General features: G+C 52.3%; 45 protein-coding genes and 2 pseudogenes (1 of these 47 only partly in view). 32 read left to right on the forward strand and 15 right to left on the reverse strand.

The features are described 5' to 3' along the window. The 4 genes from RJP21_RS14340 to murI form a co-directional block, all read left to right on the forward strand. Positions 1-5,594: the 3' portion of an S-layer homology domain-containing protein gene (locus tag RJP21_RS14340; protein ID WP_310859844.1), read on the forward strand. It extends 505 nt beyond the left edge of the window; 5,594 of the gene's 6,099 nt are visible here — the last part of the coding sequence; its start codon lies beyond the left edge, outside the window; it ends in the stop codon at positions 5,592-5,594. 333 nt (positions 5,595-5,927) lie between these two features. Next, positions 5,928-6,428 (forward strand): DinB family protein, encoded by a 501-nt coding sequence (locus RJP21_RS14345; protein WP_310859845.1) that lies wholly within the window; start codon positions 5,928-5,930, stop codon positions 6,426-6,428. Positions 6,429-6,452: 24 nt separating this feature from the next. Next, complete coding sequence (locus tag RJP21_RS14350; RefSeq protein WP_310859846.1) at positions 6,453-6,941, forward strand: GNAT family N-acetyltransferase; 489 nt, start codon at positions 6,453-6,455, stop codon at positions 6,939-6,941. A 166-nt stretch (positions 6,942-7,107) separates the two neighbouring features. Continuing rightward, positions 7,108-7,911 carry a glutamate racemase gene (murI, locus tag RJP21_RS14355; protein ID WP_310859847.1) on the forward strand — a complete coding sequence of 268 codons (804 nt, stop codon included), beginning with the start codon at positions 7,108-7,110 and terminating at the stop codon, positions 7,909-7,911. Between the two features lie 22 nt (positions 7,912-7,933). On the opposite strand, the gene RJP21_RS14360 is transcribed toward murI, so the two are convergent. Both RJP21_RS14360 and RJP21_RS14365 read right to left on the reverse strand, forming a co-directional pair. After that, on the reverse strand, positions 7,934-8,701 hold the full coding sequence (locus tag RJP21_RS14360; protein WP_310859848.1) for an MBL fold metallo-hydrolase: 768 nt from the start codon (positions 8,699-8,701) through the stop codon (positions 7,934-7,936). Between the two features lie 254 nt (positions 8,702-8,955). Further along, on the reverse strand, positions 8,956-10,005 hold the full coding sequence (locus RJP21_RS14365) for a 2,3-butanediol dehydrogenase (RefSeq protein ID WP_310859849.1): 1,050 nt from the start codon (positions 10,003-10,005) through the stop codon (positions 8,956-8,958). 295 nt (positions 10,006-10,300) lie between these two features. Here RJP21_RS14365 and RJP21_RS14370 point away from each other — a divergent pair, with 295 nt between their 5' ends. The 9 genes from RJP21_RS14370 (at position 10,301) to RJP21_RS14410 (ending at position 18,090) form a co-directional block, all read left to right on the forward strand. After that, a complete protein-coding gene (locus RJP21_RS14370; protein ID WP_160037602.1) occupies positions 10,301-11,332 on the forward strand; it encodes a LacI family DNA-binding transcriptional regulator in 1,032 nt (343 codons plus the stop codon). A gap of 29 nt (positions 11,333-11,361) precedes the next feature. Then, complete coding sequence (locus RJP21_RS14375; protein ID WP_310859850.1) at positions 11,362-11,853, forward strand: tetratricopeptide repeat protein; 492 nt, start codon at positions 11,362-11,364, stop codon at positions 11,851-11,853. A gap of 39 nt (positions 11,854-11,892) precedes the next feature. Beyond that, positions 11,893-12,333, forward strand: a complete 441-nt coding sequence (gene fosB / locus RJP21_RS14380; protein ID WP_310859851.1) for a metallothiol transferase FosB — start codon at positions 11,893-11,895, stop codon at positions 12,331-12,333. Beyond that, positions 12,330-12,914 (forward strand): histidine phosphatase family protein, encoded by a 585-nt coding sequence (locus RJP21_RS14385; RefSeq protein WP_160037605.1) that lies wholly within the window; start codon positions 12,330-12,332, stop codon positions 12,912-12,914. Before fosB ends, RJP21_RS14385 begins: the two co-directional genes overlap by 4 nt. A 269-nt stretch (positions 12,915-13,183) precedes the next feature. After that, the gene (pfkB, locus tag RJP21_RS14390; RefSeq protein ID WP_310859852.1) at positions 13,184-14,116 is read left to right on the forward strand and encodes a 1-phosphofructokinase; all 933 of its coding nucleotides are present in this window, start codon (positions 13,184-13,186) and stop codon (positions 14,114-14,116) included. A gap of 201 nt (positions 14,117-14,317) precedes the next feature. After that, positions 14,318-15,001 carry an HAD family hydrolase gene (locus RJP21_RS14395; RefSeq protein ID WP_310859853.1) on the forward strand — a complete coding sequence of 228 codons (684 nt, stop codon included), beginning with the start codon at positions 14,318-14,320 and terminating at the stop codon, positions 14,999-15,001. A gap of 205 nt (positions 15,002-15,206) precedes the next feature. Further along, complete coding sequence (locus RJP21_RS14400; protein ID WP_310859854.1) at positions 15,207-16,250, forward strand: ABC transporter substrate-binding protein; 1,044 nt, start codon at positions 15,207-15,209, stop codon at positions 16,248-16,250. Between the two features lie 132 nt (positions 16,251-16,382). Further along, positions 16,383-17,303: an ABC transporter permease gene (locus RJP21_RS14405; RefSeq protein ID WP_310859855.1), complete on the forward strand. Its 921-nt coding sequence runs from the start codon at positions 16,383-16,385 to the stop codon at positions 17,301-17,303. Then, positions 17,296-18,090 (forward strand): ABC transporter ATP-binding protein, encoded by a 795-nt coding sequence (locus RJP21_RS14410; RefSeq protein WP_310859856.1) that lies wholly within the window; start codon positions 17,296-17,298, stop codon positions 18,088-18,090. The genes RJP21_RS14405 and RJP21_RS14410 overlap by 8 nt, the downstream gene beginning before the upstream one ends. A 190-nt stretch (positions 18,091-18,280) precedes the next feature. On the opposite strand, the gene RJP21_RS14415 is transcribed toward RJP21_RS14410, so the two are convergent. Further along, positions 18,281-18,736: an AraC family transcriptional regulator gene (locus tag RJP21_RS14415; protein WP_310859857.1), complete on the reverse strand. Its 456-nt coding sequence runs from the start codon at positions 18,734-18,736 to the stop codon at positions 18,281-18,283. 502 nt (positions 18,737-19,238) lie between these two features. Between RJP21_RS14415 and RJP21_RS14420 the strand changes: the two are divergent. Further along, positions 19,239-19,355 (forward strand): annotated as a pseudogene (locus RJP21_RS14420) (LLM class flavin-dependent oxidoreductase); the annotation flags it as partial. 341 nt (positions 19,356-19,696) lie between these two features. Here the strand turns inward: RJP21_RS14420 and RJP21_RS14425 are convergent. Then, on the reverse strand, positions 19,697-20,557 hold the full coding sequence (locus RJP21_RS14425) for an SDR family oxidoreductase (RefSeq protein WP_310859858.1): 861 nt from the start codon (positions 20,555-20,557) through the stop codon (positions 19,697-19,699). Positions 20,558-20,645: 88 nt separating this feature from the next. Here RJP21_RS14425 and RJP21_RS14430 point away from each other — a divergent pair, with 88 nt between their 5' ends. Both RJP21_RS14430 and RJP21_RS31455 read left to right on the forward strand, forming a co-directional pair. Then, complete coding sequence (locus RJP21_RS14430) at positions 20,646-21,065, forward strand: MerR family transcriptional regulator (protein WP_310859859.1); 420 nt, start codon at positions 20,646-20,648, stop codon at positions 21,063-21,065. An 85-nt stretch (positions 21,066-21,150) separates the two neighbouring features. After that, positions 21,151-21,273 (forward strand): annotated as a pseudogene (locus tag RJP21_RS31455) (transposase); the annotation flags it as partial. A 148-nt stretch (positions 21,274-21,421) separates the two neighbouring features. On the opposite strand, the gene RJP21_RS14440 reads toward RJP21_RS31455, so the two are convergent. Both RJP21_RS14440 and RJP21_RS14445 read right to left on the reverse strand, forming a co-directional pair. Further along, positions 21,422-22,837: a DHA2 family efflux MFS transporter permease subunit gene (locus RJP21_RS14440; protein WP_310859861.1), complete on the reverse strand. Its 1,416-nt coding sequence runs from the start codon at positions 22,835-22,837 to the stop codon at positions 21,422-21,424. Further along, complete coding sequence (locus tag RJP21_RS14445) at positions 22,837-24,579, reverse strand: CocE/NonD family hydrolase (RefSeq protein WP_310859862.1); 1,743 nt, start codon at positions 24,577-24,579, stop codon at positions 22,837-22,839. Before RJP21_RS14445 ends, RJP21_RS14440 begins: the two co-directional genes overlap by 1 nt. 154 nt (positions 24,580-24,733) lie before the next feature. Between RJP21_RS14445 and RJP21_RS14450 the strand changes: the two genes are divergently transcribed. The 3 genes from RJP21_RS14450 (at position 24,734) to RJP21_RS14460 (ending at position 26,121) form a co-directional block, all read left to right on the forward strand. Further along, on the forward strand, positions 24,734-25,354 hold the full coding sequence (locus RJP21_RS14450) for a TetR/AcrR family transcriptional regulator C-terminal domain-containing protein (RefSeq protein ID WP_310859863.1): 621 nt from the start codon (positions 24,734-24,736) through the stop codon (positions 25,352-25,354). A gap of 181 nt (positions 25,355-25,535) precedes the next feature. Next, positions 25,536-25,808: a type II toxin-antitoxin system Phd/YefM family antitoxin gene (locus RJP21_RS14455; protein ID WP_036713353.1), complete on the forward strand. Its 273-nt coding sequence runs from the start codon at positions 25,536-25,538 to the stop codon at positions 25,806-25,808. Then, the gene (locus RJP21_RS14460) at positions 25,792-26,121 is read left to right on the forward strand and encodes a type II toxin-antitoxin system RelE/ParE family toxin (protein WP_310859864.1); all 330 of its coding nucleotides are present in this window, start codon (positions 25,792-25,794) and stop codon (positions 26,119-26,121) included. The genes RJP21_RS14455 and RJP21_RS14460 overlap by 17 nt, the downstream gene beginning before the upstream one ends. Before the next feature lie 257 nt (positions 26,122-26,378). Here RJP21_RS14460 and RJP21_RS14465 read toward each other — a convergent pair whose 3' ends face one another. From RJP21_RS14465 to RJP21_RS14475, 3 genes are all read right to left on the reverse strand, one after another. Then, positions 26,379-27,548, reverse strand: a complete 1,170-nt coding sequence (locus RJP21_RS14465) for an MFS transporter (protein ID WP_310859865.1) — start codon at positions 27,546-27,548, stop codon at positions 26,379-26,381. Between the two features lie 68 nt (positions 27,549-27,616). Beyond that, the gene (locus RJP21_RS14470; protein WP_160037620.1) at positions 27,617-27,895 is read right to left on the reverse strand and encodes an ArsR/SmtB family transcription factor; all 279 of its coding nucleotides are present in this window, start codon (positions 27,893-27,895) and stop codon (positions 27,617-27,619) included. Between the two features lie 145 nt (positions 27,896-28,040). Further along, a complete protein-coding gene (locus RJP21_RS14475; RefSeq protein WP_310859866.1) occupies positions 28,041-28,709 on the reverse strand; it encodes a DJ-1/PfpI family protein in 669 nt (222 codons plus the stop codon). 146 nt (positions 28,710-28,855) lie between these two features. On the opposite strand from RJP21_RS14475, the gene RJP21_RS14480 reads away from it, so the two are divergent. From RJP21_RS14480 to RJP21_RS14490, 3 genes are all read left to right on the forward strand, one after another. Beyond that, positions 28,856-29,761 (forward strand): LysR family transcriptional regulator, encoded by a 906-nt coding sequence (locus RJP21_RS14480; protein WP_310859867.1) that lies wholly within the window; start codon positions 28,856-28,858, stop codon positions 29,759-29,761. Between the two features lie 98 nt (positions 29,762-29,859). Then, on the forward strand, positions 29,860-30,615 hold the full coding sequence (locus RJP21_RS14485; protein WP_310859904.1) for a class I SAM-dependent methyltransferase: 756 nt from the start codon (positions 29,860-29,862) through the stop codon (positions 30,613-30,615). Positions 30,616-30,760: 145 nt separating this feature from the next. Further along, positions 30,761-31,282, forward strand: coding sequence for a PadR family transcriptional regulator (locus tag RJP21_RS14490; RefSeq protein WP_310859868.1), 522 nt, complete (start codon positions 30,761-30,763; stop codon positions 31,280-31,282). 166 nt (positions 31,283-31,448) lie between these two features. Here the strand turns inward: RJP21_RS14490 and RJP21_RS14495 are convergent, their stop codons facing one another. Next, positions 31,449-33,593, reverse strand: coding sequence for a YhgE/Pip domain-containing protein (locus RJP21_RS14495; protein WP_310859869.1), 2,145 nt, complete (start codon positions 33,591-33,593; stop codon positions 31,449-31,451). Positions 33,594-33,681: 88 nt separating this feature from the next. Continuing rightward, the gene (locus tag RJP21_RS14500; RefSeq protein WP_310859870.1) at positions 33,682-34,209 is read right to left on the reverse strand and encodes a YfiT family bacillithiol transferase; all 528 of its coding nucleotides are present in this window, start codon (positions 34,207-34,209) and stop codon (positions 33,682-33,684) included. A gap of 206 nt (positions 34,210-34,415) precedes the next feature. Between RJP21_RS14500 and RJP21_RS14505 the strand changes: the two genes are divergently transcribed. Together RJP21_RS14505 and RJP21_RS14510 are read left to right on the forward strand one after the other, a co-directional pair. Further along, positions 34,416-34,952, forward strand: a complete 537-nt coding sequence (locus tag RJP21_RS14505) for an RNA polymerase sigma factor (RefSeq protein WP_310859871.1) — start codon at positions 34,416-34,418, stop codon at positions 34,950-34,952. Continuing rightward, on the forward strand, positions 34,949-36,331 hold the full coding sequence (locus tag RJP21_RS14510; protein WP_310859872.1) for a DUF4179 domain-containing protein: 1,383 nt from the start codon (positions 34,949-34,951) through the stop codon (positions 36,329-36,331). Before RJP21_RS14505 ends, RJP21_RS14510 begins: the two co-directional genes overlap by 4 nt. 106 nt (positions 36,332-36,437) lie before the next feature. Here RJP21_RS14510 and RJP21_RS14515 read toward each other — a convergent pair whose 3' ends face one another. After that, entirely contained in the window at positions 36,438-37,181 is a 744-nt protein-coding gene (locus RJP21_RS14515; RefSeq protein WP_310859873.1) for a polysaccharide deacetylase family protein, read from the reverse strand. A 160-nt stretch (positions 37,182-37,341) separates the two neighbouring features. Here RJP21_RS14515 and RJP21_RS14520 point away from each other — a divergent pair, with 160 nt between their 5' ends. Then, positions 37,342-38,178, forward strand: a complete 837-nt coding sequence (locus RJP21_RS14520; protein WP_310859874.1) for a sensor histidine kinase — start codon at positions 37,342-37,344, stop codon at positions 38,176-38,178. After that, on the forward strand, positions 38,175-38,852 hold the full coding sequence (locus RJP21_RS14525) for a response regulator (RefSeq protein ID WP_160037630.1): 678 nt from the start codon (positions 38,175-38,177) through the stop codon (positions 38,850-38,852). The genes RJP21_RS14520 and RJP21_RS14525 overlap by 4 nt, the downstream gene beginning before the upstream one ends. A gap of 161 nt (positions 38,853-39,013) precedes the next feature. Here the strand turns inward: RJP21_RS14525 and RJP21_RS14530 are convergent, their stop codons facing one another. After that, positions 39,014-40,327: a TrkH family potassium uptake protein gene (locus RJP21_RS14530; protein WP_310859875.1), complete on the reverse strand. Its 1,314-nt coding sequence runs from the start codon at positions 40,325-40,327 to the stop codon at positions 39,014-39,016. Between the two features lie 103 nt (positions 40,328-40,430). Next, on the reverse strand, positions 40,431-41,441 hold the full coding sequence (locus RJP21_RS14535) for a LacI family DNA-binding transcriptional regulator (RefSeq protein ID WP_310859876.1): 1,011 nt from the start codon (positions 41,439-41,441) through the stop codon (positions 40,431-40,433). Positions 41,442-41,743: 302 nt separating this feature from the next. Between RJP21_RS14535 and RJP21_RS14540 the strand changes: the two genes are divergently transcribed. The 5 genes from RJP21_RS14540 to RJP21_RS14560 all read left to right on the forward strand — a co-directional run bounded on the left by RJP21_RS14540 (position 41,744) and on the right by RJP21_RS14560 (position 48,563). After that, positions 41,744-43,531, forward strand: coding sequence for an L-fucose isomerase (locus RJP21_RS14540; RefSeq protein WP_310859877.1), 1,788 nt, complete (start codon positions 41,744-41,746; stop codon positions 43,529-43,531). 90 nt (positions 43,532-43,621) lie between these two features. Beyond that, the gene (locus tag RJP21_RS14545) at positions 43,622-45,121 is read left to right on the forward strand and encodes a rhamnulokinase (protein WP_310859878.1); all 1,500 of its coding nucleotides are present in this window, start codon (positions 43,622-43,624) and stop codon (positions 45,119-45,121) included. A 62-nt stretch (positions 45,122-45,183) separates the two neighbouring features. Beyond that, positions 45,184-45,852: a class II aldolase/adducin family protein gene (locus tag RJP21_RS14550; protein WP_310859879.1), complete on the forward strand. Its 669-nt coding sequence runs from the start codon at positions 45,184-45,186 to the stop codon at positions 45,850-45,852. 383 nt (positions 45,853-46,235) lie between these two features. After that, the gene (locus tag RJP21_RS14555) at positions 46,236-47,978 is read left to right on the forward strand and encodes a proline--tRNA ligase (RefSeq protein WP_310859880.1); all 1,743 of its coding nucleotides are present in this window, start codon (positions 46,236-46,238) and stop codon (positions 47,976-47,978) included. 24 nt (positions 47,979-48,002) lie between these two features. Beyond that, the gene (locus tag RJP21_RS14560) at positions 48,003-48,563 is read left to right on the forward strand and encodes a GNAT family N-acetyltransferase (RefSeq protein WP_310859881.1); all 561 of its coding nucleotides are present in this window, start codon (positions 48,003-48,005) and stop codon (positions 48,561-48,563) included. A gap of 36 nt (positions 48,564-48,599) precedes the next feature. On the opposite strand, the gene RJP21_RS14565 is transcribed toward RJP21_RS14560, so the two are convergent. Beyond that, on the reverse strand, positions 48,600-49,166 hold the full coding sequence (locus tag RJP21_RS14565) for a GNAT family N-acetyltransferase (RefSeq protein ID WP_310859882.1): 567 nt from the start codon (positions 49,164-49,166) through the stop codon (positions 48,600-48,602). Positions 49,167-49,498: 332 nt separating this feature from the next. On the opposite strand from RJP21_RS14565, the gene RJP21_RS14570 reads away from it, so the two are divergent. After that, complete coding sequence (locus tag RJP21_RS14570; protein WP_310859883.1) at positions 49,499-51,103, forward strand: S-layer homology domain-containing protein; 1,605 nt, start codon at positions 49,499-49,501, stop codon at positions 51,101-51,103. Positions 51,104-52,375: the final 1,272 nt, after the last annotated feature.

The raw sequence follows: 52,375 nt of genomic DNA on the forward strand, positions 1-52,375 counted from the left end.
CGGAAATGGTGCCGGATACGGCCGATTTGCCGGGATCGAACACGGACGCCTACGAATTCGTGGAGGTTTACAACAACACGGATCAGGATGTGAACTTTAAGGACTACTCTTTCTTTTACAATAATAGCAATCCGTGGACACCCGATCCGGGAACCGATATCATCATTCCGGCCCGCCAGCCGGTCGTGTTTTGGATCATGAACGGAAAAAACGACCCGTTAACGGCGGATCAGTTCAACGCCAATTTCGGCACGAATCTGGTTGAAGGCGTCAATCTGTTCCGGATATCCGGAGGCGGCGGGATGGCGAACGGCAGCGCCAGAACGCTTGCGATCAAAGGCAAAGGCGGAGAAACGATCGTGTCGGCCGCTTATGAGCCGCAACATGTCAAACCCAATATGGGGATCTTTTTCAAGCATCCGGTGGCGGGAAGCACGCTCATGACCGTCATGTCGGAATCCGGGAAAGCGGCGGCCACGCCGGGGAAAATCGATCCTTCGCAAGCCGTTCCTCCGGTCATCGAAGAAGGAAAGCAAACCGAAATCACCCATACGCCGGCCGATGTCGTCAAAGCCAATGATTATGAAATCAAAGCCCATGTGAATAACCCGGGCACAAACGCGGACGGCTCCAAAGCCCCTGTCAAGCTGCTTTACAAAACGCCGTCCCAAGCCAGGTACACCGTAACGACGATGACGGATTCGGGCAACACGGGGGATTATACGGCGACGATTCCTGCAGCCGCGCTTGCGGAGCCTACGCTGCAGTACCGCATTCTGGCGGGTCAACTCGATAAGCCTTATACTACCCGGGTCAACATGGATCCGTTCGATCCGTCCAAGGCGCCGGTGCTGCTCGTGACGGAGCTTGTGCCCAACACGGCCAACGTGCCGGGCACGTCGACGGATGCGTACGAATATATCGAGGTGTACAACAATTCCGACCAGCCGGTCAATTTCAAAAACTACAAAATCTATTACCGCTATCCGGATAAGGGCCCGGCAGCCGACGTAGAGTGGCCGTCCGTGAACCCTGACTTTGTCATTGCGCCGAAACAATCCGTCGTGTTCTGGATTAAAAACAGCGCCAACACAACCTACACGGAAAACGACTTCAACCAATTTTACAAAACGAACCTGATTCCGGGGCAAACGCTGCAGTCGATTCAAAGCGACGGCATGGCCAATTCCGGCAGACGGGCGGTCGTCATCAAAACGAATACCGGCAGGGAAATTTCTTCCGCGTATTACGACGCCGATCTGATGTATGAGGGCGGAACGAAAGGCGATGAAACGAAAGAGGACAAGGCGATCGTTTTCGGCTACCCGATGAACGGCGGCACGGTCATGATCAAAGCCGGATCGGGTACGGACGCGCCGACGCCGGGATCCGTCACGCCTTCGCAGGTTCCCGCAGAACCGGTCCATGTCGTAGCGGACACCGTTTCGCCGACGGTGCAGGACGCAACGGGAGTCAAGGAGGCGGACCAGTCCAAAGGGCTGGAGCTGAAGGCCGATGCCAAGGACGATCGCGAGGTGACTTCGGTCGAAGTATTCGTCCGTTCGGACAAGCAGGCCGCATTTACCGGGCACCGCCTGACGGAAGATTATAACGATATGCTGTATCACTACAAGCTAAGCTCGGCCGATTTGATCGGACGCAAGTTCATCGAATATTATTTCGTCGTATCCGACGGGGTGAATGAAACGAAATCCGACTTGGTCAGAGTGGCTATCACCGGAGGGGTGAGCGATGCGCCGCTTCGCCTGAACGTTAAGGATCAGGAGATCGTGAAGGGGATCCATACGGTCAAAGGGACTTCGGAAGCGGCCGGAACCGCAGGCGTAACTTTAAGCATCGACGGGAAAAAGCTGCCGGACCCAAGCACGTATGCCGGACTTGAACATGACGCTTATTTTGTGTTCGACGCCGTCAACGTCGATTATTACTTTAAAAACGCGGTGACGATGGGACCTCCGGAACTGGAGGACAAAACGATCCTGTACACCTTTATGGATCCGATCACCACATATACGACGTTGTCCTTCCCGATCGGCGCAGAGCGCTTAAAGGCGGGAGACAATGTCATCTATATCCGGGCGGGCTCCAAAAGTTCTCCTTTCGATAAACGTCCGGAAGAGAACAAAGACGATTTCGAAGTGAAAAACGTCCGATTGCTGCTGGCCGACGGCACCGAAATTTGGGATCCTGCCTACGCCGAAAAAGAAAAGCAGATCAAGATGGGCGATTCGGCAGGCAAAAGCGAGTCGATCGGATTTCATTTTGATCTGAAGCCGGAACACCTGAAAGCGAAAGCGTACGACTGGGATACGACTGCCGTGCCGGACGGCGCCCATCAAGTGGCCGTTTCCGACGGCACGGAGCAAATGACCGCGAACGTGATCGTGGACAATACCGCCCCGACCATCAAGCCGACGGTGGAAGAAGGCAAGGAATACCGCGGGGAATTCGTCATCGATGCCGAGATCGAGGACGCCCTGGCAGGCGTGGACAAGGTGACGGTAAAACTGGACGACAAGCCGGTCGAGCTTCCGTTCAAAACCTCTTCCGGGGAAATGAAAGGCGGAACCCATAAGCTGTATATTCAGGCGGCCGATAGGGTTGGAAACATTTCCGAAACGACCGTGAACTTCAAAGTTCCGGACGAGAATCCGCTGCCCCCGGAGCTGGTCAGCCCTAAGCAGGGCCAGACTAATGTCGGGACCGATGCGAATCTGACCGTCAAAGTCCAGGACCCGAACCAGGATCCGTTAAACGTGACGTTTTACAAGGGCTACAAATATGACGGCAGCCGCGCGGAAGGATTTTCGGGCTACATGAATACGTCCGTAACCGAACCGCCGAAAGAGATGGCTCCAGCGGGAGAACAGGCCATGGGCGCGGCGGATTACGAAAAAATCAGCGCGGTGGACGGGAAATACCTCGTCAACGATTCCGTGGAACAATTCCCTTACCAGCGCTTTGAAGTGAAGCTTGATCCTTCGGTAAAAAGCACCGACCGGGTGGACATCGAATGGAAGGGGAAATCGCTGGAAGGACGGAAAGTAAGCTTGTATGCCTGGAGCCCGTCGCAAGGAAAATGGGTGCAGCTCGATCAAGTCATCGCCGGCGCGGATGATTTCGGCTTGAATGCGGTGGTCAAAGCAGGAGATTATGCGAGCGGCCAAGTCATCGAGGTCATGGTGCAGGACGAAATTGCGGTCCAAGCGGCCAACAGCGGCAGCAAGCCGACGCCGGAATCGCAGGACCCTTACGATTTTTCGTTCGTCTGGATGTCCGACACCCAATATTACTCCCAAAGCTATCCGCAGATTTATCAAAAAATCGTGAACTGGGTCGTCGAGCAAAAAGATAAAATGAACATCAAATACGTGATCCATACCGGCGACGTCGTCGATAAATCCTATCAGGAATACCAATGGATCGAAGCCGACAAGGACATGAAGGTGCTGGAAGACGCCAACATTCCGTACGGCGTGCTGGCAGGCAACCATGACGTCGATCACCAGAACAACGATTATACGAAGTTCAAGGAATATTTCGGCGAAAACCGCTTCAAAAACAACCAGGTGTTCGGCGGGTCGTACGACAATAACCGCGGCCATTACGACTTGGTATCGTCGAACGGGAACGACTTCATCATCGTGTACATGGGATGGGGACTCGGCGACAAGGAAATCGAATGGATGAACGAGGTCGTTTCCAAATACCCGGAACGCAAGGCGATTTTGTGCCTGCATGAATATTTGCTCGTATCCAACAATCGGGCGCCGATTGCCGATCAAATTTTCGAAAAGGTCGTGAAGCCCAACAAAAACGTCATCGCGGCGTTGTCCGGGCATTATCACGACGCGGAGCTGAAAGTGGATCAATTGGACGATAACGGGGACGGCATCCCCGACCGCAGCGTGTATCAAATGCTGGCCGATTATCAGGGTGCGCCCGAAGGTGGACTGGGTTACATCCGACTCATGCAATTCGACATGAAAAACAACAAGCTCCACATCAAGACGTATTCGCCGTATTTGGACGATTACAATTACTATGATCCGGAGACGGAAAAAGGCAAGGACGAATTCAGCCTCGATTTGGGCCTTGAACCGGCAACCAAACGGGTGGCCACCGATTATATCGGCGTAAAGGTTTATACCGATCAGCAAATCGGCGCCAAATCGGACGTTCCAAGCGGTACGGAAACCTCCGTGGCGTGGAAAGGCCTCCCGGCCAACAGCTATGAGCAATGGTATGTGAAAGCGGAAGATGAGCACAGCGGCAGCGCGCTGTCGGATATTTGGGGCTTTTATACCGGGGTCAAATCCGGCGAAGTGCAGCCTCCCGGAGGCGGAGGAAGCGGCGGTGGCGGCAGCCAGGGAACGAATCCCGGCGTACCAAACGTGCCGAAACCGCCGGTGACGGAAGCAGGCAATGGGCAGATCACGATAATGCCGTCCTCCGACGGGGCATACCATGCGGATGCGCAGGCGTTGGAACAAGCCGTTACGACCGCGGGCGGCGGCAAAGTCGTCGTCGAACTGGCAGGCGACGGCAAGCAGGACGGCGAATCGGCCGTGTACCTTCCTGCGGGAGCGTTAAAAAAGGCGAAAGACAGCGGACTTTCGGTCATCATTTCCGCGCCGGGTCTCACGGTTACGCTGCCTGCGGCTTCGATGCCGGATCAGCTCGAGGCGATCGATCAGCTGCTGCTTCGCATCGACACGTCCATGACAAGCGTCATGAAGCAAAAATTGAGCGACAATTTAAACGCCGCAAAGGACTATTCGTATGCGGGTCTCGTTTATTCGCTGCGGATGATCAAGTTGAAAGGGCAAACCGAAACGGAGGTTACCGCTTTCGGCAGTCCGGTCACGATCGAAAGAAGTTTGTCGGCCGAGCAGCAAAAACAGCTTCAAAGCGATTATGCAGGCGTATATCTTCTTGACCGGAAACCGGTGTACAAGGGCGGCAGCTTCCGGGGAGGCGCCGTGACGTTTGCGGCCGGGGAGCCGGGCTCGTACGCGGTCCTCGAATACCGCAAGCAGTTCGTTGACGTGAAGGGTTCGTGGGCCGAGGAATATATTTCGAAACTGACGGCCAAACATCTGATTCAAGGCGTGGATGAGGAACATTACAGCCCAAGCCGGCAGGTTACCCGGGCCGATTTCATTACCCTCGTTATGCGGGGGGCAGGGGTAGACCTGTCCGAACCCGCCAATACGTTTACGGATGTGCCTGCCGATGCTTATTATGCGGCAGCGGTCGCGCAAGCGTCGAAGCTTGGCATCGTTCAAGGCAGCGGCGGCAAGTTCCGGCCGCAAGATCCGGTCAGCCGCGAGGAAGCCGCCGTCATATTGATGAAAGCAAGCGATGCGCGGTACGGAACCAAACCGTCCGGTTCAGCCAATGCCGGGTTTACGGACATGAACCGGGTCTCCTCCTGGGCGAAGGAAGCCGTCGAACGCGTCAACGGGCTTGGTCTGATGACGGGCAAAGGCAATCTCCGCTTTGATCCGAAAGGGAACGTCACCCGGGCGGAAATGGCTAAGATGGTGTATATGCTGATGAACAAAGAGTAAATCTATATTGAGTGTACAAAGAAACCGTTCCTTTCGTAGATGGTGGGTGGTACATCCATTCTAACTAAAGGGCGGTTTCTTTTTTGTTCTGTTTTTTTGGGGCCGCCCTCAAGATCCAAGATCTTTTGGGACGGCCTCGTTTTGAACGATGATCGATCGGTCCCGTGCGGAGTCTTTTGCCGCGGCTGTCACGCATCCATGGTATACTGTATATGAAACTTTGGAAATGGTTCCCGAAGCCATATAAAAAATAGAATCATCGCGGAGGGAATTCATCGGCTTTGCAGCATAGGATAAACCGTATATGGCCAGGAGACAGAAAGGAGCGGCGATTTGAAAACTTGGTTTGCCTATAACTGGCAGGTTCGCGACGAGTGGTTTGAGGCGTTTTCCGTGCTGCCTGCGGACGAACTTGCAAAGGAACGGACGGGGGGCGTCGGTTCGATTCTGAAGACGCTGTTCCATATCGTCGACGTGGAGCTCAGCTGGATCCGGGCTATCGAAGGCATGGAGGATTGGGAGCCCCGCTTTGAGGAATACGAATCGCTGGAGAGAATCAAGGAATTGTCCGATGCGTGCCGCAAACAAATCCGGGATATGTTATCGACAGCGGATGCCGAAAAGGAGCAAACGGTCGTCCAAGTCCCGTGGCACAAAGGACCGCTTTTGTACGGGGAGGTGCTGCGGCACGTCATTGCCCATGAAATCCATCACGTCGGCCAGCTTTCGGTTTGGGCCAAGGAGCTTGGCATCCGGCGGGTATCGGCGAATGTGATCGACCGTGGGCTTGGCGAAGTCCTGCTTCAGGAAAAATCGATCCGGACCCTATTCTAAGACCAGGAAAAGGTGTGTTTTTGTATGATTTCGGTAAGCAGCATGAACGAGGAGGATGCGGCGACAATTGCCGCATGGCGGTACCCTCATCCTTATGAACTTTACAGCATGGACGGAAGCGAAGAGGACGCGGCCGAATTGTTGAACGGGGATTATGTATCCGTGAAGGACGCGGAAGGACGCGTCATCGGATTTTTTTGCACGGGAATTTCCGCCCGCGTCCCCGGCGGTTACGCAGCGGGAATTTATGAGGACGAAACGCTGGTCGATTTGGGGCTCGGGATGAAGCCCGAACTGACCGGGCAGGGCCAAGGAAGCCGCTTTGTCGGCGCCGGAGTCGGTTACGTCAGACGGACATTTCCGGGAAAAGGAGTCCGGCTGGTTGTCGCCTCGTTTAACGAGCGGGCCATCCGGGCTTACGAAAAGGCGGGGTTCGAACGAACCTGCGTTTTCGATTCGCCGGTGCACGGCGAAAAAACCAGGTTTGTTTGCATGGTCAGAAGGGATGGATGACATGGCCGCAGCCGGTCCGGAACCGTACGAAAAACCGCGATTTCAGCGGCGATGTATTATTTTTCCACGGCGGTTCTCCTTGACTTTTGGCAATAATTTGGTTTTATCATATAGGGAACAAAAAGAGTCATTGTGAATCGAATCTATGAAAAATCAGGTGAACAACATGCGAATTGCGCTTTTTGATTCAGGGTTAGGCGGTTTGACCGTACTTTCTGAAGCCGTGAAGCAGCTGCCCGAAGAGGATTTTTTATTTTTTGCCGATACCCTTCATGTACCCTATGGCACGAAAACCAAGGAGCAGGTGCAGGACTTTGTGCGTGAATCGCTGAATCAAATTTTGCAGGAAGACATCAAGGCGCTGGTGATCGCCTGCAATACGGCTACCGGCGCGGCGGCTGCGGAGCTGCGGCGGGAGTACAACTTTCCGATCATCGGGATGGAGCCTGCGGTAAAACCGGCCGTCGAAATGAACCGCGATACCGGAAAAAGAGTCCTGGTCGCAGCTACGCCGCTGACACTTCATCAATCCAAATATACCCAGCTTGTCTCCCGCGTTGACGACCACAGCATCGTCGACTCGCTTCCGCTGCCCGAACTGGTTGCGTATTGCGAGGCGATGCAGTTCGATCCGGACGTGATCGAAGCTTATTTTCGCGAAAAGTTCGCCCCGTACGATTTGAACGATTACGGAACGTTGGTATTGGGATGCACTCATTTTCCTTTTTACAAACCGCTTTTGCGCCGGATTCTGCCTGCGCATATGGACATCATCGACGGCAGCCGCGGCACGGTCCGCAGGCTCCGCCAGGTTTTGGCGGAACGGAAGCTCTTAGGCTCCAAAGGCAACGGAGACATCCGTTTCGCGTGCTCCAGCCGGGAACCGGAATATTTGCGCAAAATGCAGCAAGCTTTCGAGTTGTACCGCAGCCGCGAAACCGTAAACGAAGGAGAAAAGGTGACGGGCTGAAGCGGTGTGTTTCCTTAAGTCTTCAGCCGGCCGCCAGTTTCCGCAGCGTTTGCGAAATGTTGCCGTCTTGATACAGGCCGCCATGATAGCAGATGACGGTTTCGATGTCGTAGTCCGCAAGCTTTTTGACCGAGGCCTTCGCCCGCTCCATATCAAGCGTCTGGTCCGGATCCGGACCGCATAAACGCCCGTCCGCGACGCGGAGCGCGTCGGCGGCGATCAGCGTTTTGCTTGGAATATGGTACAGGCTGATATGTCCGGGCGTGTGCCCGGAGGTGGCAATCACTTCGATGCCGCCGCATAACGGCAAAATTTGTCCGTCATGGATCACCCGGTGTACGGGGGATTTGGGCGGATTTTTTAACATGGAGAGAAAAGCCTGCTTCCACGCGTCGGACACGCCGGGAGGAATCATCGCTTCTGCTGCGGCAAGCGCTTCGGGCGTGATTTTCAAAATCATCTTCGCCCCTTCGATATAAGGCTTTTCTTCGGCGCTTGCCAACACTTCGATGCCGCGCTTGGATTGTTCGAGCATTGCGGGAAGGTTTCCGATATGGTCGAGATCCTGATGCGTTATTATGACCTGGGTCACGTCCTGAAGGCCAAGCCCGTACGGGCTTAAAGCCTCGGCAAATTTCGCGATTTGGCCGGGATATCCGGCATCGACCAAAACGGCGCGCTCACGGTCATGGATCAAGACGGGATGAATTACTTCGGTTTTTCCCATTACGAACGAGGCGATCTCCAGCATATGAATCCGGCTTTCATGATTTGACGGGTTTATGTTCATAACGCACCTCCAAGGATTGAATAACGTTCCATTGCAGGTACTATCATAGCGCTCTGGAAATCATAAGTCAAAGCTAAATATTTTATCATAACATAAAATATTTTATTTGTCAAGATATAAAATATAGATATTCTGCGCTGCCGAACCTTAAAAAAAGAGCCGGATTTCTCCTTGCGAGAATCCGGCTTTTAAAGTATTGGGTGGAAAGTTGGATAGATAAAAACGAAAAATGAAAAAAACGTTCCAGGGACAAATTATTCCGGTTTAACGAGAATTTTAACCTGGTTTTTTTCCTTGAGCAGCGTTTCGAAGCCTTCGGAAAGGACGTCATGGAGCGAAATGCGTTTGGTTACGAGCTTCTCGGCAGGGAAATATCCTTGCTCCATCAGGCTGATGACCGCCGGAAACACGTCGCGGTAGCCGATGATGCCTTTGATGGTGCGCTCCATCATCACGACGTTATTCGGATGGATCGGCGCTTCTTTTTCGAAAATGCTGACGATCATCAGCTCGCCGCCCATTTTGGTGGACGCCAGCGCCTGCGTCAGAACGGGAGGAACGCCGGTGACTTCGTAAGCGACGTCGACGCCGCCGTGCGTGCGTTCATGGATTTCCTTCACGGCGTCGAATTCCTTCGGATCGATGACGATCGCACCAAGCTCCGCCGCTTTTTGCTTCCGTTCCGGCGACAGCTCGACCGCATAAATTTCGGACGCGCCGGAAGCTTTTAATGCCTCGATCACCAGCAGTCCGATCGGTCCGGTGCCGAATACGGCCGCTTTATCGCCGACTTTCAGCTTGCTGGAACGGACCGCGTGAAGGGCGACGGCCGACGGTTCGACAAGCGCGCCTTGTTCGTAGGACACGGAGTCCGGAATTTTATGCACCATGCGTTCGTCCGCGGCCACGTAACCGGAAAATCCGCCGCCTCCGCCGGCAAGGCCGAGAAAGCCCATTTTGGAGCACAGATTGTATTTGCCCTGCTTGCATGCTTCGCATTCGCCGCAGGCATAAATCGGTTCGACGACGACGCGGTCGCCTACGCCGAATTTCGTGACGCCTTCGCCGATTTCGACGATTTGCCCGGAAAATTCATGTCCCATCACGATCGGCGCTTTTTCGCCGGTCAGCGGATGAGGGGCGGTATTCGGAATGAAAATCGGTCCCGCCGTGTATTCGTGCAAGTCGCTGCCGCAGATGCCGCACCACTCCACTCTGATTTTCACTTTGCCTTTTCCTGCGGCAGGTTCTTCGATGTTGTCGAGACGCAGGTCTCTTTGGCCATGCCATCTTAATGCTTTCATGCTTGACATCTCCATTCGGTAATAAGGTCTGAATATGATCAGATGAGCATCGTTTGCTCATAATACGGAAACGTTTCCGGAAACTAATATGTCACAACTTGTCGGGATTGTCAAATGCGTTTTGGAAGGGAACAGGCGGATAGGATGCTGAATCCAAAAGCTTTTTTTGCATCATATCACGGAAATCGTCCGGCATGATTTATCTGGATAAACCATTGATGGTATAATAGAAATAAGGGTTGAAAATGTGTAAACGGATAGGAAACGATTCCGAACTAAGGAGGGCCAAATCGGTTTGTCGAAAAATTCAAAGGTAACCATCGAAGACGTGGCCCAAAAAGCCGGTGTAGGAATTGCGACGGTATCCAGGGCCATCAACAATTCGGGGGGCATCAGCGAAAAAACGAAAGCGAAAGTGCTGGAGGCGATCGAGGAGCTTGGATTCATTCCGAGCATTGCGGCGCAAAGCCTTAAGGTGCGGAACACGTACCAGATCGCGCTGGCTGTGCCAGATATACGCAACGCGTTTATGCCGGAAATCGCCTGGTCTGTGGAGCAGGCCGCCAAACACCACGGCTATCGGGTGGTCAACATCAACACGTCCGGCATCGGGCAGGTCGAGCTGGAAACGATCCGGGACGTCAAAAAACTGCATGTGGACGGCCTGATCATTTTGCCGCTGGCTTATCCGAAAAACTTCGTGGAGCTCGTGAACAAAACGCCGCTGCCAATATCGATCATCAATTACGGCAAAAAGCTCGATCCCGACATTAAAGCGGACGTCGTCTGCATGTCGCAGCAGGAAGGGCGGCTTGCGATGGAGCATCTGATCGGCATCGGCCGCACGCGGATCGGGTACGCCGGGGCGCCGAGGGATATCATCGAAGAGCGTTACAATGCGTACGTCAATTCGTTGACTCATGTGGATTTGTCGCTTGTTTATTTCGGCGAGGACTTTTCGCTTAGCACGGGGGCGAAGGCGGCCGATTACTTCAAAAGTTTGAAAAACATGCCGGACGCGGTTTACGCCGGAAACGACATGGTGGCGATCGGACTGATCAACCGCTTCAAGGAGCTTGGGGTCAGGGTGCCGGAGGATGTGGCGGTGGTAGGCATCGACAACAACATATGGACGACGCTCACATCGCCGCAAATCAGCTCGGTATCCATCATGGGAGCGGAAGTGTCCCGTTTGGCGACGGAGCTGCTGCTGAAACGAATCCGCGATCAATCCAAAGGCGTATACGAAAGGGTGCAGTTCGAGCCGAGGCTGATCGTGCGCGAGTCTAGCGTGAAAATGAAGCGAAGCACGGTTTACTTGGAGTAATCGGACTCGGAAGGGAATAAGGTGGAAAGATGAATATTGAACAAAAGATTCGTCGGGCCATATCGCTGCGGGCATCGGGCGACGCGGAACAAGCCAGGGATTGTTGGCTGTCGCTGTTGGAAGAGGAGCCGGGCAATGCGGAAATTTGGTACCAAACGGCATGGACCCATGATGCTCTCGGGCTCGAAAGGGAGGCGGTGCCGTATTATGAGGAGGCCATCCGGTTAGGGCTTGGCGAAGAATCGCTGGCCGGCGCGCTGCTTGGTCTCGGAAGCACGTTCAGAACGCTCGGGGAATACGGCCGGGCATCGGAGGTGCTTGAACAGGGGCTAAGAACGTTTCCGGAGAGAAGAGAATTCCGCGTCTTTTATGCGATGGTGTTGTATAATCTAGGCAGACACGCGCAGGCGATGGAGCTGCTGCTTGCCGAAATCGCCGATACGTCAGGGGATGACGGGATTCGCGGCTACGCCAAGGCGATCCGCTTTTATGCGGATAAGCTGGATGAAGTATGGGAGTGAGCGTAACGCTCAGAGTGTTTCAAGGAGAGGGGCGGTCGGATGAAGTTGCAAGGCATCAACCATCTATGCTTTTCGGTTTCGAACCTTGACGCTTCGGTTTCTTTTTATGAACATGTGCTTGGCGCCATACGGCTTGTCCAAGGGAAAAAGCTTGCCTATTTCGACCTGGACGGGCTGTGGATTGCGCTGAACGAAGAAGACGTCGAGCGGGAAACGATGCCCCGGACGTATACTCATATCGCCTTTTCGGTGAAGGAAGAGGAGTTTGAACTTTGGCTCCGCCGTTTAAGCGAGCTTCATGTGCGGGTGCTTCCCGGAAGGGAGCGCGACGAAAGGGACAAACGATCGGTGTACTTCCTGGACCCGGACGGTCACCGCTTCGAGCTGCATACGGGGACGCTTCGTGACCGGCTTGATTATTACCGGGAAGAAAAAGGACACATGACATTTTACGACGAATGGCAGGGGGAACGATCATGACAACGATAGGTTGGGTCAGACATGGCATCACGGATTGGAACGTGGAGAAAAAAGCGCAGGGCCAAACGGATATTCCTTTAAACGACACGGGGCGGGCTCAAGCCCGGGCGCTGGCGGAACGTTTCCGGCACGAAACATGGGACGCGGTGTATACCAGCGATCTGTCGCGGGCCAGGGAGACGGCCGAGACGATCGCAAAAGCGCTGGGCATTCCGCTATATGTGGATGAGCGATTGCGAGAGAAGGGCTGCGGCAAAATCGAAGGCACGACGGAGGACGACAGAATCCGGATGTGGGGCGAGGATTGGAGAGAAATGGAGCTGGGCATCGAGACCGAGGAATCGATGATTTCCCGCGGAACCGAACTCGTGCGGCAAGTTTGCGAACGGCATCCGGGGCAGCGCGTGCTCCTCGTGAGCCACGGAGCCCTGATTTCAACGATGCTTCCGGCTCTCGTTGCGAACATGGAAACGCGCGAGCATCTTCACAATACTTCGGTCACGCTCATCCGCAAGCTTGATGAACTGTGGGTGTGCGATTTGTACAATTGCCGCCGCCATTTGGACGCGGTGAATCTGTAACCGAACCGGACCGCGGGGGAAGTATAATTTGGATCGCCTGCGGAATGAAGCATTGTGCAATGGTGGGCGTACAGGTATACTTTGGATATTGCCGATGTGTCCGCCGGTATCCGGCGCGGGTTGCCGAAGACCGGGAGAAGCGGGCGACAGGGGGCATCGAGACGATAGCAGACGGTGAGCAGGCGGCGGCAGCGGCGGCCTTCCCCGGGCCGGGTACATACGGAAAGGGACGCTCACGTTCACGGCTAGGATGGGATGACAGGATATCTATGATTACGACCGTAACATTGAATGCAGCCATCGATAAGACGTATTATCTTCCGTCGTTTCCGCTGGGCAAGGTTTCACGGGTGCAGCGGTTTCGGGCCGCGCCGGGCGGCAAAGGAATCAACGTGGCAAAAGTCGTGGCCCAGCTTGGCGTGCCGGTGACCGCAACCGGTTTCGTAGGGGGATTTAACGGCGAAATGATCAAGCAGCTTCTGGACCGGATGGGGATCAAACATGATTTTGTATCCGTCGAAGGGGAATCGCGGGTTTGCCTGAACATTTTGGATGAGGAAAACGGCGTGTCCACCGAGCTGTTGGAGCCGGGACCAATCGTGGGCCCGGAAGCATTGGCGCAGATGGAGGATAAAATCCGCGAGCATGCGGCCAAATCCCGTATCGTTTGCTTCAGCGGAAGTCTGCCTGCCGGCGTTCCGAAGGATTTTTACGTGAAGCTGGTGGGCATCGCCAAGGAAGCCGGGGCTTACGTGATTTTGGATGCGAGCGGGGACGCGCTGAGGCTGGGCCTGGAGGCAGGGCCGGATATGATCAAACCGAACGAGGAGGAAGTCGAAGGGCTTCTCGGGATCGAGGTCAAGGATGAGGCGGCGCTGCAAAAAGCGGTGGAAACGCTGCTGCAAACCTACGGCATGGAACGGATCAGCGTGTCGCTCGGCGGCGCGGGCTCCATGGTCGCATCATCGGACGGCTGTTTCCGGGTCGAGACGCCAAAAGTCGATGTCGTGAACACGGTCGGCTGCGGGGATTCCTACGTCGCCGGGATGGCGGTTTCACTGGCCAAAGGGTTGTCCTTTGAGGAAGGACTGGCTCTGGCTTCGGCAGCGGGCACCTCGAACGCCATGACGGACGAAGCGGGTCTCATCGAGCCGGAAACGGTGGAGCGGCTGCGCCAGCAGGTGCAGATTGCCAAAGTTTAGGATCCTGGCCGAGAGTTCATTTCGGATATGAGCCTGGCGCTTGAAGCGTCGGGCTTTTTGCCGTTTCCGCCTTCTTTTTGCGAGCGGACGTGATGCTCCGCATGACCCGTTCCTGAAAACCCTTTATATTTCCGAAAAAGAAGGAATCGGCGGCGCAGGGGAAGAATGTTACCATCAAACGAGGATTAAAAGGAGAACTGCATGATTAAAGCGCTTATTTTTGATTTCGACGGACTGATCGTGGATACGGAATCGCCGGCCTACCAGGCCTTTTGCAAAATATACGGGGAATACGGCAGAGAGCTGCCGCTCGAGCTGTACGCCCGATGCGTCGGCACTTCCTTCGATGCTTTTAACCCGTATACCCATCTCGCCGGATTGTTGGGGCAAGAAGGGGATCCCGAGCGGATCCGCCAGCAGGTCGACGTATGCTACCGCGATCTGCTGAAGGACGTGCAGCCAAGGCCCGGCGTCATATCGTACTTGCAGGAAGCAAGGAAGCTGGGGCTTCGGGTTTGCATCGCTTCGAGTTCTTACTACAACTGGATTGAGCCGTATTTGGACCGATTTAACCTCCACGGATATTTCGACTTTATCAACACGGCGGATTTGGTCAAAAAGGTAAAACCGGACCCTGAGCTCTATCTGCTGTCCCTGCAAAAGCTGGAGGTGCGACCGGAGGAAGCCGTTTCCTTCGAGGATTCCTTGAACGGTTTTAACGCAGCGAAGTCGGCCGGAGTGCGCACGGTGATCGTGCCGAACGAAATGACGGCGACCTTTAAGTTCGAAGGATACGACCTGATCATTCCCGACATGGAAGCGATGCCGTTAAACGAGCTGATCCGGCGGCTTGAGCGACAAAAACGGGTTGAGGAATCGGAATAATCATCCTTTGACATTCGATAAAAAAATTCATTTTTTTACATGTTTCCGATTGACGGATGACGGAGTGCCCCTTTATGATTATGAATAATCAATGGATTGTATGGAATGGAAAATTTTATACGATCGGCACTTCTTTTTTTTACCTAATTGCTTTAATGCTTTCGAACGCGAAAGCGATGTAGAGGAAAATGTTGGAGGGGTCTTTATGTTGAAGAGAAAATGGCTGCCTATCGCCATGTCGGTGATTTTAGGGGCGGCGCTTGCGGGCTGCGGCAGCAGCACGGACGGCAAAAAAACGGAAGCGGGCGGGTCCGAAACCCAAACGGATAAGAAAACGTATAAAATCGCCATTTCCCAAATCGTCGAGCACCCGTCGCTGGATGCGACACGGGAAGGATTCCTCGCTGCGCTTAAGGATGCGGGGTTGTCCGAAGGCGACAATCTAAAGGTTGATTACAAAAATGCGCAAGGGGACCAGGCGACGAATCTATCGATCGCCCAAACCATTGCTTCGAACAAGGAGGATCTCGTATTCACGATCGCTACAGGTTCGACTCAAGCTGTGGTAAAGCAAGTAAAAGACAAGCCTATTGTGTTCGCTTCCGTTACGGATCCGGTTGATGCAAAAATCGTATCGAACCTTGAGAAACCGGGGGGCAACGTAACAGGCGTATCGGATACGAACCCGGCTGCGGTTCAGCGGCTGACGGATTTTATCGCAAAATACTTCCCGAACGTCAAAACGGTGGGGCTTGTCATCAACGAAGGGGAACCAAACGCGGAAGTTATGGCCAAAAACGCGGAGGAATTGTTCGGCAAGCATAACATCAAGCTGGTGAGAGCGGCCGTGACGAATACGTCCGAAGTGAAGCAGGCAGCGCAGTCTTTGGTCGGCCGTTCCGACGCGTTTTTCACGACGCTGGATAATACCGTGGTCAGCGGCGTCGATTCGATCATTCAGGTAGCGAACCAAAATCATATCCCGTTTTTCTCCAGCGACTATGACACCGTGGAAAAAGGCGCGTTTGCGACGGTCGGATTCAAATATTTCGATCATGGCTATGAGGCCGGCAAAATCGCCGTGGATATTTTGAAAAACGGCAAAAACCCCGCAGACATCCCGATCAAGATGCAGGAAAAGCTTGACGTCGTACTGAACCTGAAGGCTGCCGAAGCGCAGGGCGTTACGGTGACGGACGAAATGAAAAACGAAGTTCAGGACAAGGATAACTATATCCTCAACAAGTAAAGGCATGGATTGGTGAAAGGGAGTGGCGATATCCTTCGTCCACTCCCTTCAATGCATAAGGGAAGATGTCACGCTTTTAGAAAAAGGCGACGAAGACGAATGCTGAAATCGTACTGAAGGAGGAAAGTCATCATGGTAGGTTCTTTATTGGGTGCAATCGAGCTTGGTCTTCTATACTCCCTGATGGCGCTTGGAGTCTATATAACGTTCCGGATTCTCGATTTTCCGGATTTGACCGTTGACGGCAGCTTTACGACGGGCGGCGGCATCGCGGCCGTCATGATCTCCCATGGTTATAATGCCTGGCTGACCTGCGTCGTGGCCTTTATGGGTGGCCTTGTTGCAGGAGCAATCACGGGGCTTTTGCATACGAAAGGAAAAATCAATGGTCTTTTGTCAGGGATATTGATGATGATTGCTCTTTATTCCATAAATATGCGGATCATGGGCAAGCCGAATATCGCGATTATCGATGCAGGAACGGTGCTCACGACAGCCAATCCGTGGATACTGCTTCCGGTGATCGTCATTATCGTTTTGCTGCTGATGAACTGGTTTCTGCATACGGATCTTGGTCTTGCGTTACGTGCGACAGGAGACAACGACCGGATGATCCGCAGCTTTGGCGCAAACACGGACACGACCAAAATTATCGGGGTAAGCCTTTCCAACGGTTTGGTTGCTTTGTCCGGCGCCTTGATCGCACAACAATCCGGTTTTGCGGACATTTCAATGGGGATCGGAATGATCGTCATCGGGTTAGCTTCGGTCATTATCGGTGAAGCCATATTCGGGGCAAGAAACGTCATCCATGCAACGATCGCCGTCGTTCTTGGCGCAATCGTTTACCGGATCGTGGTAGCGATCGCGCTGCGGGTGGAATGGCTGGACACGTCGGATATAAAATTGATCACTGCGGTGATCGTTATCATAGCGCTCGTCTTCCCGACGGCAAGCCGGGCGATCAAACAGAAAAAGCTGGCGAAGAGACGTACGCTGGAGCTGACGGGCTCCGCACGGCAAGGTGCTTCGGGAGGTGATCTCCATGCTTGAAATCGCGCAAGTATCAAAGCTCTTTAATCCGGGGACGCCGGACGAAAAAATCGCATTGCAACACATCAATTTAAAACTCAATCCCGGCGATTTTGTCACGATCATCGGGAGCAACGGGGCAGGAAAATCGACCTTGATGAACATTATATCCGGCGTCATGAAACCGGATGCAGGGAACGTCATCGTTGAAGGCCAGGCGATTGGCTCTCTTCCCGAATACCGGCGCAGCAAATGGATCGGCCGCGTATTCCAGGATCCGATGGCGGGGACGGCCCCGCATATGACCATCGAGGAAAACTTGATCATGGCTTATCGCAGAGGGGCGCGCCGCGGGCTTTCGATCAGCATTAACGCCAGCCGCCGCAGCATGTTCCGCGAGTCGCTCGAGCGGCTCGGCATCGGTCTCGAAAACCGCCTTCGCGCCAAAGTCGGATTGTTGTCCGGGGGCGAACGCCAGGCGCTTAGTCTCCTGATGGCCACGTTCACGAAACCGCAAATCCTGCTTCTTGACGAGCATACCGCCGCGCTTGACCCGGCCCGGGCGGAGCTTATTACGAAGCTGACGGAGAACATCGTCCGGGAAATGCAGCTGACGACGCTGATGGTAACCCACAACATGGAGCAGGCGATCCGGCTTGGGAACCGGCTCATCATGATGGATAAAGGGCGGATCATACTCGATATCGACGAACAGCGGAAAAAACGCCTGACCGTTGAGGAGCTGCTGGGCGAATTTGAGCGAATCAGCGGCCACAAGCTTTCCGATGACCGGGTTGTGTTAGGCTGATACCGGACGGATCAGTAAAACCGATGACTGAAATAGGTCAGTGAAAGCATCCATAAAGAGACTTTGATATCCGTGAAAGAAGGACAAGAGCTGTCGCAGGCGACAGCCGCTTGTTCTTCTTTTTGCATCATCCATCTTTCATGACGGCCGAAAAGCCTTAAGCAAGCCAAAATGAACGAATCAAGGCTAGTTAATTTTTAATGACCGGAATGCAGAGTTCGCAAAAACCTTCGGCAACCATTTTTCCGGTGTATCTTTCCACAACCGGCTTGTGATCCATCCGATATCCGCTTTGCTGCAATGCGGGAAAAACGTCCGCCCATGCTTTTTGCACGTCTTCCGGGGTATGTTTGACCGTACAAACCGCGTATTCTCCGCCGGAAAATTCGCCCTCGTCAATGGAATCATCCGTCAGTTCGTCCGTCGAAATAACGATGCATGCATCATATCTGCAGTTTTCGGGAAGCGTCGTATCGGGGTTGTCCTGAGGGATTCCGAACAGGATGGCCGATTCGGTCAGCAGATGTTTTTCCGCGGCCCATTTTTTCAGCTTTTCCATCGTTTTCGCGTTGGCGGGACCGTATGGACCCATCTGCCTTACATAGGCAATGCGGTAATTCGGGATGGTTTCGATGTTCATCTTCATGTTCTAATTCTCCTTTTCCAATAATTGCGAATCCACCTCGGATGCTATCATGATATAAAAATATATTCATCTCCTTTTTTTAGAAACTTAAAGAATAACCGGGAGCGATAGGATGTAGGCGTTAAGTTAACGGGCAGGTTAGATACAACGGTTATCGGGGAGAATGGGAAGTCTGGCTGACGAACCAATACATCGTGGATTTTTATCGGATCTGCAGAATAGATTCCCATTCGATGGCTACGCTTGTCGATGAAAAAATATAGAAAATGCTGCAGCAAACCATGGAGAGCATTTTTCTGAAAGGGGATACCCGCCATGTGGCCGACAGGCATCATATAGAAATCACGGCGGCCATGACATCGGCGATCTATGGCGCTGTGCATTATTGGTTAAAAGTCGAGGAGGAGGATCGAACCGATGTGCTTGTAGATAAAAATCGAGACTGGTCAGATAGGAACGATTTTTTTGCATGGTTGCCCGACACATTCATGATACCAAACGGATGGCTGAGCATCACGGTTTTCCGGGCGTCGCCAGCTCCGCTCCGGTGGTGAGCACCGGAGCGCTGGCGGCCGCTACCAGCCGCATTCGTGTCCGTTCGGGCGGGGTGATGTTGCCTATGCTATCTTTTGCATTTTCCCTATACGAGGAATACCGTGTCCCCCAACGATGATCGTAGGCGAAAGAGGGAGCTTCCGTAAATTAGAATAATAGTTCCTCATTTTTCCGGATTATATCCTAAACCGTGTAGAAGCAATATTGCCTGTTTCACCATCCGGGAAAAACATATCTCCATTAAACAGAATGCTGCTATCTACATCGTACTACTTCCAGATGCGTTTCAACTTCATTGATATTGTTGACTGATGTTACACAATATAGTCCAGCCAGACGAATTAGCTTAATTCTAAGGAAGTGTCCCAAGCAGCCATTTAAGGCTTTTGGGTACACCCTCCTTTTTTATGCAAAATAATGCCCTTCTTCGAGATCGGCGATTAGCCCGGGCTGCACCGGTTTCCAGCCCAGAAGCTCCCGTGTTGCCTGACTCGCCTGCGCAGTGTTGAACACGCCTGTGATGTCGAATGCCGCAATGGGGCCAAGAAAGCCGAAATGGGCGGCAGCTTCTTCAGGTGTAATGCTGACCGTCGGTACGTTCAATTGCTTCCCGATGACCTCGGCGATCTCGCGGAACGGAATGCCTACATCGCCGACTGCAACCATCTGTGAGCCCGCCGGGGCGAATTCCAGCGCCAGTCGGTAGAGAACCGCTGCATCCAGGCGGTGAACCGCCGGCCAGCGGTTCGTTCCATCGCCGATGTAGGCGGAGAAGCCCTTCTCCCGGGCGATGTTGATCAGCTTTGGCACGAATGCCCTATCTCCTTCGCCGTGCACGGTCGGTGCAAGCGTGACGATGGATGCCCGGATACCCCGCTCTGCCATTGCCAGCACTGCATGGTCCACGGTATGTCCATTTTCATGAGGGTGACCTGTGGTAATGAACGGCTTCTCGGAGCCTTCGAGCGCCGCTCCAATGGCTTGGACAGCCCGCAAATCCAGAGCCAGCGCTCCTTCAAAGTTGGAAAAATCGTTGGTGGGTGAACTGAACGCCAGATGAATCACGCCGTCCGCAGCCGCGGCGGCGCTGCTTAGAGTATCGAGATCGTCCAGCGTGCCGTACAGCGCTCCAGCTCCCGCCGCCTTTAATTCCGCAGCTTTTTCTTCAGAACGGCAAAGACCCGTCACGGTATGTCCTGCGCCGATCAGTTCCCGGACGACCGCAGAACCAACATACCCTGTTGCTCCTGTAACAAAAACATGCATATTGATATCCTCCTTCATGAGTTGACTGTTTGATCATGTTAAGCATAAACTATGAAGTGAACTCTAGGGCAAGGGGCCCGAAGGAGAAATGATGATGAGAATCCTGGAACTGGCGGACAAGATGGGATTAACGATCCATACGATCCGCTATTATGAAAAGGAAGGATTGCTGGATGATCGGCATGTCCGGCGAGAAAGCAACAATTACCGAAACTATTCTGAAGAGGCTGTCGAGCGGTTGAAGCTCATCAAGAATTTCCAGTCCATCGGCTGTTCGCTGGCCGAACTGAAGGAAGCTTTGCAGGAATGCGACACCAATATGAGCACCAATTTGCAGATTATAGATTGGATTCGCGGCAAGAAAAAGGAGGTCGAAAGCAAGAAGGAAGAATACGACCAAATGCTGGACACCCTTAACAAGATGCTGGAGTACAAGACTCTGCTCATGGACGATCCGCAAAAAGCTCAAGAGATGCAAAGGACTTGGTATGCCAGCTCATCCGATTGATCTGGTGAGAAATGGAGGTTTCGCCGCCATGATCTCATGTGGAGATCCATAAGCGCAACCATACGTTACCGCCTAAATTTCTTATGTGTTTGGCAAATCAAAACCAACCCGGGGTTTTCGAAGATTCCTGCTTTGCGGCTTGCAAAAAGTAAGCCTGGTAGTCGGATGGCTTTGCCTTGCCCACAATTGGCTCAAAAAGCGGGAATGATGGAAAGACGCAAAAGGGACGAAGCAGCATGAACCTCTGCTTCGTCCCTTTTGCACCTATCGGTGTTATTTTTCTTCACCAATACGCCCTGCTTGTGCTAACAAATCTATTATAGGCTGTCATTCATCCGATGAGCCGAAGCTTAGTATTAGCGTGAGTTTTTATTTTCTCTTAGCACCAAAATTAGGGATGATATCAGGAGTATGAGTATATTACCCGATAACAACCAAACGACATTTTTAAAAGCAACTAAAGTATGGACTTGGTCTAGGCCACTAGTTAAATTTTTAGTATATAGCAAGGTGATTAATGCTGTGCCTAAAGATGCTCCAATTCGTTGCAGCATGTTAAGGATAGGCGCAGAATCAGGTATTTGATCGGGAGCAACTGTGGTTAAACCGGCAGTCATAGCTGGAACAGTGGCCAGTGCTGTACCTAGTCCCCAGATGAAAAAAATGAGGCCCACCCAAGTAGTGTCTGTATTAACTCCAATAAAACTTAGCAAAAGCATGGATATCGTCATGATGATACAACCTGTAAGTATAAGTCTTCCAGCTCCATACCGGTCTGTTAATCGACCCGCAATCGGAAAACCAACTGCTGTTCCAATAACTTGGGGCAAGATTAGCAGACTTGCAGCCAGCAGGCTCAAATGGCGGACATCGGTTAAGTAATGGGGAAGAAGCAATTGTGCTCCGAAGTTTATTGCACCACCCAAGAACATAACGACAGCAGCTACTGTGAATACCCCGTTACCAAAAAGTCTTAGCTGTAGTATGGGTTTGTCAAGTCTTAATGACCTTATAACAAAGCAAATGATAAGAACGGTTCCGATAATAATAGAAGTGTTATTCGAACCTGCGTTTGCGGTGTTTCCAATGGAGGTTACACCATAAATGAGCAGGGGTACGCCGCTTAATACGAGTAAAAAACCGATCCAATCAAATTTACCAGCTTCAGTAACTTCAATTTTTGGAAGCCACTTCAAACCGGCAAAAAACGCTGCCATACTAAGAGGGATGTTAATCCAGAACAGCCAAGGCCAGCTTAAGCTGCTGAGGATAGCACTGCTTAACGTTGTGCCTAACGTTGGAGCAACCACAACGGCTATGCCAACGATGCTCATCACTCTACCAAGACGCTTCTGACCTGCTGCTATGCTTATGATGGTTTGCCCGGCAGGTACAAGCAGCCCCCCTGATAAGCCTTGCAGAACTCTACAGATGATAAGCATATAAATCCCTTTTGATTCTGCACACAATACTGAAAACCCCAGGAACAAGACCAGGCTAATTAGCCAAAGCTTAGTTGGTCCAAGTTTTCGGGATAACCAGGCACTAAGGGGAACCCCTGCAGCCAGAGATAAAAAGTATCCTGTAGATGTCCACTGCGCAATGGAGCTTGAAGTATGCAGACTGACTGCAATTGAGGGTAGAGCTGTGTTAAGCATCGTAGAAGACAACATAGATGTAAATGCACCAATAACTATAATGATAGCTTGCCCCCATAATACAAAGGGTATAGGGGCAAGTTTAGCAGCAGATCGTTTACCAGAGCTTATCATTATAAGTTTCCGCCCAAATGATCTTTATGCGTGGGAACTACTGGGATAAGAAGCTGAGATTTCATGTCTGGTGCATTGTATACAGTAACCGTGTTGTTAAAAATTTGTGCCGGACGGTCTACAGGATCATTATGCGCTGGACCATTTCCTTTGATCGTTAAGCACAGTCTATAACCAGCTGGAAGATGGAGACTTGTTGGGCGTAATTCAACATCAACCTTGTAAATTTGACCGGGTACCAGAGGCTCCGAGCTTGTGTGCGTATGATAAGGCTGCCAAGGAGTACTGCGTTCCGGATCAAGGGCACGATGTGAGGCGCGTAACCAGCCCACTGTCATGGGAGTTAGTCCTGCTCTGTGATCACGAAGTTCCACAAGTTCTCCATCAGGACCGACTGCATTTAGTACAAGGAAAAGATCTGCATCGGCTGTAGTAGAGGACATCCACAATGCAGCTGAAACAGGACCAACAATGGTCGTATCCTCTGTCATGGCTTGACTATAAACAGTAACCCCATCGCTATCCGCCTTGTAACTTACCTGAGATGCAGCTGCAGGCTCATTTATTTCAAGAGAATGGGTGCTAAAGTCAAAATAGTAAGGCCTCCACTCGGTACCGGGGATTGGCCAAGCCGAAGCTTCAACTGTAGCTGAGCTGCCATCCGCTTTTCTTAGGGCTAGTTGAACAGGCGGTTGATCATCCCAGTTATTTTGAGTTTCTTTTAAATGATAATCAAAGAAACGCCGCTGCAATTCAACTGAAGCCTCATCGTCAAATTGCCCTCCAGCATGAATTTCCAACCACTTATCTTTACTGCTAATCTTCTCAAATCCACGGATTGTACCGCGAAGATGCAGATCATGATCGGACCAGTCAGCGCTGGCCAGAACCGGAACGGTGATTTGATCCAATTGAGGGGTACGTACCTTGTAATAATGTTCATCCTCGAATGGATGAGTACGAATGTCATTTACGATATCCGCGCGATTTCTAGCTAATGTATCAGAGTCAAGTGCTGTATTTCCAGCAATAGGTCTTCTGCTGTGAGGATTAAATCCAGCTTCAGGACCTATGCCGTGTTGTACCGGAAGCGCAAGCTGAGGGTACCAAAAATTCTCCCAAAACTGATACATGATTCCCCCATGGCGAGTTGCATCCCTATACCAGTCGCTCCAGCCGTGCCATACACAAATTGCCGCCAAGTGGGAAGGCTTTTTTGCGGCTACGAGCCATTGTGACATGGCATAGTACGATTTTCCACATAAACCAACACGTCCGTTTGACCAGTTTTGAACTCCGCTCCATTCAATACATGCCGCATAATCTTCAATTTCTCTGGGGCATAATGGGTCTAATCTGCCTGGAGAGCTGCCAGAACCTCGGGAATCGACACGCACAACGACGTATCCATGTGGAACCCAATCTGTTGGATTAACAACCTCCCATACGCGATAATCGTCTTCATCAATTTCCATGCTTGTATTAGGTACAACGGCATCCGCAAGATCAGCACCAAAAACATCGCCAACCGACTTGTTAGGCGTAGTGTTTACCAGTTGAAATAGCCGGTGTCTAAACCTTTGAATGGGGAGTCCTTTACCATATACACCGTGGCTTAAAATGACAGGGTATTTGCCAGGCGTGGCCGGGCGAAATACATCGGCATATACGATTGCGCCATCGTCCATTTCTATAGGTACATCCCAATCAATTTGCATGGATTCAACAGATTCTAATTCCATTAGGTTAGCTCCTCTCGGATATAAGTTCTCCAAATAATCTATCACTGATAGATTTGGAGTGATTTGATCATAATCTATCATTGATAGATTTGTCAATATGATATAATTAAATCACTGAAAGGTTTTAATACGGGGATAAGGAGAATTTTTAAATATGGCAAAGATAAAACGTGAAGATGTTATAGAGGAGGCGCTTGCACTTCTTAAAGAGGGTGGATTAGAGGCGATTACAACTAGGCGTTTGGCACAGAGATTAGGAGTTGAATCAGCATCGCTATATTGGCATGTAAAAGATAAGGCAACGCTGCTTGGGGAGATGGCCTCGGCTATAATCGACAGATACCACACCATTGAGACGCCTCATGACACGGAGCAATGGGAGAAGTGGTTTATGGATCATGCATGTAGCCTTAGAAATGCTTTATTAGCTTATCCAGATGGAGCGATGCTTCATGCCGGCTCAATTCCCACTTATAATGAGCTTGCTAAATTAGCGCCTAAAGTTGAATATCTAGTACGAGCAGGTTTTTCGGAAAGAGAAGCTAAAATGGCCATGCTGACCATGGGCCAATTTACCTTGGGATCTGTAATGGAAGAACAAACACGGAATAAAAGGAGAATATTAACATCACCTCCTTTGGAAAAGGTTAATGAGTCTCAACGTGATGCAGATATGGATAAATTAAATTCCGATGTAATGAATACGATTGAGAACGAGGCAGAAAGTGCTTTTGAATTTGGAATACAACTTATTGTTAAGGGATTGAAAAAATAGAGCAGATGCTAGTAGGGAAGTTAGTGTTTGTGATCTTCAGCATAGTTTAAATATCATTACATGAAAATTTCGCAATAGTAATCTGACCGAACTTAGCACATGTTCCCTTAAGGTGGTTATTATGTTGATTTTAATGATATAATAATGTCAGAATAATGTCATTGAGAAAGGGAAGTGCAAAATGAACATCAAACCCTCAACCACAATCCGGCAGGATTATAATGGTTTCTCAAAATATTGTCATGAACTTGACGAGCCGGTTATTTTAACGCGAAATGGAGAAGCTGATCTTGTTGTTATGAGCCATGAGGCTTATCGCCGGATGGAAGCTCGGATTAAATTACAATCAAAGCTTTTGATTGCTGAGAAACAGGTAACAGAAGGGGAAGCATTACTCGATCACGACCAGGTTATTTCAAGAATCCGGAGGAAGATCGATGCCGCCAAGGAATAAGGTTCAATATGCTCCGGCTGCAGTTGATGATATGGATGAAATTTTTTCATTCATTTCGCAGGACAATGTTTCAGCTGCAGAAGATTTGTTACGTAAACTAGATAAACAAATTTCAAGCCTTGCGGAGTTTCCTTATATGGGATCCGTCTTGTCGGAAGATGATTTTCCCTTACTACAACGAGGTTACCGATTCATTGTGGTGCATCCTTATTTAGTGTTTTATCGCCTTGTTGAAGATGCGGTGATTATCCATCGGATTTTACATGGGCGAAGGGACTACCTTCGTGAGTTATTTGGTCCTAATTTAAAATAAGCAATCCTTGATCGGATTATATTATTTTTGAATAATCTAAAATAAGGCGCTCTACGTTTCTGTCCCTCGCCTAATCCCCCGCGCGGAACGAAAAAGCTCTGTGGGTGGGGCAAGGATGGCATGAACAAAAGGGAGCGAAGGGGTCGATCGCATCGCCGGGCCTGGATTCATTTGGAGTGTAATATTGCATGCAGACCAAAAAAACTGCACCTCCATGGCTGCGTCTAACCATTGGGAGTGCAGTTTTTTTAAGAATCTTAATCCGCTTGAACCGCCGAATGCCGTGATGCCATGCCGGACAATGCAAACGCGGCGATGATGGCGATGAGTACGCCGAGTGCCCCGAACCAGGTAATGGATGCGAGAGAAACGCGGTTAACGATCAGTCCGCCGACTGCCGCGCCGACAGCCATGGAAAGCTGCATCGTGGATTGGTTCAAGCTCAACATGACGCCCGAGGATTCGGGAACAAGCGAAACGAGGTTAAATTGCTGCGTCGGACCGGATGACCATGCGGCAAAAGACCAAAGGATCAGGATAGCGAATATCGCAATGACCGACTGTCCGGCGAAGGATAGCAAAATCAATGAAATGACGTGAAGAATCATCCCTGAAACCAGCGTGAAAATAATGCCGCGTTTATCCGCGCTGTAGCCGCCGACTTTCGAGCCAATCAAGCTGGCAATGCCGAACACGAGCAGGGCTGCGCTAATCAGTGATTCATTTAAATGCGTTACCTCCAGCAGAAAAGGGGAGATGTAGGTATAGGCGAGCGAATATCCTCCCAGCCAGAAAAACGTAATCCCCAAAGCAACCAATACCTGAGGTTTTTTTAACAAAGCCAATTGTTTGACCAAAGGGACCGGCTTGTCGCCCTGCATACGTGGAATAACCGCAGCAATGACAAGCATGGCGATGATCCCGAGAATGGCGATGGCCAGAAATACCGCCTTCCAGCCAAAAGCCGAAGCTACCATTCTGCCAAGCGGAACCCCGATAATGAGCGATGCGGTAAAGCCCATCGTAACCGTGGCGATGGAGCTGGCCTGTTTGCCTTGCGGCGCAATTTTGGCGGCGATGCTAAGCGCGGTAACGATGACCATGCCTGCACCTAATGCCATAATAATTCTCGCGGCAATAAAGAGGCCGAAACCAGGCAAAATAAACGTCAGCAGATTGGCCGCAATAAAGAGGCCCAGCGAATAAAGGAGAAGTTTCCGCCGGTCCATTTTGGCTGTCAGCGCCATTAAAATAGGGGTACCGACCGCATAGGCCAGGGAAAAGACGGTAATGAGCTGGCCTGCTGCCGCAACGCTTGTTCCCAACGTCTCTGCGATCCGGTCCAATATCCCGGAAATGATGTATTCGGATGTTCCGACCAAAAAGCTGATCAAGGCTAGAACGTATACTTTCCATGTGCTTTGCAAAAGATTCACTCTCCCGATTTGATTAATAACTATATTTTTAAAAATATCGAAATATAAATCAAAAAAAATTATTCAAGCAGGTATGGAGCGTATCTGGCAGCCACTTCCTTGTCTAAGGTGTAATAGATAAAGGTTCCCTCTTTGCGCGAGGTCAGCAATCCGGACTCCGCCATTTGCTTCAAATGATGGGACAACGTAGAGATGGCCACCGTTTGCAGTTTGTCACCCAGAACGGAACAACATTGGTCGCTTTCTTCTTTGAGAAGCAAGGCGATTTTGAGCCGGGTAGGTTCTCCGAGCGCTTTATAAATTTTAACTGCCTGCTGCTGATCTTTCGTTTCTTTCATGCCGCCCGGCCTCCTAAATTCGATTTATATTTCGATATTTGCAGAAATAATGTAACATAAAAATGTGGTGACGTAAAGCCCTCAAGTTTATTTTTGTGAAAAAATATAGAAAAGGAGCCGATCCATGCCGGATGGCTCCTTTCGTTTACATGCGCGAGGGAGTGAAATACTCGATGTCTTGTTTGTAAAGATCGTATGCTTCGGCATACTCCATTACCCTGGCTACGTCCGAGATGAAGTCCTCGCCGTATCCGGCGCGTCTTAGCAAATGAAACCCCATTTCCATCCCCGACGCGATGCCGGCTCCGGTAATGATTCTGCCCGCATCCACAATTCGAGCCCTGCTGATCATGCAGGCCGGCGCAATTTCGGCAAGACGGTCGATCGGCACTTTGCCCATTTCGGATGCCTCCAGCCGATCCGGTTCTTTCCGGCTTGTAGCAGGGAGGCCGTCCAGCAGCCCCATGTTTCCATAAATCCATGAACCCGTGCAGACGCTTGTCAGCAGCGTGGTATCGGGAAGCGAAAAGATGAATTGGTGCAGCCGTTTATTGTAAGTTTCCTGTCTTGTTCCGAAACCTCCCGGAATGAGAAAGGCATCCATATCGGGCATTTCATTGAAACTGTAATTGGGATGTACGGTTAGGCCGGCTTGCGTTTGAACGGGTCTTAAAGAATCCGCCACAAGAAAGACGTCAAGTTCCGGATCGAGCCTTCTTGCGACGGAAAATACGCCGTAAGGCGCCGCATAATCAACGACCTCAGCATCTTTGAAAACATAAACTCCGAGTCTAAAACCTTGCTTTTTACTCATCACTTACTCCTTTCGCTTTCCTATCGAATTTTCAAATCTGTTTCTTATTTACTTACGGAAATCATGATATCATGGAATCAGATATCGCAGTCATGATAGTCATCGATATAATGTATTTCGTTTTTCGATATCAGGAGGAGTTCATTGTGATAGAGTTGCTGGAAGGAAGATTTTTCAAAACCTTTATCGTCGTGGTGGAAGAACAAAGTTTTAGCCGCGCAGCGGATAAACTGGGATATGTTCAATCCACCGTGACAACGCATATTCAGCTTTTGGAGCAAGCATGCGGGCAAAAATTGTTCCATCGTTTATCTCGCGGAGTCAAACCGACGGCAGCGGGTGAGAAGCTTTTGAAATATGCTTATCAATTTATCCACTTGGGGACTTCGATCGAAGAAGCGATGAATGAGATCGAGCAAGCCCAAGGCACGGTTTATCTCCGTATGCAGGAATCCTTTTTTCTGACGCGGTTCTCTTTGTTTATGCAGCATTTCGTGAAGGAATTCCCCAAAGTGAAACTTCGGATTGAATCCGGGTTCCATCAAGATATTCTGGATCAAGTGCTGAACCATGCGATTGATTTTGGCATCGTGCCGCGCGATCCGAAGCGAAATGACATTCTGTTTTATCCTTTGGTTGAAGAAAAATTGATTTTTGTCGCATCGGCTGCTTTGGCGCGGGAGGTTGGACGCGAGGGACTAGAGCGATTAAACCAAGAAGCCATGATCAGCTTCGGGACCGATTGCTTATATCACACACAGGCCGGCATGGCGCTTCAGGATGCGGGAATCGACGTTATGGAAGCGATAGAACTCCCGAGTCTGGAGATGATCAAGCAATCCGTCCAATGTGGGATTGGGTTTGCGTTGGTTCCGGAAATTGCGGTGAAAAAAGAGCTTGAGCATGGCGATCTTAAATTGCTTCCCATCAGTTCGGCAAACTATTCCATGCACGGGTTGATCGTTCATAAAAACAGGGAATTAAGTTATCCGGCGAGATTGCTTCAAGCGAAGTTAACGGAGGGGGCGGTTATGTTCAATGATGGCCGTTAACGATGCAACGGACCTTTACTGGAAGGTTTTTAGCAATATTCATAGAAAATATAATATCTAGGTGTAAATGAGAAACGAGAGGTGTACACATGAAGCTGATGACCAATCTGTCCTATGAAGAAGCGCTGCAATCCACGGATATGACCTTTAGCGGCTGGGATTTTTCATACCTTGGGAATACGGGCAGGCTGCAGGAATTTCCGCTGCGCTGGAATTATTATCAACTGGTGGAACAAGCTCTCCGCCATTCCGGGAGCATGCTGGATATGGGGACGGGCGGAGGTGAATTTCTGTCGAGGCTGACCAAGCTTCCTGCGCATACCTGCGCCACGGAAGGATATGAGCCGAATGTGGAGGTGGCCCGGCAAAGGCTTGAACCGTTAGGGGTCCGGGTTTCGCACATTACGGAGGATGAAAAGCTTCCATACGCCGACGGCGAGTTCGACCTGGTGATTAACCGCCATGAGTCTTACAGCCCGAAGGAGGTTCATCGGATCCTGAAGCCGGGCGGCCGTTTCATTACCCAGCAGGTTGGCGGGGCTAACGACCAGGAATTCAACGAGTGGCTGGGGGCGCCAAACGACGAGTTCGCCCATTGGAATCTGGAATACGCCGTTCAGGAGCTGCAGCCCTATTTTGAAATCGAAGGACGTGACGAAGAGATAACGCGATCCCGTTTTTTCGACCTTGGCGCCATCGTTTATTATTTGAGCGTCATCCCCTGGCAAATTCCGGATTTTTCGGTAGAACGGTATGAAAAGCAGCTTCGCGTCCTCCATGGCCAATTGGAGCAGCAGGGGTATTTGGACACGAGCTGTCACCGGTTTGTTATTGCGGCCCGAAAGAAAGGGTAACGTTTTGACATGACACGAAAAGCGGGAGAGGCGCCAAAAAGGGAACGGCAGTGTACGTCTTTTCGCTGCCCGTCCCGGTTTATTTTGACCTCGTAGTCAAGGATGACTATACTAGAAGTAGCAACAGCATTGAAGGAGTCTTGACATGGATGAACGCGAACTGCTCGTTTTGGGGCTGCTGATGACTCAAAGCCAGCATGGATACCAGATTAACGATTTTATTGAGCGCAATTTAGGGCAAGTTTCCGATATGAAAAAAGCGACGGCTTATGCCATCTTAAAACGTTTGGATAAGCAGGGCTGCGTCAACGTGACGGTCGAGCAGGAAGGCAACCGGCCGCCCCGCCAAATCTACTCGATTACGGAAGAGGGAAAAAAGCTGTTTTACGAATTGCTGCGCGCTTCCCTAATCCATGCAGAAAATACGACGCCGGACGGGAACATCGGGCTGATGTTTATCGATCATCTTTCCCGGCGGGATGCGAAAGAGCTGCTCCGGATCAAGTTGGAAAAGGTGCAGGGGCTCATCGGGGCCATTTCCAAAATTCCGCCGCATGACGAAGGCATCGGCGTGAATTTGTCCTTCCGGCACCGCTTGGCGCTGCTCGAATGCAACCAAAATTTTTTGATCCAGACGCTTCAGGAACTGGAGGATGAAACGATATAAGATCCGCCGCATTGCAGAAAATATCGGATTAAACAGCTTTTATTTTTATCTCTTTCATCGTCCGCGAACCGAAGCCACAAAAACCGTTTTTGCCGTTCTAATGCCAAAGCCCTGTCCAGTAAGCGGTTATGCCGCTTCGGACAGGGCTTTTTGTAACGTCATGGCATCAATGGATCAGCTTGCTCTCTTTGGCCTTTTTGACAAGTCCGGCCGAAAGCTGGTTAATGGCGCCTTTGAGCGCCAAGCCGACCACCAGCGTGACCGCCGCGTAGATGCACATGATCAGCAGGTCGTTGCGAACGATCGGCCAGATGATGCCGCCGACGGCTTCGCGCATCATGCTGATGCCGTACGTAAACGGCAGGAACGGATGGATCGCCCGAAAAAAGGGCGGCGTCGTCTGAATCGGGAAAGTGCCGCCGGAGCCGGCCAGCTGCAGCACGAGCAGCACGATCGCCAGCGCTTTGCCGACGTTGCCGAATACCGACACCAGCGTATACACCATAAGCATGAAGACGGCGCTGTTCACCAGGCCAAACAAAATGAACCATGGCTTGTCCACCACATACGTTCCCAGGATGAACATATCGCCGGACGTAACCAGCACGGATTGCAGCAGCGCGATCGTCAGAAATGTGAAAAACCGGCCGAAATAGACCTCGTAGTTTTTGTACGGATGATCCCCGTGAACCTCCGTCGTGATCAGGGACACGAGCAGCGTCGCTCCGACCCATAACGAAAGGGTGGAAAAAAACGGCGACATCGCCGATCCGTAATTCGGAATCGGATACAGTTTGTTTTCCTTCAGGACGACCGGTTCGGCAAAAAATTGGCTTTCCAGCTGGAAATTATTTTTCAGGAGCCCGATCACCTCCTGCAGGTTGCCTTTGCTTTCGAATTCCCGCATCTTATCGGCAAGCTCGGTAATCTTTTTCTCGACGGCGGGCAATTCCTTTTTGATGACGGCCAGCCCTTGGGTTCCGACCGCCAATCCTTTGGATGCGTCGCTCAAAATTTTCTTCACGTCCGGCACGCTTTTCAGCGCGTCGTTTAGCGTATTCCGCGCCTTTTCCGCCGTTTGCCGCGCTTGGTTCAGCCCGCTGAGGATGGCCGGTTCGATTTCGCTGTCGTATCTGCCAAGGATATTGCCAAGCAGCTGCGAGGCGTCCCCGGATACTTGACTCAGCCGGTCGACCAGATCGGAAGCGGGTTTTTCGCCCTTTTTCACGGCGCTGCTGATCGTGCTGACAAGCGTCTGCTGTTCCTTCATTTTATCCTGCACCTGTCTCAGCCGCGAGCTGACGAATCCAAGTTTGTTCCCCGTCACTTTGTTCAGCTGGTCGAACCAGGCGATGAGCTGGGATTGGACCTTGAGCCCGATATCCAGCCTGGAAGCCACATGATCGAGCATGTCGGTGACGACGGCCGGGTCTACGTTCGGATCTTTCAAGGCGGAAGCAAGCTGCTGCGTCGCAATGGCGGTCTGCTGCAGGAGCAGCAGATCTTGTTTGACGTTTGGGGCGATATTTTTGGCCGCTCCCGAAGCCTGGGTCAAAAAAGTATCCAGACCGGAAGCGAAACGTTGCCCTTTTTCCGCGATGTCGACGACGACCGGGAGATTGCTTTGCGCCTTTTTGACGAGCTGGTCGGTTTTTTGAACGTCATCGGCAGCGGTGTTGACGACGCGGTTGATTTCGGGGAAATCCTTTTCCAGCTTGAAGATCAGCGTCCTTACTCTTTCAATGGTGGGCAGCTGCTCCTGCAGCTCGATGCCCAGCTCGTTGAAGATTTTGAAAATCGTGCCGTTGGCGGTCTGGACAAAGTTTTTGCTGACTTCCTGAATGATGCCGCTCGCGCCCGACGACGCGATTTTGGGGGAAACGGCGTTTATCTTTTCGTTGACGTAATATAAAATTTCGGCTTTGACCGGCTGGTTCGAGAGCACGGTGGCGATCGTCGCCGAAAAGTTGTCCGGGATGACGATGCTTGCATAATAATCCCCGTGCTTGACGCCTTTCATGGCATCCGCTTCGCTCACGAAGCGCCAGCCCAGCTTGTGATTGTCTTTCAAAGAGTTGATGATCTCGTTGCCGAGGTTGATCGGCTGGCCCCTTAGCGTCGTCCCTTTGTCGTTGTTGGCTACCGCGATCGCGATGTCGCCGGTGTTGCCGTAAGGATCCCAAGAGGCCTTGATGTTGAACCACGCATACAAAGACGGCAGCATGGCCAATCCAAGAATGATGACCAGCGCTGCCCAATTGGTGACGATATTGCGGATATCCCTGCCGTAAATAAGTCCGATGTTTTTCATGTCGCTTTTATACCTCGTCTATGAAACGGTTTTTGTTATTATTTGCTTTGTTGCGATATATTAACCGTTTATAGCCGCAATGAAAAGTTTACCAGTCCATTCTGCGGATCAGCGAGGTAATATGCGCCAGATGATGGCGTCCATGCCAAGCGTATAAGCCGAGATGACGGTCCAGCGTCGTTTTTCCATTGACCGGATGTACGAAGGACCGATGCCAATCGTCCTCTTTCATGTGCTTAAAAATAAGCGCCATGCGCGCGTGAACGCCGTCCAAAATTTTAAGCGAATGCTCCGGAGCCGGAGCGGTGGAATCCACAAGCTCGGCCCAAAGATTTTCTTCGTAGGGTTTGATCGTCGGTTCTTCTTCGGTAAGCGCGAGCTTGATGCGCAGCAGCGCGTTCATGTGGCTGTCGGCCAAATGATGCACCACCTGACGAACGCTCCACCCGCCCGGACGATAAGGCGTATCCAGCTGCTCATCCGTAAGCCCGGCCACGGCATCCCTGACCTGGCTCGGCAGCGCGCGAAGCTGATCGATCCAATAACTGCGCTCGGCAGGACTAATCACGTCGGACGGCGCAAATTCTCCGATAGGATAACGTAAATCCGAATTCATAACATGTACCTCCCCAAATGGTATGTCTGATCATTTTTCAGCCTAAAGCCCTTCTATAATTACTATATGTTGCTTTTGGCGTAAAACGATATTTTTCACAACTTTAACATAACACGGGGCCAATCCGCAGCATTTTTTTGAAAGCTTGACCGAACGGTTCGTCTTTTTAAAGCGTATAGTAAGCAACAGACAAGGGGGAAGCGATATTGGGACTCCAGAACATATCCGAAGAGCAGGCCAGGCTGATCTACAACAGCTATTCGCCTTATGTGTACGGCATCGCGTTGATGTTGACCCGGTCCGCCCCGACGGCTGACGACATCATGCAGGAGACGTTTTTGCGGGCGTTTCAGAAATACGACCAGTACGATCCATCCAGACCGTTAAAACCGTGGTTGTACCGGATTGCCGTCAACTTGGCCAAAAGCGCCATGCGCAGGCAGAAATGGCTTTTCTTTCAAGAGGACCCGCCCGACATCGGTGACGAGTTTCTGGTGGAGGAATCGTTGATGAAAAGCGAAAGCGAGCGGGAACTTTGGGAATCCGTCAACAAGCTTTCGGCCAAAAGAAAAGAAGTAATCATTTTGCATTATTATGCGGAGCTGTCGCTGCCCGAGGTGGCCGAAGCGCTCAATATTCCGGAAGGAACATGCAAGTCAAGGCTACATGAAGCGCTAAAGCAGCTGAGGCGAAGCCACGGCTCGGGTTGGCCCGAAGTCCGATGCAAGGAGGAAATGGAATGAGCCCGAATACAGGCCCGGAGGATTTTGGATGTACCGAACAAGACAAAGCTTTGCGAAAACATGCGGAGGCAATACATAACAGATGGAGGCATATGCAACCCGCCGTACCTTTTGAAGAGGTGTGGGAACGGCACGTGTCGTCCGCAGATCGTATCCGGAGGAAGGCAAAAAGCAGAAACCGGTGGAAGACGGCTGCTTCGGCCATGCTTGTGGTGATTCTGCTAGGGGGTGCTGCTTTTACCGCTTCCCCGGATGTCCGGGCGGCATTGTCCCGGTTTCCTTTTATAAAAATGCTGCTGGCAGATGGGGGGTTCGAGGAACAAGGTTTATCAAAAATCGAAAAAGAGGGCCTTGGGGTACAGGTCAATACGTCCGTGACCGACCGCGATATCCGGTTTACGATGGATGAAGTTTTTTACGACGGGGTTCAAATCGTCCTGAATTACGATGTGGAATATTTGGACGACAAGAAAAGAATCGGAGACAAAGACGTGGCGGTGTACTATAGCCTGGAATTTGCCGGAGCCGAGCCGACGATGATGAGCACCCACAAATTTACGAAGCTGAACGACCACGCATTTATCGGAAGCACGCTCATCGATGCGTATCAGTATTTGGACGGGTACAAATTGCGAATGAACATTTCCCGGATCGGCCAGGTACAGGGCGACTGGTCCGTTACCGTGCCTTTATCGGTGGCGAAAACAAGTCCCGATACCACAACCTTTTTCCCGAACAAAACCATCGAGGTTAACGGCGGGAAAAAAACGGTCGAACGCATCACGTTTACGCCGGTATCGACGCAGCTTGCCATTCGCACCAGCGAATATAAAGAAAACGACGTTTCGTACAGGTTGCGGGACGATCTTCAGACCGAATTTGCAACGGCCGGAGGCATGGGGGGAGAGTATGAAATTACCAACAATTTCGGACCGACCTCAGCCATCAATCCGCATCCAAAATACGTTGAAGTATTGATCAACGATCAACCGAGCAATCCGGAGCAGCTTGTTCAACGGGAGGAAACGGCACCTTTACACGGCTCGTTTCCGATCGTTCTGAAAGGCATGGACGGCGGAACGGTAACGATTACCCAAGTGGAAGTCGGCGACGACGAAACGGTGCTGACCTACGAAGCGAGCGACGCCGGGAATCAAAATCCTGACCTGCATCTTGTCGATTCCAAAGGAAAGGAACATGCCAGCAGCGGACGGCCGGTAAGAATATCAAAAGAGCGATTCATATTTCAAATCAAGTTCCCTAAACCGGATGGAGGTTCCTTCCAGAAAATCAAGATGATGACGTACGACAACAAGCCCGGGTATAAACCCCAACCGCCGACTGTCATTAGAGTCCCGCTGGACTGGTCCAAGCCATAAATACGTTTAATTGAAAAAAGGCATGGTAATTTTCCGCGATGCGGAAATACCATGTCCTTTTTTGAATGGCAAAGTACATATTCCGTGAGGCTGGCTGCACGTTAATTTACGGGATGTTGTACTGCGCCAGCTCGGACACGGTAACGAAACGGTAGCCTCTTTTTTTCAGCTCGGGCAAAATTTCCTTCAGCGCGTCAATCGTCTGCGATTTTCCTTCGACATGGTCATGCATAAGCACGATATCCCCGTTGCGGGCATTGCCCAACACCTTGTTCACGATTTTGCGCACGCCCGGGCGATTCCAGTCCCAAGTATCCTGATGCCAGGACCACATGACGACCAAATATCCTTCTTTTTTGCAGGTGTCGACCAAGCGCTCGCTGTAGTAGCCCCCCGGCGGGCGAAACAGATAAGACCGTTTTCCGGTTGCTTTGAAAATCGCCTCCTGGGTTCGGCGAAGCTGGCTGGCGATCGTTTCCACGGAGCTGCCGCGGTTAAAATAGGCGTGGTCGTACGTATGGTTTCCAAGCTCATGCCCTTCGGCCACCTCTCTCCGCGCCAGCTCGGGATGTTTTTCCACCTGCTTGCCGACGACGAAAAAGGTCGCTTTGGCATCGTATTGCTTGAGCAAATCCAAAATATGCGTCGTTTCCTCCGGGTCCGGGCCATCGTCGAAGGTGAGGGCGATGACCTTCTCCCTGTTCGGAATTTCCCAAATGACGTCCCCGCGCTGCTCGTAATATTCCCGCCCTTTGCTTCCGGAAGGGGCTGCGGCAGCGGGAGTCAGGATGCCCGTCGCGAACACCGCGGCGCATGCGGTCAGCAAAACCCGCCGTATGTATATTTGCATGGTTTCAACCCCTCCATTATATTGGCTTTCATGACCCGTCCGTAAAGTCCGTAGCTAGTATGCGACAGGGGATGCGTAAACATACATGGCCCATCGGGGTCAGGCATTTTTCCCGGCTTCATGCTACAATGTTCTGAAAAAGCCTGTTTGGGAGGGCGTTATGTCTTATACGCAAATCAAATGGATGATTCTGATCGTTCCGACGCTGACGGTCGGGTTATGGGAATATGTGCGCCATACGCTGTTAATGCCGTATTTGTCGATGGAAGCGGGGAATTTTATGACCCCGGTCATCGTGTTTTTGATCAGCATGACGCTGCTCAGCCAGCTTTTTCACCGGCTTGAGCAGATGCAGGAAGAGCTGAACAAGGAACGCGCGGAAAATGCCGCCTTGGCCGCCCGTGATCTGCTGGCCCGGGAGCTGCATGACGGCATCGCGCAGTCGCTGTTTCTGTTGTCCGTCAAGATGGACCGGGCGGAAGCCCGGCAGCAAGGGTTGGCGGCTCAGGCCGAATTCAAAGAGATGCGCAAGCTGGTGCACGAGGTGAACCGTTACGTGAGACAAGCCATCGCCAATCTGCGTTTTCAAGCGAATGCGGACGAGAAGGAAATCGAGGATTCCATGAGATCGCGGATCGAACATACGGCAAAAGAAACGTTCATTCATCCTTCGATCCGGTGGGACATTCCGGACGAGGCGTTTACCGCCAAAGAAAAAGTGGAGCTGCTCGCCTGCATCCGCGAAGCGCTGCTGAACGTCCGAAAGCACGCCCATGCGGATTTGGTGACGGTGACCGGCAGCGGAGACGCGTTGGCTTGGGTGGTGCGGATCGACGATAACGGAAAAGGAATGATCCTCGACCCGCTTCAAATGAAAGACAGGTACGGGCTGCGGATCATGAAGGAACGGGCGCAGGAGCTGGAATGGCAGGTCGATTTCATTCCGCTTTCCAAGGGAAGCCGGGTCGAAATTAGAAAGGGGGCTGAGAAACCATGAGCTCGTATCGCGTTTTGATCGCGGACGATTCCGCCCACGCGCGCGAGGCGGTGAACGAAATTTTGTCCGCGGATGATTCGTTTGAAGTGGTAGGGCTGGCGACAAGCGGGGAAGAGGCGGTTTTGATGACCGAAACCCTCATGCCGGATCTCATTCTGATGGACATTCAAATGCAGGGCATCGGCGGGCTGGAAGCGACGCGGCAGATCAAGCTGCAGTTTCCGTACGTCAAAATCGTCATCATTACCGTCTCCGACGACGCTTCGCATCTGTTCGAGGCGCTGAAGCAGGGGGCGCAAGGGTATCTGCTCAAAAATTTATCGCCATCCACCTGGATCGAATATTTGCATGCGATCATGAGCGATGAGGCTCCGCTCAGCCGCGAGCTGGCGACGCAAATTTTGCGGGAATTTCCTCTGACGGCGAGAAACCCGGAGTACCATGAGACGCTGACCAACAGGGAACGCGAAATTTTGAACTGGGTCGCCTCGGGGCTGACGAACAAGGAGATCGCGGCGGAGCTGCACATATCGGACCAGACGGTAAAAAACCATTTGAAAAACATATTGCAGAAGCTGCATTTGGAAAACCGGGTTCAGCTGACGCGTTATGCGATCGAAAAAGGGCTCGTCGGCCGCAAGCCGGGGCTTTTCAACAAACTGTGGAAGGAATAAACGCAAAGGGCCGGGAGGTCCGGAGCAAAAAAAGATGGAGGGCGTTTGCCTTCCATCTTTTTTACCACCCGGCGCTGATCAACAAGGAGCCGCAGCAAAAAATCCGGCAGCCGAAAAGCGGTCTGCCGGATTTTTTATGAAATAAACGCTTGTCTCTTTCGTCAGCCGATGATGATCTGTCCTTCGGGATAATTGTACAAATCTTTTTTGCGCTCGCGCGATAACGCATAGATCAGCGTTAATGGTCCGATCCGCCCGAAGAACATCAGACAGACGATCCATACTTTGCCGAGCGGGGACAGATGTGTCGTCATTCCCATGGACAACCCGGTCGTCCCGAAGGCGGAGGTGGATTCGAACAGGATGGTCAGGAAATCCTGATGCTCCGTAACGGACAGCAGCATGGAAAACAAAATGATCAGGAGCAGCGACAGCAGGGTCAGAGTAATCGCTTTGTATACGACGTCCTTGGCGATTCGTTTCCGGAACAAAATGACGTCCGGGCGTCCCCGCATCATGGCGTGCACCGCTCCGAGCAGCAGCACGAAGGTGGTGATTTTGATTCCCCCGCCCGTGGAGCCCGGCGCGGCTCCCGCAAACATAAGCAGGATCAGCATGAACTGCGTCGATTGACGAAGCGAGCCGACATCGAGCGTGGCGACCCCGCCGGATCGGGTCGTCACCGACTGGAACAGCGAAGCGAGAAATTTGCCCCCCGCGTGCAGCGGTTTAAGGGTGTTCGGGTTGCTGAACTCCATCACGAAAATGACCACGGTGCCGATGACGATCAGGCAGGCCGTCGCGGTCAGGACGACTTTGCTGTGCAGCGAAATTTTGCGCGCCGACGGAAATTCGATCAGGTCCGAAAGCACGATAAAACCGATGCCCCCGAGGAAAATAAGGACCATCATCACGATGTTGATGAAAGGATCGTTGACGAACGGGGCCATGCCGCTAAACGGTCCGTTGACCGTGCCCATCAAGTCGAATCCGGCGTTGTTGAACATGGAGACGCTGTGGAATACACCGAAATAAGCCGCTTTTCCCAAAGGGAGATGCAGCGAAAAGAAAAAATGAATTCCGAGCAGCAGCGCTCCTGCCAATTCCACGAGCACGGAATACATGATGACCTTTTTGACGAGACGAACGACGCCGTCGATCGTTCCGTGGTTCAGCGCCTCCTGCAAAATGAGCCGTTCGCGCAGGGAGATCCGCTTGTTCAGCGCCAACGCGATGATCGTCGCCATCGTCATGAAGCCGATCCCGCCGACCTGGACCAAAACGATCATGACGATTTGGCCGAATACGGAAAAGGCCGTCCCGGAATCCACGACCGTAAGCCCGGTCACGCATGTGGCGGAGGTCGCCGTGAATAAGGCGTTCAGGAACGGGATCCGTTCGCCGGTTGCCGAAGAAAAAGGCAAAGACAGCAGGAACGTCCCGATCGTAATGATGAGTAGAAAGCCGAACACCAATATTTTGGGAGGCGTCAGCAGGTTTTTCGTTATTTTTTTCGAGCGGATGGATGGAATGATACGTCACCTTCTTCAAGCAAAACGTTCCTTCTATTGTACCCTATTATTTGCCGAAAGTCTTGGCGGAAGAACGAATAATAAGCTCGGAAGGCAAAATAAGCTTCCTCGGCTCCGGCACGGCGCTGCCCTGAATCCGCTCGACCAGCAGCTGGATGCCCATGGCGCCGAACTGATAGGCCGGCTGGGAAGCGACGGTCAGGAAGGGGTCAAGCGCCGAAGAAAGATCCAGGTCGTCGAAGCATACCACCGACATATCCTCCGGCACGCGAAGCCCCTTTTTCCGCAGGGCGTTGATGACGCCTACGGCCAAAAAATTGTTCGCCGCGAAAATGGCGGTCGGCGGCGAGGATTGATCCAGCAGCTGTTCGAGCTGGTCTTCGTCTTGATATTCGCGGTAGCTTTTATGGATGACGAGTTGGTCATCCAGACCGATGCCGTGCAGCCGGAGCGCCTCGGCGTATCCCTCGTACCGCAGCCTCGCGGTGGAAACGTCCAGCGAACCGTTGACGAGCGCGATGCGGCGATGGCCAAGCCCGATCAGGTAATCGACTAGATTACGGGCGCCTTGTTTGCTGTCCCCGAGCACGATATCCGAGTCGATGCCGGGCACGGCCCGGTCCAAAATAACGAAAGGAATGTTGTGTGCGCGCAGCTTTTCGAGGTGCTTGAGGGAGTGGTCTCCCGCAGGCGCAAACAAGACGCCGTCCACGCGGGTCGAAAGAATCATGTCGACGTAATCCCGTTCCTTGTCGTAGTCCTCGTCGCTGTTGCCGAACAGCAGCCGGTATCCGAACTTTTTCGCGCTGTCTTCGGCCCCGCGGGCAAGACTGGTGTAAAACGGGTTGGTAATGTCGGTGATGAGCAGGGACAAAATTTGCGTTTGCTGCAGCACGAGGCTGCGCGCATTGGAATTCGGGACGTAGTTCAGCTCCTCCATCACCTTTTTAACCCGCTTGCGCGTCTGCTCGCTGATCCTTCCGGTATTGTTGATCACCTTCGACACCGTCATCGCGGAGACGTTGGCTTTTTGGGCGATATCGTAAATCGTAACCATGGTAGACCCCTTTTTGGATGTGTATTTAAGAGTGCGTCAGTAGAAAATTTCGATTGACAGCAACCGTTTTCATTGCTATTTTAAAGTTATCGATAACCCCATTATACACTTGCTAGGATAACATTGGCTATAACTTATACGCAGCTCTCTTTTTGTGAAGGTCCGTCAAGATTTATTTCTTTGAGATCATTTTTTTAAGCAAAGCGAAAGCTGCGTTCATTTTGGTATTAGGGTTATCGGTAACCCTATGTTGTAAAAGCGCATGTCCCATCCTATTTTCCTATGAGGAGGAAGAAACAGTTATGACGAAGGATGCAAGATGGAAGCAGGATTTTCCCAAGATCGGCATTCGTCCGACCATTGACGGCAGAAGAAAGGGAGTACGCGAGTCGCTTGAAGACATGACGATGAATCTGGCGAAAGCCGTGTCCTCTTTGCTCAACGAACACCTTCGGTACCCGGACGGTTCGCCGGTGGAATGCGTGATTGCCGATACCTGTATCGGCGGCGTGGCCGAAGCGGCCGCATGCGCGGACAAATTCGCCAAAGCCGGCGTCGGCGTTTCGATCACCGTCACGCCTTGCTGGTGTTACGGCACCGAAACGATGGACATGGATCCGGCCATTCCCAAGGCGGTATGGGGCTTCAACGGCACGGAAAGACCGGGTGCGGTTTATTTGGCCGCCGTCTTGTCCGCCCATGCGCAAAAAGGCCTTCCGGCTTTCGGGATTTACGGCAGGGACGTGCAGGATTTGAACGATCCTTCCATTCCGGCGGATGTGCAGGAGAAGCTGCTCCGTTTTGCGAAGGCGGGCCTGGCGGTTGCGCTCATGAAAGGCAAATCGTATCTGGCGATCGGCTCGGTATCGATGGGGATCGCGGGTTCGATGATCGATCCGGACTTCTTCCAGGAATATTTGGGCATGCGCAACGAATACGTCGATATGTCCGAAATTACCCGCCGGATCGAAGAAGAAATCTATGATCCGGAGGAATATAAAACGGCGCTGGCTTGGGTGAAGGAAAACTGCAAGGAGGGTCCGGACAACAACCCGGCCGACATTCAAACCTCCCGCGAAAAGAAAGACAAGGATTGGGAAACGGTCGTCAAAATGACGCAAATCGTACGCGATTTGATGGTAGGCAACCAACGGCTCGAAGAGCTCGGCTTCGCCGAAGAAGCGATGGGCCATAACGCGATCGTTTCCGGCTTCCAGGGCCAGCGCCAATGGACCGACCATTTCCCGAACGGCGACTTCCACGAAGCGATTTTGAATTCCTCCTTCGATTGGAACGGTATCCGCGCCCCTTACCTGGTGGCAACGGAAAACGACAGCTTGAACGGCGTATCGATGCTGTTCGGTTACCTGCTGACCAACACGGCGCAAATTTTTGCCGACGTCCGTACATATTGGAGCCCGGACGCGGTGAAACGCGTTACCGGCCACGAACTGACGGGGCTTGGGCAAAACGGTCTGCTGCATCTGATCAACTCCGGTCCGGCCGCGCTCGACGGCACGGGCGAACAAACGAGGGACGGCAAACCCGTCATGAAACCGTTCTGGGAAATCACCGAAGAAGAGGCAAACAAGTGCCTTAAAGCAACTTCGTGGCGTCCGGCGGCGGTGGAATACTTCCGCGGCGGCGGATTCTCCTCCGATTTCCTTACGCGCGGCGGCATGCCTGTCACGATGTCCCGCCTCAATCTGGTGAAAGGGCTGGGACCGGTTCTGCAGATCGCGGAAGGCTACACGGTCGACCTGCCGGAAGAAGTGCATGACAAGCTGGATCAACGTACGGACCCGACCTGGCCTACGACATGGTTTGCGCCGAACTTGACGGGCGAAGGCGCCTTCACGGACGTGTACTCCGTCATGGACAACTGGGGAGCGAACCATGGGGCGATCAGCTACGGGCACATTGGCGCCGATCTGATTACGCTCGCTTCCATTCTCCGCATTCCCGTCAGCATGCACAACGTCAGCGAAGACCAGATCTTCCGGCCGAGAGCATGGGGCCTGTTCGGAACCAAGGATCCGGAAGGCGCGGATTACAGGGCTTGCCAGAACTTCGGGCCGTTGTATAAATAATTCCGCTTCAAACGAGGATGCCCGCCGACATACATCGCGAAAACCGGAGTCGGCGGGTTTTTCCGCTCTGAGAATCGAAGGGGTGAAGAAGTGAGCACAAAATCATTGCAGATGATGGCGGTCGATTTTGGCGCCAGCAGCGGCAGGGCGGTCGTCGGGCATTTTGACGGCTCGAGGATTTCCATTCAGGAGGTCCACCGGTTTGAAAACGAGCCCGTCCAGCTCGGCGAAAGGCTCCATTGGGATTTTCTGCGGCTGTTCCATGAATTGAAGCGGGGGATGATGAAGGCAAAGCAGCAGCTTGGCGGCACGCCCGCGTCCATCGCCGTGGATACGTGGGGCGTCGACTACGGTCTGGTCGACCCGAAGGGACGGCTGGCAAGCAACCCGTACCATTACCGCGACCTTCGGACCGAGCTGGCGATGAAGGAGGCTGTAAAGCGCATTCCGGAGACCGAGCTCTACGCCCGGACCGGGATCCAATCCTCCAGCATCAATACGGTATACCAACTGTTTGCCGACGAGGAGCTGCGTTTGGGTCAAAACGAGGGCGGCTTGCGCATGCTGTTTATGCCTGATTTGTTCCATTACTATTTGTCCGGCACCATGGCGAGCGAATACACCATTGCCAGCACAAGCGGCATGCTGGATGCTGCCGGAAGGGATTGGAGCAGGCAGGTGCTGGATGCCCTTTCGATCCCGTCATCGCTATTGAATCCGATCATCATGCCGGGAACGCGTCTCGGCACGGTTCGGCCGGATATTTGCGCCGAGCTTTCGCTGGATGCGATGCCGGTCATTGCGGCCGCGGGCCATGACACGGCCGCCGCGGTCACCTCCATACCGGCGACCGACTCGCGGTACGCGTTCATCAGCAGCGGAACATGGTCGCTTATGGGCATCGAACTTAGCGAGCCGATTTTGACCGAGCGGAGCAGACGGCTGCTGTTCAGCAACGAAGGCGGTACCGAAGGCAAAATCCGCATGCTCAAAAACATCATGGGGTTATGGCTTCTTCAGGAATGCCGCCGCACCTGGGCGATGGAAGGGACGGAGCTCAGCTTCGCCGAATTGACGGAAATGGCGCAGCATGCGCCGGCGAATGCCAGCTATGTCGATGCGGCCGACGCCGTATTTTTGCCGCCGGGGAACATGCCTGAGCGGATTCGGGAATACTGCCGGGCTACCGGCCAGGCCGTACCGCAGTCCAGACCCGAAATCGTTCGCTGCATTTTGGAGAGTTTGGCCTTTAAATACAGGCAGACGCTCGATGAAATCGAGGAATTGACCGGGGAGCGCCTGGAGCGGATCCACATGGTCGGAGGAGGCATCCAGAACCGGCTTCTTTGCCAGCTGACGGCGAACGTCACCGGCAAAACCGTCATCGCGGGGCCGGTCGAAGCGACTTCGATCGGAAACCTTATGATGCAGGCCAAAGCCCATGGGGAAGTTGGCGGTTTGGAGGACATCCGCGAGGTTGTCCGCCGGTCCTTCCCGCCCGAAATGTATGTGCCGGAAAACGCAAGCGAATGGGAAGAACGGTACCGGACATACGAACGGCTGCTTGTGCTTCAGAAGACGGAAGAGTAAGGAATAAGGAAGCGTTCCGGTCTTAGGACCGGAATAAATCGGATAGGAGAGTGCATGGAGAGATGACGCAATCACTGGAACAACAAGTACGCGAGGAGCTGACGCTCTACGCACGCAAAATCGTCGCCAAAGGGCTTGTCGTCGGCCCCGGGGGCAACATCAGCGCCAAAGCCGGCGATCTGATGCTGCTGTCGCCAAGCGGCTTTGCCCTGGAAGACATTGAACCTCATCAGTGGATCCGCGTGGAGATCGGGTCCGGCAAAGTGCTCGACACGGAGTTCCGTCCATCGTCGGAGGTGCTGATGCATTTGTATGCTTACCGCGAAAACCCGGACATTCAGGCGATCGTGCACACGCATCCCGCATACTGCATCGCGCTGACGCTGGTTTCACAGGAGCTGCCGATGCTGTTCCCGGACCAGGCTGCGCTTGTCGGCGAAGTGACGTTTGTCCCGTACGTGCTGCCGACGACGGACTTGCTGGCCGACGCGGTTGCGGCGAAGGTCGGGCAATACAATTCCATTTTGCTAGAAAACCACGGCCTGGTGACCACGGGAAAAAATTTGCGCGAAGCCTATTACCGCACCGAAGTGGTGGAGGAAAGCGCAAAAATTTACCTTGCGGCCAAAGCCGCCGGAACGCCGAAAGTGCTGACGGACGCGGAATACAAGGAAATCCAATCGCTGGAGAGCGAAGCGTACCGCGTGCAGCTTTTGCAAAAACTGCAATAATGACTGAATCTTGCTTGACATCACCTTGCTTCATCTTGTAATGTATGGAAAAACAAACGCGCGTTTGTAAACATTTTCAAAAGCTGTGACCAAGACCAACGGCTCATGAACACCCGCCTGCTTCAGAGAAGAAACCCGCGGCTGAAAGGTTTCGCATGCAGCATGGGCTTCCCTATCTTGCGAGCTGCCGGATGGAACGGAATCTGCAGGTTCCGCAACATTCCCGGCCGGGAGAACCCCGTTATGTTGACCATAGAGGACAGCTTTTTGCGGCAGGCATGCCGCAGGCGGCTGTTAAATACAGGGTGGTACCACGAACACATTCGTCCCTTGCAAGGACGGGTGTGTTTTTTTGTATACGATGACGCAAGGGAGATGAGCGTATGAGACAACGACAAATGCTGCTTTCCACGTTAAGGGAAGCGCCGGCCGAAGCGGAGGCGGCTAGTCACCGGCTGCTGCTCCGGGGAGGTTACGTCCGGCAGACGGCTGCGGGCATTTACAGCTTTTTGCCGCTTGGTTTTCGCGTGCTGCGCAATCTGGAACGGATCATCCGCGAGGAGATGCAGGCGGCCGGCTTTGACGAATTGCTGATGCCGGCCATGCAGCCGTCCGAGCTGTGGGAGCAATCGGGCAGGCATACGGAATACGGACCGGAGCTGATCCGGCTTCAGGACCGGCATCAGCGCGGGTTTGTGCTGGGGCCGACGCATGAGGAAGTCGTCACCTCGTTAGTGGCGGCGGAGGTGAGCAGCTACCGGCAGCTTCCGCTTCGTTTATACCAAATCCAAACGAAATTCAGGGATGAACGGCGACCGCGTTACGGCCTCCTGCGGGGCAGGGAATTTTTGATGAAGGACGCTTATTCGTTTGATACGGATTGGCAGGGGCTGGATGAAAATTATCAGGCGATGGTGCGCGCTTATCACCGGATATTCGAAAGATGCGGTTTGCGTTTTCGGGCGGTGGAAGCCGAGGCGGGAGCGATCGGCGGCGAAGGCGAAACGCTTGAATTTATGGCGCTTGCGGACATCGGGGAAGATACGGTCGTGACGTGTCCGCCCTGCGATTATGCAGCGAATCTGGAAAAAGCGGTTTTCCTTCAAGTGGAACATGCAGCGGCTTACGGCGATTTCGTTCCGAAGCCCGAAGAGGTGCACACGCCGGGGATCAAAACGATCGACGAGCTAAGCGCTTTTTTGGGAGAAAAGGCGGAATCATGCCTGAAAACGATGATTTATACGGCCGACGATCAGCCGATTGCGGTCGTGGTCCGCGGCGATCATGAGGTTAACGAGTTCAAGCTGAAAAACGAGCTCGGCGCAGACCGGCTGGAATTGGCCGATTTGGAAACGGTAGAGCGGGTGACCGGCGCGCCGCACGGGTTTGCCGGACCGAAAGGCCTTCACATTCCGATTTATTTGGATTCAGCGGCCGCGGCCGCTGCCGTTAAAGGGGGCACCGCGGGTGCTAATCGGGAAGATTACCATGTCCGCCATCTTGTTCCCGGCCGGGATTTTCAGGCCGAACGGATCGGCGATTACCGCAACGCCCAAATCGGCGACCGCTGCAGCCGTTGCGGGGAGGAGCTTGTTTTCAGCCGCGGCATCGAAGTGGGCCATGTATTTAAGCTGGGTACCAAATACAGCAAGGCGCTCGGCGCGACGTTTACAAATAAGGACGGTCAAGAAGACTGGATGATCATGGGCTGCTACGGCATCGGCGTATCCCGCCTCATTTCGGCTGCGGCGGAGCAGCATGGCGGCGAGTCGGGCATCGTTTGGCCGTTTTCGCTCGCTCCGTTCCAGGTGCACGTCATCCCGGTATCGGCCAAAGATGAGGCGCAGACCGAATTGGGGACGGCGTTGTACGAAAAGCTTCGCAGCTCCGGAATCGACGTGCTCCTGGATGACCGCGACGAGCGTCCGGGTGTGAAATTCAAGGACGCGGACCTGATCGGCGCCCCGCTTCGGATCGTTGTCGGGAAGGCGGCAGCCGAAGGACTCGTCGAATGGCAGAACCGGCGGGACGGGGATGAAAAAGAGCTGATTGCCGCTGAAGAGGCGGTCTTGCGATCGCGGAAATTTGTTCCTCAGGTAACGGTTAACTATAATAAAGGGGAATAGGTATTATTGGAGGAAATAAACAACATGACAATTCGACAAGCGGTACCCGAAGATGCAAGGCAAGCTGCCAGACTGCTGTATGACGCCCTTCACGATGTGGCGCACCAGCTGACGGGGGAAGAGAAGGAGCAGGATGTTGTGGAGATGCTGGAACGGTATTTCGCTGCCGACGAAGGAAGGCTTTCCCATAAGCAGGCGCTCGTGAAAGAAATAGACGGCGTGGTCGCCGGCGTCGTCGTCGCTTACGGCGGGGATCAAATCGCCGAGCTGGACCGGCCGATTCTGGACCGGCTGCGGAAGCTGAAAAATGACCCTCACTTCCATCTCGACAAGGAATCGGACGAAGACGAATATTACATCGACACGCTGTCCGTTTCCCCGGCATTCGGCGGGCAGGGGATCGGCACGAAGCTGATCCGCGCCTCCGAAGAACAAGCGTCCGCGCTCGGCTACGGTAAAATCGCCATGGCCGTCGTAACGGACAACGCAAGAGCGTATTCCCTGTACCTTCATCTGGGATACGAAGTGGACAAGGAGATTACGATCAACGGTCATGCGTATTATCACATGGTCAAACGGCTGTGACATATCCTTTCATAACCCGGGCTTTATAGAGCCGGGTTATTTTTTTTCGGCTTCCCAATCCTCCCGCGTTTTCGCAAACAATACATGATCCTCCCAGACGCCGTTGATGAGCAAATAATTTAGAGCAAGCCCTTCGCGCCGGAAGCCCGCTTTTTCCAGGACCCGCAGCGAAGGAGCGTTTCTCGGCATAACGCCGGCTTGTACGCGGTGAAGGCCCAACTCCTCGAAAGCGTACCGGACACATAGACGTACGGCTTCGGTCATATAGCCCTTTCCTTGATGCTCCCGGCCGATGAAATACCCCAGATTCGCGTTTTGAAACGCGCCTCGAGCGATCCCGGTGAGCGCGATCCGCCCAGCCAGCTCGTCCCTTTCATTTCCGGTTACGAACATGCCGAACAGCGCGGACGTTGCCTGATCCCGGTCGCCCATTCCGGTTAAAATGTCTTTTTCCTGGCCTTCGACCGTAAAAAAAGACGCGTCCCGGATCGGCTCGAACGGCTGCAAATACTCGTGGTTCCGGAGCCGGAGATCAAGCATCTCCTGCGCATGCTCCGGCGTTAACCGCCGCAAAGCGAGTTTTCCGTTGATTCCCGTTAACATCGTCCAATTTCCCCCTTCTTTTCATGCAGGCTGAAGAAAGATTATATGCTTCCCGCAGACAAATTTCAATCATGCAGTGGATGAAAACTTGAAGATTGGGTGCTTGTACCAATATTTGGTTATCCACCTTTCATACCCTTTTTTGGTAGGATAGTAGATAGGGATTTTGCAAAAATCCAAGGAGCTACTTTCAATCAGCAATATATAGAGCGAAACGGTTTCATTCGTCTATATATTGTACCTGGGAGCGGGTGGAATCGGATTTTGCAAACTCCTGTGATAGGAGTTATGAATCTATTCTATGAAAACCAAAAAAAGCGAGGCATTTTCTTTTGAAGACACGAAAGATCATTATAGCTGGATGGATGGCGGGGGCATTGGCGCTGGGCGGTTGCGCAAACGCGTGGGCGGCGACCTCCTCCGCTTCTTTGCCGTTTGACGACATTGCCGGAAGTTTTGCCAAAAATGAGATTGTGGAGCTGGTGAAGGAAGGGGTCGTCAACGGCACGGGCAACCGGAAATTCGAACCGAAAAAAAACGTGACGCGCGCTGAATTCGTTGCCATGGCCGACCGGTTGCTAAAGCTGGCGCCCGTGGATGCCGACATGCCGTCGTTTGCCGACGTTCCGGCCAAAAGCTGGTATTACGGCTGGATCGAGGCGGCCGTTCAGCTCGGGATCGCGGAAGGGAAAAGCAAAAGCTCGTTCGAGCCGTCGGCCCGAATTACGAGGCAGGAAGCCGCCGTTCTGATCGTCCGGGCGCTGAAGGTCGACCCCGGCAGCGATACCGGCAGCAGTTTGGATTACAAAGATAAAAATCAGATCGCCCCTTGGGCGGTCCCTTACGTCCAGGCGGCGCATACGCTTGGCCTGATGGGCGGAGCCGACGGGAAGTTCCGTCCGGCCGATGCGATGACCCGCGAGGAAACGGCCGCCGTGTTGGACCGGATTTTGCACGACAAAGTTTGGTCCAAAGCGATCCGTCAAACGCCGAATATGGGCCTCCAGCTCGGCTGGCAAAACGGCTTAACGACGGCCCAGTTTAAAGAGCAGGTCAAAAACAGCGCCGTAAATACGTTGGTTCCGAGGTGGTTTTTTCTCGAGTACGGATCGACGCCGGTTTCCAACCATGCGGACGCGAGTCTTTCCAGTTGGGCCAAGCAAAACAACAAAAAGGTGTGGGCCATGCTCGGAAACCATTCGGACTCGGCATTAACGCATCAAATCCTGTCGGATGAACACGCGCGCGCCGCCGTCATTCAGAAACTCGCGGGTTATGCAAAGACGTACGGATTATCCGGGCTCAACGTAGATTTCGAAAACGTGAACCCCGAGGATCGGCTTTCGCTTACGGCGTTCATTTCCGAGCTCGGAACGAGCCTGCGGGCGGCCGGGGCCGTTCTGTCCATCGACGTTTCCCCGGACCTGGGTACCGATTGGACCGAGGCCTTCGATTACGAAGCGCTCGGAAGATATGCGGATTACGTCGTGCTTATGGGTTATGACGAACATTGGGACGGCGATCCCGTGGCGGGTTCGGTATCCTCGCTCCCGTGGGTTCAATCGGCCTTGAACCGGATGCTTTCCGTCGTTCCGGCGAAGAAAACCATACTGGCGCTTCCCTTCTATACTAGGGACTGGACGCTCCAATCCGGTGGGGTATCGTCCGAAGAGCTGACGTTGATCCAGCAGGGCTACCGTATCCGCTCGGTCGCCTACAACCGTTCATGGGATTCGGATCTCGGACAGTATGTCGTCAGCTACATGCGCCAAGGAAGCCAGCACAAGATTTGGGTGGAAGACGGGCGTTCGCTCGGGCTTAAAACGATGATGGCCGCCAAACGGGGAGTCGCAGGTTATGCCTATTGGTATATGGGCGCGGAAACCGACGACATTTGGACCAGTTTAAGCAATGCCGTTCGTTATGCGTCGTATTAAAGATATAACCGACGTATAAGTGGTAATAAATGCGGTTAATTAGGAGAAATCTATTTTATTAAGATTTTTTACTTGAAAATCGGACTCCCACCCTACGTGGGTGCCTGGATTGAAATTGAATATATATCTGGCGTTTTAAAATAATTCCGACGTCTCATCCTATGTGGGCGTGGATTGAAATGAAAATTCCGTGTTATGCTACAAAAATGCACCATCTTGAATTTTATTGGTTAACCTAGTATCGGTTTTTCCCAAGTCCATTCTAAGGGGTGTATTTTTATTCAGTTAAAGGTTAGAATTTTAATTTTTATTCAGAAGAATTGAAAATGGAAGCTGTTCGATTGCATGTAGATGAAAGACGGAAGGAATACCTGGATTAAGAACGATATGTTCAGCAGTTAAAACGGGAGAATTCATTACTAAAAAAGTGTTTGGAAATCTGGATATGGAGGTAAGAAAATCGCTTCAAACTAATCGAACAAGCGGCGAACCAGGCAAGTAGCCTAAACTACGCCAACTCCTTGGCGTGTCTAGAAGTGGCTATTACGGCTATTTAAAGCGGAAGAAGGATAAAGAGGCCAAGCGACGCATCCGCACCATATACAAACGCTACAAAGGAAAGTATGGCTACCAACAGATCCAACTGTTCTTGTGGCAGGCTGAGGGCGAATGGTGAACCACAGGAAGGTACTACGCCTTATGCAAGTCTCGGACTCCGAGCAATTATTCGTCAGAAACGCCGAATTAACATGACATACCACGCTGCAGAGCGTATGGTGGAGAATCTGCTTAAGTGATATTCACGGCCTAAAAACCAAACTAGTCCTATTGACGTTTGCCAAGCATTTGTTAAGCAAGAAGACGTGACCGGTTTGGTCGTTCGCAGCGACCAAGGATTCTCAGTACACGTCACACGCTTACCACGATATGCTGCCAAAGGTTGGCGCTCAAATCAGCATGTCTCGCCGGGGTAATTGTCTAGACAACGCCTTCATGGAGAGCTTCTATTTGCATCTCAAAACGGAAGGGGTCTACCCCTATAATATCCGAATCTGGCGGAGGCATTAAGGAGAATTAAGAAGTACATACGATTTTGCAACCGAAGACGCCATCAGCGAAAATTAAACAAACTGACGCCGGTAAAGTGATATTATCCCCTTTAGGTAGACAGATAAGAGACTGACTCTTACTGTTAACTTGGAGGGGATTTTTATATGGCCAGAGTCCAACACACACATTCAACTGAATCGAAATATAAAGCTGTTCAGATGT

This window comes from Paenibacillus sp. VCA1 (genome assembly GCF_031583795.1).
In the GTDB taxonomy this organism is placed as follows: domain Bacteria; phylum Bacillota; class Bacilli; order Paenibacillales; family Paenibacillaceae; genus Paenibacillus_AQ; species Paenibacillus_AQ albilobatus.

Coding starts and splice junctions, on each gene's coding strand:
- RJP21_RS14350 (WP_310859846.1), top strand. CDS start 6,453: ATGATTTCGGTAAGCAGCATGAACGAGGAGGATGCGGCGACAATTGCC.
- murI (WP_310859847.1), top strand. CDS start 7,108: ATGCGAATTGCGCTTTTTGATTCAGGGTTAGGCGGTTTGACCGTACTT.
- RJP21_RS14360 (WP_310859848.1), bottom strand. CDS start 8,701: ATGAACATAAACCCGTCAAATCATGAAAGCCGGATTCATATGCTGGAG.
- RJP21_RS14365 (WP_310859849.1), bottom strand. CDS start 10,005: ATGAAAGCATTAAGATGGCATGGCCAAAGAGACCTGCGTCTCGACAAC.
- RJP21_RS14375 (WP_310859850.1), top strand. CDS start 11,362: ATGAATATTGAACAAAAGATTCGTCGGGCCATATCGCTGCGGGCATCG.
- fosB (WP_310859851.1), top strand. CDS start 11,893: ATGAAGTTGCAAGGCATCAACCATCTATGCTTTTCGGTTTCGAACCTT.
- RJP21_RS14385 (WP_160037605.1), top strand. CDS start 12,330: ATGACAACGATAGGTTGGGTCAGACATGGCATCACGGATTGGAACGTG.
- pfkB (WP_310859852.1), top strand. CDS start 13,184: ATGATTACGACCGTAACATTGAATGCAGCCATCGATAAGACGTATTAT.
- RJP21_RS14395 (WP_310859853.1), top strand. CDS start 14,318: ATGATTAAAGCGCTTATTTTTGATTTCGACGGACTGATCGTGGATACG.
- RJP21_RS14400 (WP_310859854.1), top strand. CDS start 15,207: ATGTTGAAGAGAAAATGGCTGCCTATCGCCATGTCGGTGATTTTAGGG.
- RJP21_RS14405 (WP_310859855.1), top strand. CDS start 16,383: ATGGTAGGTTCTTTATTGGGTGCAATCGAGCTTGGTCTTCTATACTCC.
- RJP21_RS14410 (WP_310859856.1), top strand. CDS start 17,296: ATGCTTGAAATCGCGCAAGTATCAAAGCTCTTTAATCCGGGGACGCCG.
- RJP21_RS14415 (WP_310859857.1), bottom strand. CDS start 18,736: ATGAAGATGAACATCGAAACCATCCCGAATTACCGCATTGCCTATGTA.
- RJP21_RS14425 (WP_310859858.1), bottom strand. CDS start 20,557: ATGCATGTTTTTGTTACAGGAGCAACAGGGTATGTTGGTTCTGCGGTC.
- RJP21_RS14430 (WP_310859859.1), top strand. CDS start 20,646: ATGATGATGAGAATCCTGGAACTGGCGGACAAGATGGGATTAACGATC.
- RJP21_RS14440 (WP_310859861.1), bottom strand. CDS start 22,837: ATGATAAGCTCTGGTAAACGATCTGCTGCTAAACTTGCCCCTATACCC.
- RJP21_RS14445 (WP_310859862.1), bottom strand. CDS start 24,579: ATGGAATTAGAATCTGTTGAATCCATGCAAATTGATTGGGATGTACCT.
- RJP21_RS14450 (WP_310859863.1), top strand. CDS start 24,734: ATGGCAAAGATAAAACGTGAAGATGTTATAGAGGAGGCGCTTGCACTT.
- RJP21_RS14455 (WP_036713353.1), top strand. CDS start 25,536: ATGAACATCAAACCCTCAACCACAATCCGGCAGGATTATAATGGTTTC.
- RJP21_RS14460 (WP_310859864.1), top strand. CDS start 25,792: ATGCCGCCAAGGAATAAGGTTCAATATGCTCCGGCTGCAGTTGATGAT.
- RJP21_RS14470 (WP_160037620.1), bottom strand. CDS start 27,895: ATGAAAGAAACGAAAGATCAGCAGCAGGCAGTTAAAATTTATAAAGCG.
- RJP21_RS14475 (WP_310859866.1), bottom strand. CDS start 28,709: ATGAGTAAAAAGCAAGGTTTTAGACTCGGAGTTTATGTTTTCAAAGAT.
- RJP21_RS14485 (WP_310859904.1), top strand. CDS start 29,860: ATGACCAATCTGTCCTATGAAGAAGCGCTGCAATCCACGGATATGACC.
- RJP21_RS14490 (WP_310859868.1), top strand. CDS start 30,761: ATGGATGAACGCGAACTGCTCGTTTTGGGGCTGCTGATGACTCAAAGC.
- RJP21_RS14495 (WP_310859869.1), bottom strand. CDS start 33,593: ATGAAAAACATCGGACTTATTTACGGCAGGGATATCCGCAATATCGTC.
- RJP21_RS14500 (WP_310859870.1), bottom strand. CDS start 34,209: ATGAATTCGGATTTACGTTATCCTATCGGAGAATTTGCGCCGTCCGAC.
- RJP21_RS14510 (WP_310859872.1), top strand. CDS start 34,949: ATGAGCCCGAATACAGGCCCGGAGGATTTTGGATGTACCGAACAAGAC.
- RJP21_RS14515 (WP_310859873.1), bottom strand. CDS start 37,181: ATGCAAATATACATACGGCGGGTTTTGCTGACCGCATGCGCCGCGGTG.
- RJP21_RS14520 (WP_310859874.1), top strand. CDS start 37,342: ATGTCTTATACGCAAATCAAATGGATGATTCTGATCGTTCCGACGCTG.
- RJP21_RS14525 (WP_160037630.1), top strand. CDS start 38,175: ATGAGCTCGTATCGCGTTTTGATCGCGGACGATTCCGCCCACGCGCGC.
- RJP21_RS14535 (WP_310859876.1), bottom strand. CDS start 41,441: ATGGTTACGATTTACGATATCGCCCAAAAAGCCAACGTCTCCGCGATG.
- RJP21_RS14540 (WP_310859877.1), top strand. CDS start 41,744: ATGACGAAGGATGCAAGATGGAAGCAGGATTTTCCCAAGATCGGCATT.
- RJP21_RS14550 (WP_310859879.1), top strand. CDS start 45,184: ATGACGCAATCACTGGAACAACAAGTACGCGAGGAGCTGACGCTCTAC.
- RJP21_RS14555 (WP_310859880.1), top strand. CDS start 46,236: ATGAGACAACGACAAATGCTGCTTTCCACGTTAAGGGAAGCGCCGGCC.
- RJP21_RS14560 (WP_310859881.1), top strand. CDS start 48,003: ATGACAATTCGACAAGCGGTACCCGAAGATGCAAGGCAAGCTGCCAGA.
- RJP21_RS14565 (WP_310859882.1), bottom strand. CDS start 49,166: ATGTTAACGGGAATCAACGGAAAACTCGCTTTGCGGCGGTTAACGCCG.